Annotated in this window: 54 protein-coding genes (1 of these 54 cut by a window edge); 23 read left to right on the forward strand and 31 right to left on the reverse strand. The window is 60.6% G+C overall.

All coding sequences use genetic code 11. The features are described 5' to 3' along the window. From AC27HQ_RS10260 to AC27HQ_RS10270, 3 genes are all read left to right on the forward strand, one after another. A partial coding sequence (locus tag AC27HQ_RS10260; protein WP_487156067.1) for a cupin domain-containing protein occupies positions 1–201 on the forward strand: 201 nt, incomplete at its 5' end. Positions 202–246: 45 nt separating this feature from the next. Continuing rightward, positions 247–639, forward strand: a complete 393-nt coding sequence (locus AC27HQ_RS10265) for a DUF2946 family protein (RefSeq protein ID WP_487156068.1) — start codon at positions 247–249, stop codon at positions 637–639. Positions 640–721: 82 nt separating this feature from the next. Next, positions 722–2,998 carry a TonB-dependent receptor gene (locus AC27HQ_RS10270; RefSeq protein WP_487156069.1) on the forward strand — a complete coding sequence of 759 codons (2,277 nt, stop codon included), beginning with the start codon at positions 722–724 and terminating at the stop codon, positions 2,996–2,998. 35 nt (positions 2,999–3,033) lie between these two features. Here AC27HQ_RS10270 and AC27HQ_RS10275 read toward each other — a convergent pair whose 3' ends face one another. Both AC27HQ_RS10275 and trhP read right to left on the reverse strand, forming a co-directional pair. Beyond that, on the reverse strand, positions 3,034–3,831 hold the full coding sequence (locus tag AC27HQ_RS10275) for an undecaprenyl-diphosphate phosphatase (RefSeq protein ID WP_487156070.1): 798 nt from the start codon (positions 3,829–3,831) through the stop codon (positions 3,034–3,036). Positions 3,832–3,899: 68 nt separating this feature from the next. Beyond that, on the reverse strand, positions 3,900–5,186 hold the full coding sequence (gene trhP / locus AC27HQ_RS10280) for a prephenate-dependent tRNA uridine(34) hydroxylase TrhP (RefSeq protein WP_487156071.1): 1,287 nt from the start codon (positions 5,184–5,186) through the stop codon (positions 3,900–3,902). A gap of 668 nt (positions 5,187–5,854) precedes the next feature. On the opposite strand from trhP, the gene AC27HQ_RS10285 reads away from it, so the two are divergent. Next, positions 5,855–6,874 carry a cyclase family protein gene (locus AC27HQ_RS10285; protein WP_487156072.1) on the forward strand — a complete coding sequence of 340 codons (1,020 nt, stop codon included), beginning with the start codon at positions 5,855–5,857 and terminating at the stop codon, positions 6,872–6,874. 315 nt (positions 6,875–7,189) lie between these two features. On the opposite strand, the gene AC27HQ_RS10290 is transcribed toward AC27HQ_RS10285, so the two are convergent. The 3 genes from AC27HQ_RS10290 to AC27HQ_RS10300 all read right to left on the reverse strand — a co-directional run bounded on the left by AC27HQ_RS10290 (position 7,190) and on the right by AC27HQ_RS10300 (position 11,776). Next, on the reverse strand, positions 7,190–8,272 hold the full coding sequence (locus AC27HQ_RS10290) for an IS110 family RNA-guided transposase (protein ID WP_487156073.1): 1,083 nt from the start codon (positions 8,270–8,272) through the stop codon (positions 7,190–7,192). A gap of 319 nt (positions 8,273–8,591) precedes the next feature. After that, complete coding sequence (locus AC27HQ_RS10295) at positions 8,592–10,544, reverse strand: TRAP transporter permease (protein ID WP_487156074.1); 1,953 nt, start codon at positions 10,542–10,544, stop codon at positions 8,592–8,594. A 74-nt stretch (positions 10,545–10,618) separates the two neighbouring features. Beyond that, positions 10,619–11,776 carry a TAXI family TRAP transporter solute-binding subunit gene (locus tag AC27HQ_RS10300; protein ID WP_487156075.1) on the reverse strand — a complete coding sequence of 386 codons (1,158 nt, stop codon included), beginning with the start codon at positions 11,774–11,776 and terminating at the stop codon, positions 10,619–10,621. A 245-nt stretch (positions 11,777–12,021) separates the two neighbouring features. Between AC27HQ_RS10300 and AC27HQ_RS10305 the strand changes: the two genes are divergently transcribed. Beyond that, positions 12,022–13,062: a hypothetical protein gene (locus tag AC27HQ_RS10305; RefSeq protein WP_487156076.1), complete on the forward strand. Its 1,041-nt coding sequence runs from the start codon at positions 12,022–12,024 to the stop codon at positions 13,060–13,062. A gap of 93 nt (positions 13,063–13,155) precedes the next feature. On the opposite strand, the gene AC27HQ_RS10310 is transcribed toward AC27HQ_RS10305, so the two are convergent. The 6 genes from AC27HQ_RS10310 to AC27HQ_RS10335 form a co-directional block, all read right to left on the reverse strand. Beyond that, positions 13,156–14,085, reverse strand: a complete 930-nt coding sequence (locus tag AC27HQ_RS10310) for an electron transfer flavoprotein subunit alpha/FixB family protein (RefSeq protein ID WP_487156077.1) — start codon at positions 14,083–14,085, stop codon at positions 13,156–13,158. Between the two features lies 1 nt (position 14,086). Next, positions 14,087–14,836: an electron transfer flavoprotein subunit beta/FixA family protein gene (locus tag AC27HQ_RS10315; RefSeq protein WP_487156078.1), complete on the reverse strand. Its 750-nt coding sequence runs from the start codon at positions 14,834–14,836 to the stop codon at positions 14,087–14,089. 164 nt (positions 14,837–15,000) lie between these two features. Continuing rightward, positions 15,001–16,134 carry an acyl-CoA dehydrogenase family protein gene (locus tag AC27HQ_RS10320; RefSeq protein ID WP_487156079.1) on the reverse strand — a complete coding sequence of 378 codons (1,134 nt, stop codon included), beginning with the start codon at positions 16,132–16,134 and terminating at the stop codon, positions 15,001–15,003. 11 nt (positions 16,135–16,145) lie between these two features. After that, positions 16,146–17,342 carry an acyl-CoA dehydrogenase family protein gene (locus AC27HQ_RS10325; protein WP_487156080.1) on the reverse strand — a complete coding sequence of 399 codons (1,197 nt, stop codon included), beginning with the start codon at positions 17,340–17,342 and terminating at the stop codon, positions 16,146–16,148. 63 nt (positions 17,343–17,405) lie between these two features. After that, complete coding sequence (locus tag AC27HQ_RS10330) at positions 17,406–19,499, reverse strand: 3-hydroxyacyl-CoA dehydrogenase NAD-binding domain-containing protein (protein WP_487156081.1); 2,094 nt, start codon at positions 19,497–19,499, stop codon at positions 17,406–17,408. A gap of 321 nt (positions 19,500–19,820) precedes the next feature. Continuing rightward, the gene (locus AC27HQ_RS10335) at positions 19,821–20,612 is read right to left on the reverse strand and encodes an IclR family transcriptional regulator (protein ID WP_487156082.1); all 792 of its coding nucleotides are present in this window, start codon (positions 20,610–20,612) and stop codon (positions 19,821–19,823) included. Positions 20,613–20,836: 224 nt separating this feature from the next. Here AC27HQ_RS10335 and AC27HQ_RS10340 point away from each other — a divergent pair, with 224 nt between their 5' ends. Together AC27HQ_RS10340 and AC27HQ_RS10345 are read left to right on the forward strand one after the other, a co-directional pair. Beyond that, entirely contained in the window at positions 20,837–22,462 is a 1,626-nt protein-coding gene (locus tag AC27HQ_RS10340; RefSeq protein ID WP_487156083.1) for an AMP-binding protein, read from the forward strand. Beyond that, on the forward strand, positions 22,459–23,130 hold the full coding sequence (locus AC27HQ_RS10345; protein ID WP_487156084.1) for a crotonase/enoyl-CoA hydratase family protein: 672 nt from the start codon (positions 22,459–22,461) through the stop codon (positions 23,128–23,130). The genes AC27HQ_RS10340 and AC27HQ_RS10345 overlap by 4 nt, the downstream gene beginning before the upstream one ends. Positions 23,131–23,253: 123 nt before the next feature. Here AC27HQ_RS10345 and AC27HQ_RS10350 read toward each other — a convergent pair whose 3' ends face one another. From AC27HQ_RS10350 to AC27HQ_RS10370, 5 genes are all read right to left on the reverse strand, one after another. After that, a complete protein-coding gene (locus AC27HQ_RS10350; RefSeq protein ID WP_487156085.1) occupies positions 23,254–24,072 on the reverse strand; it encodes an acyl-CoA thioesterase in 819 nt (272 codons plus the stop codon). A gap of 94 nt (positions 24,073–24,166) precedes the next feature. Further along, entirely contained in the window at positions 24,167–24,649 is a 483-nt protein-coding gene (locus AC27HQ_RS10355; RefSeq protein WP_487156086.1) for a YbhB/YbcL family Raf kinase inhibitor-like protein, read from the reverse strand. 46 nt (positions 24,650–24,695) lie between these two features. Then, positions 24,696–24,992, reverse strand: a complete 297-nt coding sequence (locus tag AC27HQ_RS10360; protein ID WP_487156087.1) for a hypothetical protein — start codon at positions 24,990–24,992, stop codon at positions 24,696–24,698. A 140-nt stretch (positions 24,993–25,132) separates the two neighbouring features. Then, entirely contained in the window at positions 25,133–26,335 is a 1,203-nt protein-coding gene (locus AC27HQ_RS10365; protein WP_487156088.1) for a 3-oxoadipyl-CoA thiolase, read from the reverse strand. Between the two features lies 1 nt (position 26,336). Beyond that, complete coding sequence (locus AC27HQ_RS10370) at positions 26,337–27,851, reverse strand: 3-hydroxyacyl-CoA dehydrogenase (protein ID WP_487156089.1); 1,515 nt, start codon at positions 27,849–27,851, stop codon at positions 26,337–26,339. 250 nt (positions 27,852–28,101) lie between these two features. Here AC27HQ_RS10370 and AC27HQ_RS10375 point away from each other — a divergent pair, with 250 nt between their 5' ends. From AC27HQ_RS10375 to AC27HQ_RS10400, 6 genes are all read left to right on the forward strand, one after another. After that, positions 28,102–28,530, forward strand: coding sequence for a PaaI family thioesterase (locus tag AC27HQ_RS10375; protein WP_487156090.1), 429 nt, complete (start codon positions 28,102–28,104; stop codon positions 28,528–28,530). Between the two features lie 3 nt (positions 28,531–28,533). Next, a complete protein-coding gene (locus tag AC27HQ_RS10380) occupies positions 28,534–29,877 on the forward strand; it encodes a hypothetical protein (protein ID WP_487156091.1) in 1,344 nt (447 codons plus the stop codon). 294 nt (positions 29,878–30,171) lie between these two features. Continuing rightward, a complete protein-coding gene (gene mutM / locus AC27HQ_RS10385; RefSeq protein ID WP_487156092.1) occupies positions 30,172–30,984 on the forward strand; it encodes a bifunctional DNA-formamidopyrimidine glycosylase/DNA-(apurinic or apyrimidinic site) lyase in 813 nt (270 codons plus the stop codon). Between the two features lie 91 nt (positions 30,985–31,075). Beyond that, positions 31,076–31,639 carry a lysophospholipid acyltransferase family protein gene (locus AC27HQ_RS10390; protein ID WP_487156093.1) on the forward strand — a complete coding sequence of 188 codons (564 nt, stop codon included), beginning with the start codon at positions 31,076–31,078 and terminating at the stop codon, positions 31,637–31,639. Positions 31,640–31,705: 66 nt separating this feature from the next. After that, positions 31,706–32,047 (forward strand): multidrug transporter, encoded by a 342-nt coding sequence (locus AC27HQ_RS10395; protein ID WP_487156094.1) that lies wholly within the window; start codon positions 31,706–31,708, stop codon positions 32,045–32,047. 74 nt (positions 32,048–32,121) lie between these two features. After that, entirely contained in the window at positions 32,122–33,966 is a 1,845-nt protein-coding gene (locus tag AC27HQ_RS10400; RefSeq protein WP_487156095.1) for a Na/Pi cotransporter family protein, read from the forward strand. Here the strand turns inward: AC27HQ_RS10400 and ggt are convergent. From ggt to AC27HQ_RS10430, 6 genes are all read right to left on the reverse strand, one after another. Further along, on the reverse strand, positions 33,953–35,647 hold the full coding sequence (ggt, locus tag AC27HQ_RS10405; protein WP_487156096.1) for a gamma-glutamyltransferase: 1,695 nt from the start codon (positions 35,645–35,647) through the stop codon (positions 33,953–33,955). The genes AC27HQ_RS10400 and ggt overlap by 14 nt on opposite strands. A gap of 4 nt (positions 35,648–35,651) precedes the next feature. After that, positions 35,652–35,900 carry a YfhL family 4Fe-4S dicluster ferredoxin gene (locus AC27HQ_RS10410; RefSeq protein ID WP_487156097.1) on the reverse strand — a complete coding sequence of 83 codons (249 nt, stop codon included), beginning with the start codon at positions 35,898–35,900 and terminating at the stop codon, positions 35,652–35,654. Between the two features lie 24 nt (positions 35,901–35,924). Beyond that, positions 35,925–36,404: a pantetheine-phosphate adenylyltransferase gene (gene coaD, locus AC27HQ_RS10415; protein ID WP_487156098.1), complete on the reverse strand. Its 480-nt coding sequence runs from the start codon at positions 36,402–36,404 to the stop codon at positions 35,925–35,927. A gap of 99 nt (positions 36,405–36,503) precedes the next feature. After that, positions 36,504–38,090 carry a GMC family oxidoreductase gene (locus tag AC27HQ_RS10420; RefSeq protein ID WP_487156099.1) on the reverse strand — a complete coding sequence of 529 codons (1,587 nt, stop codon included), beginning with the start codon at positions 38,088–38,090 and terminating at the stop codon, positions 36,504–36,506. 23 nt (positions 38,091–38,113) lie between these two features. Continuing rightward, a complete protein-coding gene (locus AC27HQ_RS10425; RefSeq protein ID WP_487156221.1) occupies positions 38,114–38,656 on the reverse strand; it encodes a twin-arginine translocation pathway signal protein in 543 nt (180 codons plus the stop codon). 25 nt (positions 38,657–38,681) lie between these two features. After that, the gene (locus AC27HQ_RS10430; RefSeq protein ID WP_487156100.1) at positions 38,682–40,124 is read right to left on the reverse strand and encodes a coniferyl aldehyde dehydrogenase; all 1,443 of its coding nucleotides are present in this window, start codon (positions 40,122–40,124) and stop codon (positions 38,682–38,684) included. Positions 40,125–40,259: 135 nt separating this feature from the next. Here AC27HQ_RS10430 and AC27HQ_RS10435 point away from each other — a divergent pair, with 135 nt between their 5' ends. After that, positions 40,260–40,907: a TetR/AcrR family transcriptional regulator gene (locus tag AC27HQ_RS10435; protein ID WP_487156101.1), complete on the forward strand. Its 648-nt coding sequence runs from the start codon at positions 40,260–40,262 to the stop codon at positions 40,905–40,907. Here the strand turns inward: AC27HQ_RS10435 and AC27HQ_RS10440 are convergent. From AC27HQ_RS10440 to AC27HQ_RS10455, 4 genes are read right to left on the reverse strand one after another with little or no spacing between them, the layout of a single operon-like run. Further along, a complete protein-coding gene (locus AC27HQ_RS10440; protein ID WP_487156102.1) occupies positions 40,886–41,875 on the reverse strand; it encodes a hydrolase in 990 nt (329 codons plus the stop codon). The two genes, AC27HQ_RS10435 and AC27HQ_RS10440, sit on opposite strands and share 22 nt — an antisense overlap. Further along, positions 41,872–42,459, reverse strand: coding sequence for a 16S rRNA (guanine(966)-N(2))-methyltransferase RsmD (gene rsmD / locus AC27HQ_RS10445; RefSeq protein ID WP_487156103.1), 588 nt, complete (start codon positions 42,457–42,459; stop codon positions 41,872–41,874). Before rsmD ends, AC27HQ_RS10440 begins: the two co-directional genes overlap by 4 nt. Then, positions 42,456–43,973, reverse strand: a complete 1,518-nt coding sequence (locus tag AC27HQ_RS10450; protein ID WP_487156104.1) for a M16 family metallopeptidase — start codon at positions 43,971–43,973, stop codon at positions 42,456–42,458. Before AC27HQ_RS10450 ends, rsmD begins: the two co-directional genes overlap by 4 nt. Beyond that, a complete protein-coding gene (locus AC27HQ_RS10455; protein WP_487156105.1) occupies positions 43,973–45,328 on the reverse strand; it encodes a M16 family metallopeptidase in 1,356 nt (451 codons plus the stop codon). The genes AC27HQ_RS10450 and AC27HQ_RS10455 overlap by 1 nt, the downstream gene beginning before the upstream one ends. A gap of 108 nt (positions 45,329–45,436) precedes the next feature. Between AC27HQ_RS10455 and ftsY the strand changes: the two genes are divergently transcribed. The 5 genes from ftsY (at position 45,437) to AC27HQ_RS10480 (ending at position 50,194) form a co-directional block, all read left to right on the forward strand. After that, on the forward strand, positions 45,437–46,618 hold the full coding sequence (gene ftsY, locus AC27HQ_RS10460; RefSeq protein WP_487156106.1) for a signal recognition particle-docking protein FtsY: 1,182 nt from the start codon (positions 45,437–45,439) through the stop codon (positions 46,616–46,618). 3 nt (positions 46,619–46,621) lie between these two features. Next, on the forward strand, positions 46,622–47,284 hold the full coding sequence (ftsE, locus tag AC27HQ_RS10465; protein ID WP_487156107.1) for a cell division ATP-binding protein FtsE: 663 nt from the start codon (positions 46,622–46,624) through the stop codon (positions 47,282–47,284). A 2-nt stretch (positions 47,285–47,286) separates the two neighbouring features. Further along, complete coding sequence (gene ftsX / locus AC27HQ_RS10470; RefSeq protein ID WP_487156108.1) at positions 47,287–48,288, forward strand: permease-like cell division protein FtsX; 1,002 nt, start codon at positions 47,287–47,289, stop codon at positions 48,286–48,288. Positions 48,289–48,592: 304 nt separating this feature from the next. After that, the gene (gene rpoH, locus AC27HQ_RS10475) at positions 48,593–49,459 is read left to right on the forward strand and encodes an RNA polymerase sigma factor RpoH (RefSeq protein ID WP_487156109.1); all 867 of its coding nucleotides are present in this window, start codon (positions 48,593–48,595) and stop codon (positions 49,457–49,459) included. Between the two features lie 126 nt (positions 49,460–49,585). Then, positions 49,586–50,194 (forward strand): hypothetical protein, encoded by a 609-nt coding sequence (locus AC27HQ_RS10480; RefSeq protein WP_487156110.1) that lies wholly within the window; start codon positions 49,586–49,588, stop codon positions 50,192–50,194. An 18-nt stretch (positions 50,195–50,212) separates the two neighbouring features. On the opposite strand, the gene mtgA is transcribed toward AC27HQ_RS10480, so the two are convergent. Next, a complete protein-coding gene (mtgA, locus tag AC27HQ_RS10485) occupies positions 50,213–50,968 on the reverse strand; it encodes a monofunctional biosynthetic peptidoglycan transglycosylase (protein WP_487156111.1) in 756 nt (251 codons plus the stop codon). A gap of 52 nt (positions 50,969–51,020) precedes the next feature. Between mtgA and AC27HQ_RS10490 the strand changes: the two genes are divergently transcribed. The 4 genes from AC27HQ_RS10490 to trmB all read left to right on the forward strand — a co-directional run bounded on the left by AC27HQ_RS10490 (position 51,021) and on the right by trmB (position 53,344). Beyond that, positions 51,021–51,395, forward strand: a complete 375-nt coding sequence (locus AC27HQ_RS10490) for a DUF423 domain-containing protein (RefSeq protein ID WP_487156222.1) — start codon at positions 51,021–51,023, stop codon at positions 51,393–51,395. 65 nt (positions 51,396–51,460) lie between these two features. Next, entirely contained in the window at positions 51,461–51,661 is a 201-nt protein-coding gene (thiS, locus tag AC27HQ_RS10495; RefSeq protein ID WP_487156112.1) for a sulfur carrier protein ThiS, read from the forward strand. 21 nt (positions 51,662–51,682) lie between these two features. Then, positions 51,683–52,474: a thiazole synthase gene (locus AC27HQ_RS10500; protein ID WP_487156113.1), complete on the forward strand. Its 792-nt coding sequence runs from the start codon at positions 51,683–51,685 to the stop codon at positions 52,472–52,474. 168 nt (positions 52,475–52,642) lie between these two features. Next, complete coding sequence (gene trmB, locus AC27HQ_RS10505; RefSeq protein ID WP_487156114.1) at positions 52,643–53,344, forward strand: tRNA (guanosine(46)-N7)-methyltransferase TrmB; 702 nt, start codon at positions 52,643–52,645, stop codon at positions 53,342–53,344. Positions 53,345–53,497: 153 nt separating this feature from the next. Here the strand turns inward: trmB and AC27HQ_RS10510 are convergent, their stop codons facing one another. The 4 genes from AC27HQ_RS10510 to AC27HQ_RS10525 form a co-directional block, all read right to left on the reverse strand. Beyond that, the gene (locus AC27HQ_RS10510) at positions 53,498–53,827 is read right to left on the reverse strand and encodes a NirD/YgiW/YdeI family stress tolerance protein (RefSeq protein WP_487156115.1); all 330 of its coding nucleotides are present in this window, start codon (positions 53,825–53,827) and stop codon (positions 53,498–53,500) included. Positions 53,828–53,871: 44 nt separating this feature from the next. Beyond that, entirely contained in the window at positions 53,872–54,009 is a 138-nt protein-coding gene (locus AC27HQ_RS10515) for a hypothetical protein (protein ID WP_487156116.1), read from the reverse strand. Positions 54,010–54,095: 86 nt separating this feature from the next. Continuing rightward, on the reverse strand, positions 54,096–55,436 hold the full coding sequence (locus tag AC27HQ_RS10520; protein WP_487156117.1) for a sensor histidine kinase: 1,341 nt from the start codon (positions 55,434–55,436) through the stop codon (positions 54,096–54,098). Further along, on the reverse strand, positions 55,423–56,008 hold the 3' portion of the coding sequence (locus AC27HQ_RS10525) for a response regulator (protein ID WP_487156118.1). It continues 101 nt past the right edge of the window; the window shows 586 of its 687 coding nt (coding positions 102–687); its start codon lies off the right edge, out of view — the gene reads right to left on this strand; it ends in the stop codon at positions 55,423–55,425. Before AC27HQ_RS10525 ends, AC27HQ_RS10520 begins: the two co-directional genes overlap by 14 nt.

Raw genomic sequence — 56,008 nt, forward strand, 5'->3', positions numbered from 1 at the left:
ACACTGGAGCCCGGCGCCACATTGACCCTGCCAGCCGGGCAGGGTGGCGAGGTGCTGGTGGTGCAGGGTGAGGTAAGCGAGGCTGGAGAAAGCCTGCCGGCCTTGAGCTGGCTGCGGCGCGCCGATTTTGCGGGCTTGCAGTTATCCAGTGAGCAGGGCGCCCAGTTGTTGATCAAGACCCATGACCCCGCGACACGCTGACGCAGATCAATAGTCACCGCCGTATAAACCCCTTATTCTTGCGCGATGAAAATCGCCACCCGACATTCGTCCACCTGGGCGTTGCTGCTGGGCTTTGTCCTGTTCTTCAACGCCTTTACCTGCTGCCTGCTGCATGGGTCGGCTGCCTCTGCGCGGCTGCAGGGTATCGAGTTGGCCTTCTGTTCGCTGAGCGAAGCCGCATCGTTCAGCGTCACTCTGCAGGAGCCCGGCAGTACCGAGGGCGCTGCGCTGGTGATGAACCAGAGCTGTCAGCTCTGCTCATCCGGGTTGGCAGTGACCTCTGTGCCGGCCGCCTGGTTGAGTCCGGTGTTTCCCTTCCAGCCGGTTTTGGGCCGGCTGCCCGATAGCCTGCCTGTCGATACCCTGCGGCACGCCTGGCCGCCCGCCAATCCCCGCGCCTCACCCCGTTTCGTCTGATCTGCCTCATTTAGCGCGTCTGTCGGCTGTCGTTGTGCTGCCGGAATCGACGCTGTGTGCTGACTCATGATGAGACCTGTTTATGCTGACTTTTATCTTCAGACATTCCCTGTTGTCCCTGGCCGTCCTCGGCCTGCCAGTCGCCGCGCAGACGGCATTGCCGCAGCCGGCGTCAGGCCGTTCTGCGGTACTGGCCCTGCCGGATAGCCTGATTGTGGCACCCCGGGAAGAGCCGCGTGCGGTGAACTCGACACGTCTGCCACGGCCATCGTCCACAGCGTTGTCACGCAGCAGCGATGCGGCCAGTCTGCTGCGCGAGGTGCCCGGTATGAGCCTGTACTCAGCGGGCGGTGTGTCCAGTCTGCCGGTGTTGCGCGGGTTGGGTGATGACCGCCTGCGGGTCAGGGTCGATGGTATGGATCTGATTTCCGCCTGCGGCAATCACATGAACCCGCCGCTGTCCTATGTAGCACCCAGCAGCGTGGCAACGGCCGAGGTCTTTGCCGGTATCGCACCGGTCAGTCTGGGCGGTGACAGTATTGGCGGAACCATTCAGGTCGAGTCGCGCCCGCCGGTCTTTGCCCAGCCGGGTGAATCCGTGTTGCAGCAGGGTGAAATAGGCGCCTTCTACCGCAGTAACGGCCATGCCAGGGGCGCGGATGCCTCTGCCACACTAGCCAGCGAACAACTCAGCCTGAATTATCAGGGCTCCACGGCCGAGGCCGGTAATTACAGCGCCGGTGGCAACTTCAAGCCGGCCGGGCAGGCGGCGGCAGGGCGTGGTTGGCTGGCTGCGGATGAAGTGGGCTCGAGCGCCTACAAGTCGGTCAACCAGTCGCTGTCCCTGGCCTTGCGGCGTGAGCATCATCTATTGGAGTTGCGCGCGGGCGTGCAGGATATTCCCTATCAGCTCTGGCCCAACCAGCGCATGGACATGACCGGCAATGACAGTCGCCAGCTCAATCTCGGCTATCAGGGTGAGTATGACTGGGGTCAGCTGGAGCTGCGCGCCTATAACGAAAAGACCCGGCATGCCATGCAGTTTGGCGATGACAAGCTGTTCTGGTACGGCCCGGTGGACGGCGTGCCCGGCCCGATTTGCCAGGGCATGATGTGCTATGCCGCCGGCATGCCGATGGATACCGAGGGCAACAACACAGGCCTGAGCCTGAAAACCACACTGCCGCTGTCAGACCGCGATGTACTGCGCCTGGGCAGTGACTTCCAGCGTTACCGTCTGGACGATTGGTGGGATCCCTCCGGGCGCGGCATGTACCCGGAGGTGTTCATCAATATCAATGACGGCGAGCGAGACCGCCTGGCCGCCTATGTTGAATGGGATGCGCAGTGGTCAAACCGCTGGTCCAGCCAGTTGGGCCTGCGCGGCGAACGGGTGCGCATGCATGCCGGTCAGGTGCAGGGTTACAACCCCGGCTTTGCTGGTACCGATGCCAGCAACTTCAATCAGGCCGAGCGCAGCAAGACCGATTACAACCTGGATATCACCGCGCTGGTGCGCTTCACACCGAATGACAGCAGCCGCTATGAACTGGGTTACGCGCAGAAGACCCGCTCGCCCAACCTGTACGAACGCTACAGCTGGTCAACCAATGGCATGGCCATGCGCATGATCAACCTGGCTGGTGATGGCAATGGCTATGTCGGCAACCTGCAGCTGCAACCGGAAATTGCCCATACCTTGAGTGCCAGCGCCCAGTGGCAGGATGCCCAGGCCGCCCGTTGGCAGGCCAGCGTTACGCCTTACCTGACCTATGTGGATGACTATGTGGATGCCCGGCGCTGTGACAGCGGCGGCATGAGCTGCACCCCGGCCAACCTGAGTGCCACCGAGGGCTTTGTCTATTTGCAGTTTGCCAATACCTCGGCGCGTCTGTACGGGGTCGATCTGGCCGGTGAGCTGCGCTTGGGCGAGGTCAGTCAGAACAACTTCAGCCTGCGCGGCAACCTGAGTTATGTGCGCGGTGAGAACCGCTCAAGTGGCGATAACCTGTACAACATCATGCCGCTCAACGCGCGCTTTGCACTGGATCATGTTCGCGGCGCCTGGAGCAATACCCTGGAGTGGGAGCTGGTCTCGGCCAAGCGCAAGGTCAGCGCCGAGCGCAATGAAGTGGCCACCTCGGGCTATGGCCTGGTCAACTTGAGTACCCGCTATGAGTGGGATCGCGTCGAGCTGAGTCTGGGTATCGACAACCTGTTTGACCGCTTCTATAACCACCCGCTGGGCGGTGCCTACCTGGGGCAGGGCAAAACCATGTCGGCTAAGGATGTGGCCTGGGGTACGCCGGTACCGGGCATGGGGCGCTCGGTCTACACCGGTATTCGCGTCAGCTTCTGAGTCTCTGGCCCGGGCCCCTGATCGGGCCCGGGTTACTAGAGGAACAGCCAGAGCAACAGCCCCCCCAGAAGCAGCCGGTAGACAACAAAGGGCTGCATGCCGATGCGGTTGATAAAGGCCAGGAAGTAGTGAATGCACAGGAAGGCGCTGAGACCGGACAGTGCCACACCGCTGAGCATGAAAATCCAGTCCACCGGCACATCGGTACTGATCAGGTCGAAGGTTTTCAGGCCGCAGGCAATGACGATCACCGGGATCGACAACAAAAAGGAAAAGCGCGCCGAGGCTTCACGGCTCAGACCCAGTAGCAGACCGGCGGTCATGGTAATGCCGGAACGGGAGGTGCCGGGGAACAGCGCCACCGCCTGGGCCAAAGCTATGATCAGCACATCCTTCCAGGTCATTTCCGTGACTTCACGGCGTCCGCGGTGGCGCCAGTCGGCCCAACCCAGCAGCAGACCGAAGACAATCAGGCCGATGGCGATATAAATGGGCGAGCGCAGCACGGTTTCCAGGCTGTCCTTGACCAGTAGCCCGACAATACCCACGGGGATGGTCCCGAGGATCACCGCCCAGGCCAGGCGGGCGTCGGAATCCATCTCCCGGTGGGTGACCGAGCGGGTCCAGCTCAGGGTCATGTTCAGCAGGTCGCGGCGGAAATAAATCACCACTGCCGCCAGGCTGCCGAAGTGCAGGGCCACGTCAAAGGCCAGGCCCTGATCCTGCCACTCGGTCAGCACCGGTACCAGAATCAGGTGGGCCGAACTGGAGATCGGCAGAAACTCGGTGATGCCTTGCACCACAGCCAGAAACACTACTTGCAGCCAATCCATGAAGATACCCGCCGGTCAAATAAGCGCGCATTAAAGCATGCAGCGCCGGGCTTGCGAAGCCTCCTGGTTCAGGCGTCGGGCAGATAGCGCAGCAGCAGGGCGAACTGCATGTCGCCGGCCAGCGGTTTGCGGATACGCACCTGATGGCCGTCACCCGGGGCTACCTCGATAGCCCGGCCCTGAGGGTCGCACAGATGCTCGAGGGTGAAGCTGTGGTTGCCGCCGGGGCTCATGATTTCCAGCTGATCACCCAGCTGGAAGCGGTTCTTGACGGCGATAGTCAGCCATTCGCCATCATCCTCGAGCACTTCTCCGACAAACTGGTGACGCTCCATGCGCGAGGCGCCGTGTTCGTAGTTCTGATACACCCCGGGTGGATGGCGGCGGTAGAAGCCCTCGGTATAACCGCGGTTGGAGAGACTCTCCAGATCATCCATCAGGCCCAGATCAAAGGGCTTGCCGGCCAGCGCATCATCAATCGCCCGACGGTAGCTCTGCACGGTGCGGGCCACATAGAAATGGGTTTTGGTGCGGCCCTCGATTTTCAGTGAATCGATGCCCATCTCGATCAGCCGCGGTACGTGTTGTACCGCGCGCAGGTCCTTGGAGTTCATGATGTAGGTGCCATGCTCGTCCTCCTCGATGGCCATCGGCTCGTCGGGTTTGTCGTGCTGGGTGAGGATATGCACCGGCTGCGCCAGCACTTGCAGATTGCCTTCGAGGGTTTCCGTGGCCGGCTGCAGATCATATTGCCAGCGGCAGGCATTGGTGCAGGCACCCTGATTGGCGTCACGGTGGTTGAAGTAGCCGGACAGCAGGCAGCGTCCGGAGTAGGCAATGCACAGCGCGCCGTGGACGAACACCTCAAGGCCGATATCCGGGCACCTGTGGCGAATTTCCTCAATCTCGTCCAGCGACAGTTCGCGGGACAGAATCACCCGCTCGATACCCTGTGCCTGCCAGAAGGCCACGGTTGCCCAGTTGACTGCATTGGCCTGCACCGACAGATGAACGGGCTGCTCTGGCCAACGCTCGCGCACCAGCATGATCAGGCCTGGATCGGACATGATCAGGGCGTCCGGACGCATGGCGATCACCGGTTCCAGGTCACGCAGGTAGGTCGCCACCTTGTTGTTGTGCGCAGCGATATTGCTGGCCAGGTAAAAACGTTTGCCCAACGCATGGGCCTCGGCAATCGCGGCGGCCATGACCTCGGGCTGGTGGAAGTCGTTCTCGCGCACGCGCAGGCTGTAACGAGGCTGGCCGGCGTAGACGGCATCGGCGCCATAGGCAAAGGCGTAGCGCATGGCTTTCAGGGTGCCGGCCGGGGCCAGCAGTTCGGGTATCTTGGGCATGGGATTACCTGCTGCGAGACGACAAAAGTGCCGCGCAGCATACCGGTCACCCGACTGGCAGACATTGACCAAGGTCAGCTCGTGAAGGGATTGGCGGTCTGGGACTGGTCGAGTTCCACCTCGACCTAAGGGGCTGGCAGATAGCGCCATGGCCGAGATGGAACTCGGCCCTCCCAGGGGTAGGTGCACTCACTGGTGGGAGCGCCGGCCTCGGCGCGAAGATAGAGTCCGATTTCGCCGCGGGGCCGCGGCTCCTACCAGAGCACACGGTTCCTGCCGGGTTAGCCTGGGACTGGTCGAGTTCTATCTCGACCAATGCGCGCTGGTAGAAAGCACCATGGCCGAGATGGAACTCGGCCCTCCCAGGGGTAGGTGCACTTACTGGTGGGAGCGCCGGCCTCGGCGCGAAGATAGAGTTCGATTTCGCCGCGAGGCCGCGGCTCCTAACAGAGCACGCGGTTCCTGCCGGGTTAGCTTGGGACTGGTCGAGTTCCATCTCGACCAATGCGCGCTGGTAGAAAGCACCACGGCCGAGATGGAACTCGGCCCTCCATGGGGCATGTCTGAAGTCTATGTTGATTCAACAGCCGGGCTGATACACATGACCGCCGACGCTGGTCGTGGCATCTTGGGTTATCTTTCCGATACAAGAACAACAGGAGAAAGCGATGCGCTGGAAAAACCGCCCAGATGGCTCCAACTGGGGCGACTTTGGCCCTGACGATGAACTCGGTCGGCTCAATCTGCTGACCCCCGACAAGGTCCTGAAGGGTATTGCCGAGGTACGCGATGGTCGCAGCTTCTGCCTCAGTCTGCCGCTCGATTACCCGGGCGGCAATGTCCTCAACCGTCTGCGCCATCCGCCCCGGCGCTTTACCTCCGGGCGCGGTGACAAGCTCAATTACAACTTCGAACTGCAGCGCATCAACCCGACTTTCACCGATGTAGTCAGCGATGATGCGGTGCTGCTCTATACCCAGTACTCGACCCAGTGGGACGCCCTGTCCCATGTCGGTGGTCTTTTTGATGCCGATGGCGACGGCGTGCCTGAGCCGTTGTATTACAACGGTTGGCGTGCGGGCACGGACATTTGTGGCCCGTCCGGTCATGAGGATGCACTGGAGGGTGTGAATGCCGAGCGGCTGGGCATAGACAAGATGGCTGCGACAGCGGTCAGCGGCCGGGCGGTGCTGATCGACTTGCACAGGCACTGTGGCAACAACCGTGAGCTGATCGACCATGCCCGGCTACAGCAGATCATGCAGGCAGACGGTGTGGTGGTTGAACCGGGAGATATGGTCTGTCTGTATACCGGCTTTGCCGATGTGATCCTGGGCATGGGCGGTCAACCGGATGCAGCGGTACTGGATAACAGCTGTGCAGTGCTCGATGGCCGCGATCCGGCGCTGTTGCAGTGGATTACCGATAGTGGCCTGAGTGTGCTGATTGCCGACAATTATGCGGTTGAAGCCTATCCGGCACGGGACGGTGGATCCTGCTGCGCGGCCCTGCCGCTGCATGAACATTGCTTGTTCAAGCTGGGCATCCATCTGGGCGAGCTGTGGTATCTGAGCGAGCTGGCCAGGGCCCTGCGCGAACAGGGCCGCTACCGCTTTATGCTGACCGCGCCACCACTGCGTCTGCCCGGTGCGGTGGGTTCACCGGTGACCCCGGTGGCGCTGATCTAGTCAGCTGGTCGCATCTCCTGGGAGGGTCGTATATGGTCTCCTCCCTCATTGCAAGGCTTTCAGTCTTTGATGGCAAGAGCAGGTTGTCTGTCGTATATCCGGCCTCAGTGTCCAGCTCTGTGCTGTGGGCCTTGATGAGCATTCGCCACGTATCGTCCTTATCGAGTTATCGGCTTTATTAGCCGCGACCATCCTCAGGTTTTCGATACATCGGTTTGACCTGTGTTGTCATCATCTACTGATTGCCTTCGCAACCTGGGGAGAGCTCTTTACCTCATTGTTAAACTGTTATGTGTGTGATGTAGCAGTCCTGCCTCAGGCTGGCAGAGCCCGGTACTGCTCTGAGCGTGCTACGACGGCCCAGCCGATACGCGCCAGCTTGTTGGCTAGCGCCACCACAGCCTTGTTGTAACCACGCCGATCGATCAGATCTTGCACCCATCGGCTGAGCCTGTCGTCACGCTCTTTAGCGAAGCGTGCAACGGCCCTGGCGCCATGCACCAGCAAGGCTCTCAGGTGTTTATCTCCTCGCTTGCTGATACCCCCGAGGATTGTTTTACCGCCTGTACTGTATTGCTTGGGGACGAGTCCGAGAGCCGCAGCCACATCACGGCCGCTGCGGAACTGCTGGCCGTTTCCTAGCCAACAGTAGAAGGCGCTGCTGACGATAGGTCCGTAGCCCGGCACAGTCATCAGCCGTTGGCAGTGTTCGTTAGCAGCGACCTGGGCCTTGATCTCGTGCTCGTACCAGACCAGCTCCTGCTCAAGTGTCATAAACAACTGATATTGGCGGCCAAGCAGCTCACGCAAACGCCAAGGCAGACCATTCTCAGCATCTTCCAGCATCCCGGCCACCGCTTGACGGAAACGGTGTTTCCCTTCAGGCAAACACACGCCGTGCTCAGCGAGTAAGGCTCGTGTGCGATTAACCAGACCAGTCTGTTCAACCACCAGTGACTGGCGCAAGCGATGCAGGCTCTGATCAAGCTGCTGTTCGGCCGTCTTGACCTCAACGCAGCGGATACGTCCGTGCTGGACGGCCTCCGCAATGGCCTGAGCATCGTTGTAGTCGTTCTTTTGACCTCGCAGATACGCTTTGACGTGCTGAGCAGGGAGAAGATGAACTTCATGGCCCAGTGATTGGATCTGTCTGGCCCAACAGTGCGCGCCAGAACAAGCCTCCATCCCGACTAAGGCCCCAGGGTGGTTGGCCAGAAATGGCAGGACCTCATGGCGCCGAAGCTTTTTACGACGAACTTGCTTGCCTGAGCCATCAAGGACAGAAATGAAGAACACAGCCTTTGCCAAGTCGATGCCAATTGTCATAGATTTGTTCATGGTTTCCTCCTGTCTCCTTTCGGTTTCAGTAGATGTTTTAACATCTATCCCCTGGCGCATCGACGCCGTAGAGGGGAGAGGGAGGAGACCATCTCATCGAGTTCCATCTCGACCAGGGCGTGCTGGCAGATACCGCTGTGGCCGAGGTGGAACTCGGCCCTCCCAGGGGGCGCTTTACTGGTGGGAGCACCGGCCTCGGCGCGAAGGCGGAGTTCGATTTCGCCGCGGGGCCGCGGCTCCCACCAAAACCTGTGGTGCCTGCCGGGTTAGCCTGGGAGTGGTCGAGTTCCATCTCGACCAATGCGCGCTGACAGATAGCACCATGGCCGAGGTGGAACTCGGCCTTCCCGCGGGCTATCCCCCAATCTGCCGGGCTCGATCAGAGTTCCGGGGAAGGCCTGAGGACGCGGTGGCCGAGGGTCAGCAACACGGCCAGACCGATCAGCCCGAATGACAGCACGAACAGCTGCAGCTCGGTAATCTTGATGAAGGGGTTGTGTGGCATGGCCAGGAACAGGCCGCCGACAATCAGCAGCAGGCGTATAGGCCAGTGCAGGAAGCCGCGCTCACTCAGGTTGCCGAGCTTCGGCAGGTAGCCCTGCAAGCCCCCCGCAATCAGCAGAATACCCGCCACCGCACAGACAATCGCGACGACGATTTCACTGGCCGTGCCTTGCAGCAACAGCGCCGGCTCCAGCACAAAGAAGAACGGGATAAAGTAGATGATGCTGCCCATCTGCATGGAGACAAAACTGGTCTTCATTGGACTGGAGCCGGCCACCGAGGCGGCGGCAAAGGCGCCAATCGCCACTGGCGGGGTGATAAAGCTGAGCATGCCCCAGTAGAGAATGAACATGTGCACGGCCATCGGGTTCATGCCACCGTTGATCAGCGCTGGCGCCAGGGCGATGGCGAGGAAGATATAGGCCGCCGTCACCGGCATGCCAATCCCCAGAATAAAGCTGGTCAGTGCGCCCATCAGCAACAGCACCAGCATGTCGCCACCGGCAATAAACAGCAGATCATTGGCGATGGTGCCGGACATGCCGGACACCGCCAGCGCGCCCATGATCAGGCCTACCCCGGCCATCAATCCTGTCAGTTCGGCAAACAGGGCTCCACAGGATTCGGCAAAGTCCTTGAAGTCCTTCCATTGCCAGCGGCTGTGCTTGCGCAGCTGATTGATCACCAGCAGCAGAGCGGTGGCGTAGAAGGGCGCGATGGCTTCCTGTTTCATGAACAGCAGCATCCAGATCAGGAAGGCAAACACGAAGATGTAGTGCCAGCCCTCCTTGAGGGTCTGCTTGACGCGTGGCAGGTCTACAGCCGGCAGGCCCTTGAGGCCGTTGCGGGCGGAGTAGAAGTCGATCTGCACAAACAGGCCGAAGAAATACAGGGCCGAAGGGATGGCGGCGGCCAGGGCAATCTCGCCGTAGGGAATATCCAGAAAGGTCGCCATGACAAAGGCGGTGGCACCCATCACCGGAGGCATCAACACGCCACCGGTGGAGGCGCAGGTTTCAACCCCCGCGGCATAGGTCTTGCTGAAGCCAACCTTGCGCATGGCCGGGATCGACAGCGGGCCGGTGGTCAGCACGTTGGTGACCACGCTACCGGACATCGAGCCCATCAGGCCGCTGGAAAAAATCGATACCTTGGCCGGGCCGCCGCGGACTTTGCCGAGCAGGGCAAAGGCCAGATCGATAAAGAATTTGCCGCCGCCGGTGCGCTGCAGGGCGATACCAAAGAGCAGAAAGCCGATCACCAGATTGGCAAAGGCCTGTGACGGAATCCCCAGCAGGCTCTCGTCACTGTTGGTGTGGTAGATGGCGGCCAGATCAATGGGTGTGGAAATACCGGCAAAGCTGTCCGGCAGGTTGCCGGCAAACAGCGGGAACAGCGAGGCGAGAAACACCACGATAAAGATCGGCCAGCCGCCACAGCGGCGCGTGGCTTCCAGCGCCAGGGCCCAGGTCAGCAGGCTGACATAGACCACGCTTTGGGGTGCGGCGTATTCCCAGCCCTCATCCACCGATTCGTTCGAATAGATGATAAAGAAGATACAGACCAGGGCGCTGGCCACCGCCAGTAACCAGTCATACCAGGGCGTAGGCTCAATGCGTCGGCCACGGCCAACGGGGATGGCAATAAACACCGTAGGCAACATCATGGCCAGCAGGCCGTAGATATACTGGCTGGTGAGCATGGTAAAGCCGGTCATGCTGCCCAGATTGAAGATCTGGTAAATCGCCAACAGCGCGGTAAGCACGGCACCCACGGCCAGTATCGTGCCGGTCAATGGATTACGCAGGGCCTGTTGTTCTTCTGACATGTTCTGCCTCGTAGTCATTCATCATCAGCCTGCCGCAATCAGGTGGGCGGGCGAAAAGCCGGTGTCACTTGAGTTCAGCGCTGAAAGCCGGGATCAAAGCCGGCTTCGGTCAGAACCCGAGCTCGGCGTTGCATCCAACTGGCTTGAAAGTTGTCCTGGTCAGCCTCGGCCAACTGCACCTGCCAGGCGTCCAGCATCAATTGCTGGCGCTGCAGCAGGCGCTGGTTATGGGCTTCATGGGCGTCGGTCCAGACCCCGGCTTCGCGGAAATAGCGAATGGCGCCTTCGTGATAGGGCATGACCCAATCGAATACCTGGCGGCTCAGCTCCCAGCCTTCGGCACCCGGGGCCAGGTTTTGGAACTCGTCATAGTGTTCGTCGACAAAGCGCGTCAGCGCATAGACTTCATCATCACTGCGGCTGGCATTGGTCACCAGAATCGGCAGGGCATAGCCTCCGCCTTCCCACGGGTTGTCCTCGGACACACCGGCACCTCGGGTTTCAAATTGCGGCAGGTAATAGGGAATGACCTGCTGGGCACGGCGCCAGGCGGCTTTTTCTTCGTCGGTGTTGTTTGGCATGCCCAGCCAGCTGATACCCCGTGGGCTGGCGGCAATGCGCTCCATCAGCGGTGTGCGGGTTGACATTGGCATGATGTCAGCATGGCCGTTGATCAAGGCTTCGATGGCTTCGTTGGTACCGGAGGCATCCACCCGGCGCACGTCGGCCCAGGTCAGTCCGCCATAGGCCAATACAGCGCTGGTGATCATGTTGATCGAGTCGGCGCCGCGGATAAAGATCACGCGTTGACCCTTGAGTTCGTGGGGGTGTTTCAGGCCGGTATCGGCGGCGGCAGCCAGGCCAAAGCTCTGGGTACCCTGCGAGGCCAGTACCATGCGGATTGGCTGCGGGCCCCAGTCGGGCTTGTTGAACAGAAAGATCCCTTCCTGACCGAAGTAGCTGGCAATGCCGCATAGACAGTAGTCGGCACGACCTGTTTTCAGCGGGATCATGCGCGAGACGTCGTTGCGTCCGGGCAGAATGCGGATATTGCTGCCAACCTCGTGTTTGAGTAGACCGCCCAGAGCAGCGGCCTGGGCATAGCCGGCGGCACCGGTACCGTAGGCGGTCCAGACCAAGACGCGGGGCAGATCGGAGTGGTCGTCTGCGCTGACCGACAGGCAGAGTGTCATGGCCAGTGCGCCAACAAAGCTGCGAAGGCATATGCGCATTGCTAAACCTTTTATTGTGATTAATTTCGCTATGCGAAACTGATATGAATTTTGTTTCGCTTGTCAGAACAGCATTTTACTCAGGGTGGGACACTTTGCAAAAGGCAATAGGTAAGGAAAGGTTAACCATTTCAAGACAGCATAGCCCATGGGATGAGACCTGATCGGCAGTCTCATGCATTGTTGCGTGCCGGTTTTGCCTGCACTCGCTATAGTGGCGCCTTTTTCCAGGGAGGGGCGCAGTCATGCCGTCACAGGACATCGCAACAACATCCAGTAATAGGCAACTGAATACCGACTCGCCAGCCTGGGTAATCGGCAAATCACTGGTTCTGCAGTTACTGTTGTTGGGGGGCATGCTGTTGGCAGTGGTAGCGCCGTATTCCCGCAGCTTCGACGATAACGCCTGGGAGAAACTGCTTGGTCTGACGCTGATCTGTGTCGGCAGTCTGGTGCTGATGGCCATGGGGCAGATCCGGCGGGCCAAACCAGAACGTGGTCTTGCGCTGGCCATGCGGCCGTTGGCGATTTTTGCTGTAGGTTCTGTGCTGTCAATGGCGTTCAGTTGGGTCAGCGTGCTGGCTGAGCCAGAGTTGCCCGACTTTATCGCGTCCGAGGGGTTGGTCTTCACCCATCTGCTGGTTGCCGCACTGAGAGGGGTGGCTGCTGTCCTTGCCTTTATCCTGATTGAGCCCTTTCTGACGCGCCTGCGCTGGCAATCGATACTCGGTTGTCTGTTGGCGATACACATGCTCTGGTTCTGGATCAGCGGCGGCTTGCACAGTCTTTACTTTAACGGCTCACCTTTCAGTTATCTGCTGTTCAATCTTACCGGCCCGGTTTACAGCCTGTATTTCTTCCCCGTTACGGTGCCCTTGCTGTCTCTTGCACTGCTGGCCTGGGGCTGGTGGGTGAGTAATGGCCTGTTGCCGGGTGCCCAACAGGCGCCGACCCTGTTTGATGGTCGCTTCAGACAACTGCTTGGGGACTTCTTCGGCGGACGCCTGAGCCTGCTCAAGACCTTCTGGTACATCGCCTGTATTGGCGGCTTTGTGTTTGGCTGGCTGGTGCTCAGCCTGGCCCTGTCGAACGCCAATCGGATTCTTATGCTGCTGGTCTTGCTGATTGCTGCGTCGTTCTGGATTCTGGTGTTCATACGCCTGCTTGAGGCAGGTCGGCAGTATGAGGGCAAGATGATCTGGGAAGTCTTGGCGGTGATTCTGGTTGGTGCGCAGATGGTAGGCGCCATCATTGGCGTGATCATGCTGATTCACGCGTTTTTCTGACGGCTAAAACTGTCTGGCTGTTGCATAAAAAAGCCCCGGCTCTTTCGAACCAGGGCTTTCTTGCAGCTTTAAGCTTGTGGCTTGCAGCTGGGTTTACAGCTTGCCGTCCAGTTCCGGAACAGCTTCGAACAGGTCAGCAACCAGACCGTAATCGGCAACCGAGAAGATCGGTGCTTCTTCGTCCTTGTTGATTGCCACGATGACCTTGGAGTCCTTCATACCGGCCAGGTGCTGGATGGCGCCGGAGATACCGACGGCAACGTACAGCTGGGGGGCAACGATCTTGCCGGTCTGACCGACCTGCATGTCGTTGGGTACAAAGCCCGCGTCAACAGCGGCACGCGAGGCACCTACAGCGGCGCCGAGCTTGTCGGCCACCTTGTAGAGCATCTCGAAGTTGTCACCGTTCTGCATGCCACGGCCGCCGGAAACGACGATCTTGGCACCGGCCAGCTCGGGACGGTCGGACTTGGCCAGTTCTTCACCAACGAAGGCAGATACACCGGCGTCATGGGCAGCGCCAACGTTCTCGATGGCAGCACTGCCACCTTCTGCGGCAACGGCGTCAAAGCCGGTGGAGCGAACGGTGATGACCTTGATGGCGGCGCTGGACTGCACGGTGGCAATCGCGTTACCGGCATAGATCGGACGCTTGAAGGTATCAGCGCTGTCAACGGCAATGATTTCGGAGATCTGATCAACGTCCAGCAGGGCAGCAACACGCGGGGCGTAGTTTTTGCCGTTGGTGCTGGCGGGAACCAGAATGTGGCTGTAGTCCTTGCCCAGTTCGGCAATCAGCAGTGCCACGTTTTCCGGCAGTTGATGGCCGTAGGCAGCGTTGTCAGCCAGCAGTACCTTGCTGACGCCAGCAACCTTGGCGGCAGCGTCGGCCACAGCGGCGCAACCGGCGCCGGCAACCAGCACAGCGATATCACCACCAATGGCCTGGGCAGCGGCTACGGTGTTCAGGGTAGCGGCGTTCAGGGTGGCGTTGTTGTGTTCAGCGATAACCAGAATAGTCATATCAGATCACCTTGGCTTCGTTCTTGAGTTTGTCGACCAGCTCGTCGACGCTCTTGACCTTGATGCCGGCGCTACGGGCGGCCGGTGCTTCAACTTTCAGGGTCTTGACGGTCGAAGCAGTGCTGACACCCAGTTCATCGGGCTTGAGCACGTCGAGCTGCTTCTTCTTGGCCTTCATGATGTTCGGCAGAGAGGCGTAGCGTGGCTCGTTCAGACGCAGGTCGGTAGTGACAATGGCCGGCAGAGTCAGATCAACGGTTTGCAGACCGCCGTCGATTTCACGGGTGACCTTGACCTTGTCGCCGGACACTTCAACGGCCGAGGCAAAGGTGCCCTGGGCGAAGCCAGACAGAGCAGCCAGCATCTGGCCAGTCTGGTTGTTGTCGGAGTCGATGGCCTGCTTGCCGAGGATAACCAGCTGGGGCTGTTCCTTGTCGACAACAGCCTTGAGCAGCTTGGCGATGGCCAGCGCGCTCAGGTCGTCACCGGCTTCAACCAGAATAGCGCGGTCAGCACCCAGGGCCAGGGCAGTACGCAGTTGCTCCTGGGCGGCAGTCGGACCAACGGAGACGGCAACGATTTCAGTGGCAACGCCTTTTTCTTTCAGGCGCACAGCCTCTTCTACAGCGATTTCGCAGAAGGGGTTCATGGACATTTTGACGTTGGCCAGATCGACAGCGGAATTGTCCGCCTTGACGCGAACCTTGACGTTGTAATCGACCACGCGCTTCACGGCGACGAGGATTTTCATGGACGTTAGTCCTCCACAAGTCTATGGGACGCCCGCAGGCGCTTGAAAGGGGTTGCATAGGATACCGAGCCAGAAGCCTGGCCGATAGTGCCAATATCCAATTTAACAGGACGAAAATGCCGGAATAACGGCTGAATTACCGTTATTCCGGTGGGATTGGCGTTTTAGGACAGGCTCATCTGGTTAGCATAGGCTTCCAGATGGTGGTCATCATCACCAAATTGATGGCTGATTGTAACCAGACGCTTGGCATAGTGCGCACCATTGTACTCCCAGGTCATGGCAATACCGCCATGCAGCTGGATGCACTGTTCGGCCACATAACGCGCGGCACGGTTGATGGTGAACTTGGCCGCAGACAGCTTGGCACTGCGCTCGGCACTGTCTTCATCGTCCGCCAGACAAGCGGCCAGAATGGCCATGGAGGTGGCACGCTCCAGCTCACTGACCATATCGACCATGCGGTGCTGCAGGACCTGGAACTTGCCGATCGGCACGCCGAACTGCTTGCGGGTCTTCAGGTAGTCCAGGGTCAGATCGCAGGCAGTGCGCATGGCACCAACGGCTTCGCCACACAGGGCAGCAATGGCGCGGCCGCTCTGGTAACGAATGGCATCATAGGCGGCGCCAGCATTGCCGAGCAGCTCGGCCTCGACGTTGTCGAGGAACAGTTCACAACCCTTACGGCCGTCAACAGTCGAATACACGCGGCGACGCACGCCAGCGGCACTCGGATCAACCAGGAACAGGCTGATGCCCTGCTGGTCGCAGATATCACCGGCAGTGCGCGCACTGACCAGAATCTTGCCGGCGGTCTGGCCACCGATGACCACACCCTTGCGGCCGTTCAGCACATAGCTGCTGCCTTGCGCCTTGGCAGTGGTCGTCACGTGGCTCAGGTCATAGTGGCTGTGCAGTTCATCCAGAGCGACGGCAGCCTGCAGCTCACCGCTGGCGATGGCGCCCAGCAGCGCATCTTTCTGGCTGTCGTTGCCCAGCTGGGCGATCAGGCCGCCAGCCAGAATCACCGATTCCATGTAAGGCTCCAGGCAAATGCCCTTGCCCAGCTGCTCCATGATCAGCATGGTTTCGATGCCAGTGCCGCCAAAGCCACCCAGTTCTTCCGGGAAGGGAATGGCGGTCAGGCCCAGCTCACCCATCTGCTGCCAGAAAGCGGTGCTGAAACCGGCTTCGCTGTCGCTGAATTCCATGCGCTTGTCGAAGGTGTAAACGTCGCGTACCAGACGCTCCGCTGTTTCCTGGAGCATTTGTTGCTCTTCGGTCAATTTGAAGTCCACGGGCTGTCTCCTTAGAGCTCAAGAATCATTTTCGAGACGATGTTCTTCTGGATCTCGTTGGATCCGCCGAAGATCGACAGTTTGCGCATATTGAAGTACGAGGACGCCAGGGAAGGACTGTAGTCCTCCAGCAGCACCTCGCCGTCATAGCCGTATTCCATTTCTTCCGGCAGGAAGGGCAGGGCATAGGGACCAAGGGCCTTGCGCAGCAGATGGGTAATGGCCTGACGAATCTCGGTGCCCTGAACCTTGAGGATCGAGCTTTCGGAGCCAGGAACGCCGCCTTCGGAGGCCGCGGCAACGATACGCAGGGTACCCATTTCAGCGGCCATCAGCTGCATTTCAACTTCGGCGATCTGGCTGCGGAACAGGGTGTCCTCGATCAGCGGCTTGCCGTTTTTCTGCTGCTTGCTGGCAACGCGCTTGAGGTGACGCAGGGCGGCCTTGGATGCACCGATACCAGCCAGGCCGGTACGCTCGTGGGTCAGCAGGTACTTGGCACAGGTCCAGCCCTTGTTCTCTTCACCGACCAGATTCTCGACCGGTACCTTGACGTCATCGAAGAACACTTCGTTGACTTCATGATCGCCGTCCAGGGTGATGATCGGGCGCACGGTGATACCCGGGGTGGCCATATCGATCAGCAGGAAGGAAATGCCGCGCTGCTGCTGGGCCTCGGGATCGGTACGGACCAGACAGAAAATCCAGTTGGCGTGCTGACCCAGGGTGGTCCAGGTCTTCTGACCGTTGACGATGTAGTGGTCGCCATCGCGCACGGCGCGGGTCTTCAGCGAGGCCAGGTCAGAACCGGCGCCCGGCTCGGAGTAACCCTGGCACCACCAGTCTTCACCGGACAGGATGCGCGGCAGGTAGGTGCGCTTCTGTTCTTCGTTGCCGAACTTGATGATCACCGGAGCCACCATGTTGACGCCGAAGGGCACCAGACGCGGTGCGCCGGCAGCGGCGGACTCTTCGTCAAAAATGTGCTTTTCGACCGGACCCCAGTCGGTGCCGCCATGCTCTACCGGCCAGCCGGGTGCATACCAGCCCTTGGCGGAGAGGATTTTCTGCCAGCGCTCATGATCTTCTTTGCTCATGTGCTTGCCGAGTTTGACCTTGGCGGCGATATCGGCAGGCAGCTCCTGCTTAAGGAATTCACGCACTTCGTCGCGGAAGGCGAGTTGTTCGGGTGAAAAATGGATTTCCATTGTGAGTCCTCGTTGCAATACGGGTAACCGGTGTCCGGCGTTGCCGCCGGCCACCTTGTCGGGTCAGAGATCAGCGAACTTGCGACCTTCCTTGGCCAGCTTCTCCAGCAACGGGGCTGGTTTCCACCAGGCGCCGTGCTGTTGATGGAATTCGCAGATCCGGGCATAAACGCGGTCCAGACCAATTGAATCAGCATAGAACATCGGACCACCCTGGTGGGCGGGGAAGCCATAGCCATTCAGGTAGATCACGTCGATATCGCTGCTGCGCTGGGCAATGCCTTCCTCGAGGATCTTGGCGCCCTCGTTGATCAACGCGTAAATCGTGCGCTCAATAATGTACTCGTCAGTCAACTGACGACGCTCGATACCCTGCTGTTTGGAGGCGGCTTCGAGAATCGCCGGCAGTTCCGGGTTGGTCAGCGGGGCACGCGAACCCTTTTCATAGAGATAGAAGCCCTTGCCGGTCTTCTGGCCGAGCATACCGGCCTCGGCCATCTTGTCGAGGATGGTTGGCAGCTTGAATTCGGCTGGCAGGGTCTGACGCTGGCGGGTACGGATCGCGAGGCCGATATCCAGACCGGACAGGTCACGCATGGCGAAGGGGCCCATGGCCAGACCGAATTTGCGCAGGGCGCCGTCGATCTGTTCCGGGGTACCGCCTTCTTCCAGCAGGAATTCGGATTCACGACCGTACTGGAACACCATGCGGTTACCGACAAAGCCGTCGCAGACGCCGACCGGAACCGAGACTTTCTTGAGTTTCTTGCCAATCGCCATGGCGGTGGCCAGCACCTCAAAGCTGGTCTTGGCGCCGCGCACCACTTCCAGCAGACGCATCACGTTGGCCGGGCTGAAGAAGTGCAGGCCGACCACGTCCTCGGGGCGCTTGGTGAAAGCAGCGATGGCGTTCAGGTCCAGCGAGCTGGTGTTGGAGGCCAGAATGGCGCCTGGCTTGCAGTTGGCATCCAGCGCTTCGAAGACCTTCTGCTTGACGCCCATGTCTTCGAATACGGCTTCAACCACCACATCCACATCATTCAGATCGGCGTAATCGGTGATGCCACTGATCAGCGCCATACGCTTCTCCAGGGCATCCTCGGTCAGGCTGCCGCGCTTGACGCTCATGCCGTAGGTGTCACGGGCACGCTCAAGGGCCTTGTCGCGGGCTTCGCTGCTGATTTCCAGAATCTTCACCGGAATGCCGGCATTGGCAAAGCAGATGGCAATGCCGACACCCATGGTGCCACCACCAATGACACCGGCGCGGTTGATCTCGCGGACCGGGGTGTCCTTGGGCAGGTCATCAATCTTGGAGGCCTGACGCTCGGAGAAGAAGGCATGAACCAGTGCTGCGCGCTGCGGCGATACCAGGCACTCGCCGAACAACTCGCGCTCACGCTTCAAGCCATCTGCCAGCGGCAGGGTAAAGGCGGCTTCCACGGCGGATACACAGCGCTGGGGTGAGAACAGGCCGGGGGTCTTTTTCGTTACTTCGGCACGCTTGGCAGCTACAGCGGCGGCATTATCCACGCCGTCGAGCTTGTCGGTGCGTTCGCCAGTGCGACGCGCGCCCTTGCCCTCGGCCAGCAGTTGCTCGGCATAGGCAATACCGGCGGCAGTCAGGTCGCCTTCGATCAGCGCGTCAACCACGCCCAGCTCGAGAGCTTCACTGGCGCTGATCGGGTCACCGCTGACAATCATGTCCAGGGCCTTGGCCACACCGACCAGACGCGGCAGGCGCTGGGTGCCACCGGCGCCAGGCAGCAGGCCGAGTTTGACTTCCGGCAGGCCGACCTTGGCGCTCTTCAGGGCAATGCGGTAATGGCAGCTGACCGCCACTTCCAGACCACCGCCCAGGGCGGTACCGTGGATCACCGCGACACTGGGCTTGTTGCCGGCCTCAATGCCATTGACGACCTCTGGCAGGCCGGGCGACTTTGGCGGCTTGCCGAATTCCTTGATGTCGGCACCGGCCATGAAGGTGGAGCCCTCACACACCAGTACGATGGCTTTGACGGCGGGGTCGGCTTCAGCTGCATTGAAGCTGTTCTGCAGCCCTTCACGCACGGCAATGCCCAGGGCGTTGACCGGCGGATTGTTGACTCTGACGACGGCAATAGCGCCGTGCCGTTCCAATGTGACCACGTCCGACATGCTCAATCTCCGTTATTGATGACCTTTTGCAGCAGCGCCTGGGTGTGGCGACCTGGGTCGGTCGACACGGCCCAATGCCGCACAAAGGAGCTAATGTTCAAAAAGAGTTTCACTCTGCGAAATAATGAAACGTTGTTTCGCTAGGCAAAATACAAAAAAAAGAAGCCCTTGTCGATGCCCCTGATGGGGAGAAATGTGAGTCAATTAGTATAGATGATGTCTGGCCCTCCTGAGGGAGGGCAGCTCCAAGCCGCAAGCCACAAGCTATAAGGCGTTTGATCTGGTATCAGGTACCTCGGACCGCTTGCCGCTCAGGGGGCGTTAGACCCCCAATCGCTCGATATCCCGGGCCAGCATCGCCAGCTGATGGGCCAGCTGGTTTTTTACCTTGTCTTCGGAGACCAGGTAAGACGGGGCGCCGCAGGTCAGGGCCATGATGGTGCCGTCCTGCAGAAACAGCGGTACACCAGCGGCGTTGACGTTGCGGTCCCAGTTGCCGAGGGACAGGCAGAAGCCGTGCTGGCGATAGTCTTCAAAACTTTCCATCAGCTGCTGGTACAGCTCCGGCCAGTTATCCGGATTGCGCGCTTCCAGCGACGCCAAAACGTGACTGCGCTCTTCATCCTTCATGGCGGCCAGATAGGCGCGGCCCGCTGCCGTGGTGGCCAGCGGCAGGCGCACGCCAACATCCATGCGCAGCGAGGTCGACTCGGCCGGGCGGCAATTTTCCACGTAGATCATGGATAGCCGGTCACGGCAGGTCAGGCCCACGGAGGTGTTGGTCGAGCGAGCAAACTCATCCATATAGGGTTTGGCCAACTGTCGAACCCGCAGGTTGGAGACATAGGCGTAGCCTAGCGCCAACACACCGGAGTCCAGCTGGTACTTCTCCAGCTGGGGCGAGTAGCTCAGATAGCCAAGTTTGGTCAGCGTATAGGTCATGCGCGACACGGTTGGCTTGGGCAGGCCGGTAATCCTGGCAATGTCCTGATTACCCATGACCACGGCACCCTGACTGAAGGCGCGCAGGACATCCAGGCCGCGAGACAGGGCCTCGACAAACTTGCGGTCTTTGGGAGTGGCTTCGGTGAGGTCGTGCTGTTCGTCGTTCATGTGGCCTTGTTACCTTGAATATGCGTACCGACCGTCTGACCGGATTGTTCGATAGCGGTCTATTATTGTTGTGATGATGCGCCGCACGATACCAGATATGCGTGTTCTGCATAGCGGTATGCAGTCTGTTTTGTCTCAATGATTGCACAGAGTTGAACGATAGAATAGCATCTTTTTGGTATTGTATTCCGCTGTGCAAAATAACAGTCCAATAAGAGGTTTCCATGTCCACACCCGCTTTCGCCATCGTGCCCGGCCAGCTTGCCCAGTTGGGGCACAGCAATTTGTTTGATGTACTGGCCAAGGCCGTGCAGGACTACGGCGACAAACCGGCTTTTTCCTGTGGTATGGATACCCTCAGCTTTCGCCAGTTGGCCGCCGATGCAGACGTCCTGGCACGCTATCTGCGTGGCCCGCTGGGTCTGCAGCCGGGCGAACGGATTGCCATTCAGCTGCCCAACCTGCTGCAGTACACCATCGCAATCTTCGGCGCCTTGCGTGCCGGGCTGGTGATCGTCAATACCAATCCGCAATACACCGCCCATGAAACCCGTCACCAGTTTGCCGACTCCGGCGCCCGTGCGGTGATTGTGCTGGATAAGCTGGTACCGCTGGTGCGCAAGATCCAGGGCGATACCGAGATCGAGCACCTGATTGTCACCAGCCTGGATGACCTGACTCATCCGCAATACAGCGCCGATGAGGCGGATGTCACGCGCTTTATGCATGCCCTGCGCGAGGGTGCCAATCTGCCCGCCGTTGAACCCGAGCGCGAGCTGGATGATATTGCCCTGTTGCAATACACCGGCGGCACCACCGGGGTATCCAAGGGCGCCATGCTCAGTCATCGCAATATTCTCAGCAACGTGTTGCAGGCGGTCAGTGTGATCAAGCCCGGCGATGTCGAGTACGGCAACGAAATTCGGGTTTCGCCCTTGCCGCTCTATCATATCTTCGCCTTTACCGCGAATTGCATCGCCTCGGTGTTTACCGGCTTCCACAGCATCCTGATCAATAACCCGCGTGATCTGGACAGCATGATCGCCGACATGAAACGCCACAAAATCACCCTGCTGACCGGCATCAACTCCCTGTTCGTGTCGCTGATGGCCCATCCGGATTTTGGTAGCGTCGATTTCAGCGCGTTGAAATGGGTCAACTCCGGCGGCGCACCGCTGAATACCGAGATTGCCCGGCGCTGGCAAGCCATGACCGGCAGTGTGGTGCGCGAGGGCTATGGCCTGACCGAGACCTCGCCGGTGGTGGTCGCCTCCACCGCCTTTACGCCCTATAAGGAAGGTTTTATCGGCAAGGCAGTCATCGATACCTGGATGAAGACGGTCGATGAGGATGGCCAGGAAACCCCGCGTGGTGAGCCCGGCGAACTGCTGATCTATGGCCCGCAGGTGATGCAGGGTTATTGGCAGCGTCCGGACGAAACAGCCGAAACCTTTACCGAAGACGGCTGGCTGAAAACCGGTGATGTCGGAGTCATCGATGAAGAAGGCTTTCTCAAGCTGGTGGATCGCAAGAAGGACATGATTCTGGTCTCCGGCTTCAACGTCTATCCCAATGATGTCGAAGACGCCGTAATGCGCCATGCCGGCATCCGTGAATGTGTCGCCGTTGGTGTGCCGGATGAGAAAAAGGGCGAGGCGATCAAGCTCTATGTCAGCCTGCATGATCCCAAGCTGGATGAAACAGCGATTATTGCCCATTGCCGCGAACACCTGACCGGCTACAAGGTGCCAAGTTACGTCGAGATCCGTGAGGATCTGCCCAAATCCACGGTCGGCAAGCTGCTGCGCCGGGTACTGCGTGACGAAGCGCGCGCCCAGGCCGGCGCATGAGCGGGCTGACGCTGACCCTGAATAAGGGTATTGCCGAGATAACGCTGGATGACGGCAAGGTCAATGCCCTGTCTGAAGCCATGCTCGAGCAGTTGCTGGACGCTATCGCCCGTGCCGCAGCAGCCGATGCCGCGCTGCTGATCGTCGGGCGTCCCGGCTGTTTCAGTGGCGGTTATGACCGCAAGCTGATTGCCGCCGGTGGTCCGGCCTGCGATGCCATGCGTGCCGCCGGGGACCGTCTGACCCTGGCCTTGCTGGATTACCCCGCGCCGCTGGTCATGGCCAGCACCGGGCATGCCATGGCCAAGGCGGCTTTTATGTTATTGCTGGCGGATTATCGATTGGCGATTGATGGCGCCTACAGCATTGCCCTGAACGAGGTAGCCATCGGCATGACCATGCCGGATGCCGCCATGCCCCAGGCCCGAGCCAGGCTGGCGCCCCAGTGGCTGAACCGCTGCGCCCTGCAGGCCCAGATACTCAATCCGCAGCAGGCGTTGGCGGCGGGCTTTATCGATGAGCTGGCCGGTGCGGAGGATCTGTTGCAACGTGCCCGGGACAAGACCCGGCAACTGGCGGCGCTGGATCGCCGCGCCTACCGCGAAACCCGCACCCTGCTGAATGCACCCCTGCGTGCGCAGATCCTGCCGCTGCTGAATCTGGGCTAGCGCCGCGTTTTTTCGCGGCGGGCCGCGAACCCGGGCGTGTCGAGTTCCACCTCGACACAATGTGTTGGCCGGCGACGCTGCAGGTCGAGATGGAACTCGACCATCCCAGGAAAGGCGCAGTCCTTATTCTTTGAAGTAGGCGACCTGGGTGCTGGTCAGCAGCAGGGTGCCGTCGCTGGACCAGAGATGGGCGATCTGGTCGGCGTAATTCTGGTGGTAGCGGCTGGCGCCGGCCTGCCCCAGCAAAAAGTCGCTGCCGGCGCGTTGCAGGTCTTCCTGACTGGCATGGAAGTAATGGGTCATGCACACCGTGCCCGCCGGGGTAAAGCGCTGGCGGCGGCTGAAGATGCGTGGGGCAAAGATGTCACCGATGGCGGTCAGGCCGGCGAAATCCAGTGGCCGTGGCGGCTCGTCGCGGACCCAGAGCAGACTGTCGTTGCTTTCCCTGGCGGCCGCATCACCCGGCTTGAAAATACCCCTGACGTAACGCATGTCGTAATGCCTGAACCAGGCGCGCTCGTGTCGCTCCATGCGCGGCAGTTCACTGACCGCTGGCGCCGCTGGGCAGGCCGCGACCTGTTCCGACCAGGTCTCCCGGCGGGTGGCAAAGAAGGCCGTCGCACTGGTCATCACTTCACCATTCTGGCGCAGTAACAGTAGCCAGTGCTGGGTCGAGCGGTTGGTGCGCAAGGGCGTGGCCTCGACTTCAAAGTCGCCCAGACCAACCGGGCCGGCAAAGTTCACGGTCAAGGAAACCGGGTCACCGAGCCGATCCGGGTGCAGCAGTGCCGCATTCAACAGCGTGGCAGCGGTCATTCCGCCAAAGGGCCCGACCATGTTCTGGTAGGTCTCGTCACAGTGACCTTGAAAACGATCGGGGGCAGTCATCTGCAGGCTGATGGCCTGATCAAAGGCGTGCAGGGGGGGTACGGCTGGATTCATGCGGGTGCTTCCGGAGCAGACGGTTGAAGAAGGCTGGCCGTCCTGGCGTACAGCGGAAAGGGTGGTGGCGGGCCAGAGCCCGCCATCCTGCGGCTCAGCCGCGCTGGTAGGTACCGATCAGGCGGTTCATGGCGGTGGCATGCGGTTCGATCTTCTCCAGCAGTTCCCAGAGCGTCAGCCCGGCCGGCAGATCCAGTTCGCTATCCAGGGCGATAACCCAGAAATAGTATTTGTGCTGGCCATGGCCTTCCGGCGGCATCGGACCGTTATAGCCGAGCTTGCCAAAGTTGTTCTTGCCCTGGGTAAAGTCAGGCGTGGCTTCTGCCAGTGAGGTTACGCTGGCTGGAATGTTGTAGAGCACCCAGTGCACGAATCCGTAGGTGCCGTTTTTCGAGATCAAAGGTGCATCCGGATCATGACAGATCACGGCGTAGGCTTTGGTCCCGTCAGGGGCATTGGACCAGCTGATGGCGGGGGACAGATCCTCGCCTTCACCGGTGTGTTTGCTGGGGATAGCGCCGTCCTGATTGAAGGCGCTGCTGTTCAGTTTCAATGCGTTGCTGAAGGCGAAACCCATGTTGTACTCCTTGATCAGGTATTAACAGGAATGACTTTGGCGCGCATCAGCGAATCAATGCGCTGAGCAGCCACAGACCGAGCAGAACCCACACCACACCGGCGACAATACGCTTGCGCAGAAAAGCCCGGACGCCGACATAGATCAGAAACAGCCCGAGTATCACCGCCAGAATGCTGAACAGGTTGCTGTTCACGCCCAGAGCGCCGGCAAAGCCGTTGATGAAGGCCGCGCTGGCGTTGCTGAACATGTCGAACAGCCAGACCAGACTGTCAATAATTACCCGTAGCACGGTGCCCAGGGCACTGCCGAGCCATTCAAAGGGATTGGAGCTTAGCTGCATGCATAATTTCGCTGTGCGATTGAACAGGGCTACAAGCTACAAGCTCCAAGCCTCAAGCTGCAAGCAAAAAACATGGCTCTGAGTTGGTTTCCAGCTCTGAGCGGCTTATGCCCTGCAGCTTGTAGCGTGAGGCTCGCGGGTCAGACCCGCTCGATTACCGCCGCTACACCCTGGCCCAGACCGATACACAGGCTGACCAGCGCATAGCGTTTGCCGGTGCGTTCCAGTTGACGCAGGGCAGTCAGGGTCAGACGGGCACCGGAGGCGCCGAGCGGGTGACCGACAGCGATGGCACCGCCGTTCGGGTTCAGACGTGAATCATCAAAGGCGATACCCAGCAGTTTGGCGCAACCCAGAACCTGGGCAGCAAAGGCCTCGTTGATCTCGATCACGTCCATCTGCTCAAGGGTCAGACCGGCACGGGCCAGTGCCTTTTTGCAGGCCTCGACCGGACCCAGGCCCATGACCCGTGGCTCGACCCCGGATACCGCACCGGCCAGAATACGTGCGCGCGGCTTGACGCCATAGCGTTGGCCTGCCGCTTCAGAGCCGATGATCAGCGCCGCGGCGCCGTCATTGACACCCGAGGCATTGCCCGCAGTGACCACGCCACCTTCGAACAGCGGACGCAGGCCGGACAAGGCGGCCAGATCGCTGTCGGCACGCGGATGCTCGTCCTTGTCGATCAGTTTGGCTGGCTTCTTGCGGCCCTGGGATACTTCAATCGGATGAATCTCGGCCTCGAAGAAACCCTCGGCACGGGCTTTCTCGTACAGCGCCTGACTGCGGGCGGCATAGGCGTCGGCCTCGGCCCGGCTGATGCCCAGATCGGCAGCAACATTATCGGCGGTCTGCGGCATGGTGTCGTCACCGTACTGCTTTTCCACCTTGGGGTTCGGGAAGCGCGCGCCGATGGTGCTGTCGAAGGCGCGGAATTCACGGGAGTAGGGGCTCTCGCTCTTGGCGATGACAAAGGGCGCGCGGCTCATGCTTTCCACGCCACCGGCAACAAAGAGGTCACCTTCGCCGGCCTTGACCGCACGGGCGGCGTCCAGCACGGCAGCCAGACCGGAGCCACACAGACGGTTGACGGTAACTCCGGCTACCTGCGGTGGCAGTCCTGCCAGCAGACCGGCGTGACGTGCCACGTTGCGCGCATCTTCACCGGCCTGGTTGGTGTTACCCATCACCACGTCTTCATAGGCCGTGGCGTCGAAGGCATTGCGCGCTACCAGGGTACGCATGACCTCGGCCAGCAGATCGTCAGGACGCACGCTGGCCAGCGCACCGGCATGGCGGCCGAAAGGGGAACGCAAACCATCATAGATATAGGCAGTCATCATGTTACTCCTGTGAATCCGGGGTGTTCAGGGGCAGGTCCAGCTGGACGCGGCGGCGCAACCAGGGGCTGGGTCGGTAGCGCGGCTCGCCATACACCGCTTGCAGATTGTGCAGCACGGTGAAAATACGCTCCTTGCCATAGTGTTCGCCGAAGGCCAGCGGTCCCTTGGGGTAACCCAGTGCCAGTTGAATGGCGCGGTCAATGCTGTCCGGATCGGTAATACCCTTTTGCACGATTTCGCAGCCCAGATTGACTACGCTGGCGATCAGGCGCTGGATTACAAAACCGGGTGAGTCGTTGATGATCTCGACCGGAATGCCGTCGGCAGCCAGTGCCTGGCGGGCCTGGGCTACGGTATCGGCGCTGCTGGCCGGGTTGCGCATCAGGGTGCGGCGTTTGTCCCAGCTGGCAAAGCTGTCCAGGGCAACCGTGCGCTCGGCCGGCAGACCCAGGCGGCTGGCCAGTTGGGTGCAATCCTCACCCTGCGGTGTCACCAGGCAGATGGCTTCGGCGCTGGGCTGGTTGCCCTGCTCCAGGGTCGCACCGGCTGCAGACAGCACGGCTGATACCTGGCTGCGCATCTGCGCATCCTGGCTGTCGAGCCAGAACGGCCGGTTGATCAGTACCTCGGTCGCAGCGGGCTCAGGTGTTTCGATCTTCTGACCGTTGTCATAGCGGTAGAAGCCCTGACCGGTCTTGCGTCCCAGCAGGCCGGCGGCAATGCGCTGGGCAGCGATGAACGACGGCGTGTAGCGCGGATCATGGTAGAACTGCTCGTAGACCGACTCCATGACCGCATGGGAAACGTCCAGGCCGGTCAGATCGAACAGCTCGAAGGGGCCCATGCGAAAGCCCGGGCCATCACGCAGGATGCGGTCGATCTGCTGCGGCGTGGCCACACCTTCACTGAGCATGCGCAGGGCTTCGGTGCCAAAGGCGCGACCAGCATGGTTGACCAGAAAGCCGGGGGTGTCCGGGGTGATCACGGCAAAGTGCCCAGCTTGTTCTGCCAATTGCACCAGACCGTCAATGTAGCGCTCTTCGGTACGTGAACCGCGAACCACCTCGACAATCTTCATCAGCGGTACGGGGTTGAAGAAGTGGAAGCCCGCTACCCGCTCGGGACGCTGGCAACCGGCGGCAATACGGGTAACCGACAGGGACGAGGTGTTGGTTGCCAGCAGGCAGTCGCTACTGACCAAGGCTTCCAGATCGCGGAACAGGTTCTGCTTGACCTCAAGGATCTCGACAATCGCTTCGATAATCAGGTCGCAGTCCTTGAGCGCTTCCAGGGTGGCGGCGGGCTGCATGCGGGCCACCGTGGCGGCGAAGTCGGCCTCGCTCAGCTTGCCCTTGGCGACACTGCGTTGCAGCAGGTCGGAGTTGAACTTGATGGCATCGTGAATGGCCTCGACGCGGGTATCGTAGATCAGGACTTGCTGGCCGCTGCTGGCAAACAGCTGGGCAATGCCGCGGCCCATGGCGCCTGCACCTATCACACCAATACGCTGGAACATGCGATGACTCCTTATTCACCCGATCAATTCCGCATGGCGGAATAGCATTTCGTTTAAGAAGGTGCGAGATTAAATCCTGTCGGTGTTCAGCGCAAGTTTACCGGTCTGGACCCGTTGGCTGTACCGCTGTTCGGTATTCCCCTGTGGCATACTTGTCTCATTACCGAACACCTGGCCCAGGGGTGCCCGTGTGCAACCCCGAGGGCATCAGCTTTAATCCAAGAGTGTAGTGAAAAAAGGTGAAGTCGCCGTGAATCAAGATCAGCGTCAGGCAGTGGAACGCTCCGTAACCGGTTTCTTTCAGGACCTGGGTTGTGAATTGACCGAATACCGTCAGGGCCGTGCCGTGGTCGCGCTGCGCCTGACGCCCAAGCACATGAACAACGCCAGTAATCTGCATGGCGGCGTCACGGCCAGCCTGCTGGATATTGCCATGGGTCTGTGCGGTACCTGGGCGGAGCATTCCGATGAGCGTCGCGTCGCCATTACCCTGTCGTTGAATGTGAATTTCTCCGCCACTGCGCCGGTCGGCACCCTGGTTCGCGCGGTGGCGACCTGCCGCAGCGCCGGTCACAAGGTGTTCATGGCCTCCTGTGATCTGCTCGATGAGCAGGATCGGCTGATCGGCTTTGGCGAAGGTGTGTTCAAGAAAGGCGCCTTCCGCAAGGACCTGCCCTGAGCCATGAAAGGCTATCTGCTGCCCCTGGCCGTCGGTCTTGAGCTGGCCTCGCTGCTGGCTCAGTTACCCTGGCTGAGCTGGTTGGCGGCGCTGGTCTTTCTTGGCTATTTTCTGTTGCACTACAGCCGCCTCAATCCCTATCCCCGTTGGCTTGGATTTATCACCTTGCTGGTGGTGGCGCTGGCCGCCTACCGTCACGGTAGCGACCTCGGGTTATGGGCCAAACTGGCCAGCTCGGCGGCCTACTACACCAGCTTTCTGGGTGCCCTGGGCTTGATGCAGCTGCTGGCCAAGCGTCTGCCGCAGCTGAGTGAGCTGCACAAGGCCCTGCTGTCCGGTTCCAAGGTCGTGCTCTACCCGCGCTATGTGCTGGCGGCTGGCAGCATCGGCTCGATTCTCAACTTCGGCATGATGAATCTGCTGTGTGGCACCCTGAGCGAGCATCTGAAGCGCTACGCCCTGACCGACGAGCAGCGGCGCGAGGGTCTGCGCAGCGTCATGGTCACCACCCTGCGGGGTTTTGCCCTGGTGCCGTTGCTGGCGCCGACCAGCGTGACCATTGCGATTATCTCGCGGGAAATGCCCGAGCTGACCTGGAGCATCATGCTGCCCTACGGCGCCGTCGCTGCCGCTATGATGATTGTCGTCGGCTGGCACCGTGAAACAGCCGGCCTGCTGGCCCTGCGCGATAACATCGGTGACAGCAGCCGTGCTCAGGGCATGGTCGGTCTGCTGGTCGGCAGCCTGCTGGGTCTGGCGGCCATGGCGTTGTTGGCTTCGGTCACCGTGCTCACGGCCTCGCAGGCGGCCATGGTGCTGGTGCCAGTCGGGGTGATCAGCTATCTGTTGTGGCGCGAGCGCTCGGTCAAGGTGGCGACGCAGGAAGTGGCCGAGAATATGGCGACCATGCACAACGAGATGTTCATCTTCGGCTGTGCGGCACTGCTCGGTGGTGCCCTGGGCGCCTTGGTGCCGCTTGAAGCCTTGGCGCAGTGGCTGGCGCAGGAGCCCAAGTACAACGTGCTGCTGGCGGTGGCCAGCCTGTTCAGCACTATTACCTTGGCGGTAATTGGTGTGGCGCCAATCGTCTCGCTGTCGCTGATAGCCGGCTTGCTGTCGCAGTTGGCGCTGCTCGGTGTGCCGATCATGACCCCGGCCGTGGGCCTGATGTGCGGTTTCTCGCTGGCCATGATCTTTTCGCCCTTCGGTCCCTCGACACTGATTCTGGCTCGTTACAGTGGCGAAAAACCTTTCCGCGTCGCCTTTGGTTGGAATGGTCGCTTTGTCGCCAGTGTCATGCCGTTATTATTGTTGCTGCTGTTTGGTACCTATTGGTTGCATAGTTAGTAAAAAGCGGAAAGCTCCAAGCGGCAAGCCTCAAGTTTTAAACCAAAAGCGAAAGGTGAAAAATAAAGGGAGCATGTTGAGCTGGCCCAAATTTATCCGGCGCCGGTTAGCCGTTCCGCTTTGCTGTACCGTCGGAGCCCATGGAAGGGCGACGTCGAGCGCCCAGGGACGGGACAGCGTGTCAGCAAAGCGGGGCGGCTGATCGGCGCCTTACGCGGACCCGATGCTCAACATGCCGTACCGCAAAGAACCCAGTACCATGCCCCAATGCACACCCTTTAAACAGGCCGCACCATGCCCGAATTACCCGAAGTCGAAACCACCCGCCGCGGTATTGCCCCGCACCTTGAAGGTCGCACAGTGACGCGGCTGATCGTGCGTAATCGCAGCCTGCGCTGGCCGATACCGGAAGATCTGGCGATCCAGATCGAGGACCAGACCTTCAGCCAGATTCGCCGCCGGGCCAAATACCTGTTGATGGACATAGGTGGCGGCAGCCTGATCAGTCATCTGGGCATGTCCGGCAATCTGCGGCTGGTGCCGGCCGGCAGTCCTGTGGCCAAGCATGAACATGTGGATATCGAACTGGATTCCGGCATGGCGCTGCGCTACACCGATCCACGTCGGTTTGGCGCCATGCTCTGGGTCAAGGCTGGCGAAGTGCACCCGCTGATGCTCAAGCTCGGACCCGAACCGCTGTCCGATGCCTTTGATGGCGAGCGGCTTTATCAGTGCTCGCGTGGCAAGGCGATGGCCGTCAAACCTTTTATCATGGACAACGCAGTAGTGGTCGGCGTGGGGAATATCTATGCCACCGAGGCGCTGTTTGCAGCCGGCATAGATCCGCGTCGCGAGGCCGGTCGTATCAGCCGGGCGCGCTACCAGCGACTGGCCGAAGAGATCAAACGCATCCTGGCCTATGCCATCGAACGGGGCGGCACTACCCTGCGTGATTTTATCGGTGGCGACGGCCAGCCAGGTTATTTCCAGCAGGAACTCTTTGCCTACGGGCGAGGCGGCGAACCCTGCAAAGTCTGCGGCACCACCTTGATTGAAGTACGCCTGGGTCAGCGCAGCTCGGTATTCTGCCGGCGATGCCAGTCCTGAACGGTCTGGTGGCCGGCAGGGCATATTGCGCTATTGTGCAAACTGAAGGTTCAGGTCACAACGATATATAACAACAAAAACCGGAGTACCCATGGCATCCAGCCCCTTGTCCCAAAAGCTCGGCCGGGCCGCATTGCGCCTCTGCGGTTGGCGTATTGAAGGCAAGTTGCCCGACCTCGACAAGTATGTCGCGATTGGCGCGCATCACACCTCGAACTGGGACTTTGTGCTGTTTCTGGCGGTCAAGTTTGCCCTGCAAATGCAGGTAACCTGGTTTGGCAAGCACAGTATCTTTTTCTGGCCGGTTGGCTATCTCTGGCGCGCCTGGGGTGGCGTGCCGGTTGAGCGGCATCATAAGCGCAACATGGTGGATCAGGCGGTTGCACTGTTTCGCAGTCGATCGCAGATGGCGCTGGTCATTTCCCCCGAGGGCACGCGTAAAAAGGTCACGCGCTGGAAAACCGGTTTCTACCATATTGCTACAGGCGCAGGCGTGCCCATTGTTTGCGGTGCGCTGGACTTTGCCAACAGGCGAGTTGTGCTCAGCGAGCCATTCTGGCCTACTGGCAATCAGGAGGCCGATTTGTCGACGCTGTTGGCATTTTTCAAGCCCTACGTTCCGAAACATCCGGAATGTGCCTACAATGAAGTGTGAAGGCTACCCCGGACGGGAGCCTCAATGAGAAAAAACGCCTTTCGGGCCACAACCAGGGATTTATTTATGCGCCTGTTCCGTCATACCACCGCCTTGATGGCGGGCATGCTGCTCACTGGCAGCGTTTTGGCTAACGACCCGACTTACGCGGGTTATCAGGAAAATGTTGAGAATCCAGGCATATTTGCCATGGTCGGTGACCTGGTTATTGCCCGTCCGCTGGGCATTGGTCTGACCGCCATTGGCGCTACGGCCTTTGTCGTCAGCCTGCCCTTTACTGCGCTGGCGGGGAATACCAGGGAAGCCGGTCAGGAGTTGGTCGTGCGCCCTGGCCGTGAAACCTTCATGCGCTGCCTGGGTTGCACCCGAGTGGGTTATGGCCACAAGCAGCAGGAAGAAAACCGCTGATTTTCATGGGCCTTCCCTTGGGTCATTGAGCAGATGCCGATGACCCGCATCCCTTTTGGCGGGTTGTCAGCTTGATGCGCGCACTGTTCAAACCAATCTGGGTGCCAGCAGTTCTGCTGGCGCTCCTCTTTCTGTTTGTCTGGAAGCCGGAACTGGCCACCCTGGCTGCCGGTATCGCCTTGTTCATGATGGGCATGCACCACCTCGAGGACGGCTTCCGTGCCTTTACTGGTGGTGCGCTTGAGCACTGGTTGTCCAAGAGCACCGATCGCCTTTGGAAAAGCCTGCTTTTCGGCGTCACCAGCACGGCTATCGTTCAATCCAGCTCCCTGGTCACGCTGCTAAGCATTGCCTTTCTGAGTGCGGGCATGATCAGCCTGCTGGCCGGTATTGGTATTGTCTTCGGCGCCAACCTTGGCACCACAACGGGTGCCTGGCTGATTGCACTGGTGGGTCTCAAGGTTGATCTGGCGCTGGTTGCCATGCCCATGCTGGTATTTGGCGTGATGCTCGGGCGCCGTGCCGAAAGTCTGTGGAAGGGGCTGGGTCAGGTCTTGCTTGGTGTGGGCCTGCTGTTTCTCGGCATTGATCTGATGAAGGAGGGGTTCAGCGGCTTTGACGACATGCTGGCGCTGGATAGCCTGCATGTTACCGGCTTCAAGGGTGTGCTGATCTATACCCTGGTCGGGCTGGTTGCGACTGTGCTGATGCAGTCCAGCCATGCTGCCATGATGATTACACTGGCGGCGCTGGCGGCCGGTCAACTGGCCTATGGCAATGCCCTGGCCATGGCCATCGGGGCCAACCTGGGCACCACCATTACCGCCGTGATTGGTGCAATCGGCAGCAACAATGCCGGTCGGCGTCTGGCCGCAGCGCACATTCTGTTCAATCTGGTCACCGCGCTGGTGGCGCTGATGGTGCTCAATACGCTGGCCCAGACGGTGGACTGGCTGTCCGCCCTGTTCGGCATCGACGAGCAGGCCTATACCCTCAAGTTGGCCTTGTTTCATACCCTGTTCAACGTACTCGGCCTGGTCATCATGTTGCCCCTGGTGCCGCTGATGATTCGCCTGCTGATGCGCTGGCTGCCGGATAGCAAACCGGTTGGCAGTCCGGAGGCGGTATCCGTGGCGCTCAGTGAGCAACCGCGTATGCGCGCGCAGTATCTTAACGATTCGGCCCTGTTGCACGCCGATACCGCGCTCAAGGTGCTGGATCAGGAATTGCGCCATCTGGCAGCACTGAGTCGGCAGGTGATAGCGGCTGGCGTGTATCTGCCGGCGGGTGATCTGAACGATCTGTCCCGGGAAGGGCTACACCGTCTGGTTCAGCGGCCTGTCGCCATGGATGGCCGGGAGGATGCCGATGCGCTCTACGAGCGCCATGTCAAAGGGGTCTACAGCGACATTATCGACTTTATCAGTCGCATGGATCTGTCTCTGCTGCCGGAGCAGCAGCAATCGCTGATGGACATGAGTGCGGCTGCGCGTGAGCTGGTCGAGGCGGTCAAGGCCACCAAGCACCTGCAGAGCAACCTGAGGAAGCAGATCGACAGTACTCAGCCAGCGATCCATGATGCCTATGATCTGCTGCGTGAGCAGTGTGGTATGGCGTTGATCGATCTGGGCCGGCTGCTCGATCTGGAAAGTGACAGCGAGGCCCGCGCCAAGCTGTTCCAGATCTATCTGGATGATGAGAAGCTGTTTTCCGAGCACTTCCAGCACGAATTGCAGATGCGTTTGCGTAACCGCGAAATCGATGGCTGGCAGGCGTCTTCGCTATTGAACGATCTGCATTACCTGTTGCGCATCCGTCAGCATCTCTACAGCGCGCACGAGGCGCTGCATCATCCGTCCGGGGATGTTGCGCTGGAGCCGCCGATTGAGCGTATTGAGCCGACGCTTACCTTGCCCTGAGGGGCTGTCGGACGCTGGCGCTGCCGAGTCCGCGCGGGTCGCTGGCGGCGCTGAGTTCGCCACTGGCCTTGTCCCAGTGCAGCACCTGCATATCGCCATAATCCCGACCGACCGCCTCAATCCGATGCCCCAGCGCCTGCAGCGCGGCTGTCTGCTCGGGGCTGAAGGCCTGCTCCTCGACCTGGATGTGGTCGGGCAGATACTGGTGATGAAAGCGCGGCCGGCTGACCCAGGCTTCCGGCGGCTGGCCACGCAGGGCCTCCAGACTGGCCAGTAGAACCATGCTGATAATGCGGCTGCCGCCGGGTGTGCCCAATACCGCCAGTCGGCTGTCACTCTCCAGCATGGTCGGCGTCATGCTCGACAGCGGTCGTTTGCCCGGTGCCACGGCATTGGCTTCGCTGCCGCGCAGCTCGTAACTGTTGGCGCCCTGCGGGTCGGTGGCAAAATCGTCCATTTCATTGTTAAGCAGAATGCCGGTGCCGGGCACGGTAAAGGCTGCACCAAAGGGCAGATTGATGCTCAGGGTGGCCGATACGGCATTGCCGTCACTGTCCATCAGTGAAAAGTGCGTGGTATTGGTGCCTTCACTGAAGGGTGCAGGCGGCCCGAGTTCGGCACTCGGCGTGGCGCGCTCAGGATCAATACTCGAGGCCAGACTGATGGCGTGTTGCGGCGATGTCAGCCGCTCAACCGGCACAGCATGGAAATCGCTGTCACCCAGCAGCAGACGATCGCGGTAACTGCGGCGCATCAGCTCCACCAGTTGATGGGTCTGCGCCACGCTGCCGTGCGCTTGCACCGGTAAATGCTCCAAACCTTGCAGTACCGTGGCCAACAGGATGCCGCCGGCCGAGGGCAGGGGCGCGGTGATGACGTCCATACCCTGGCTTTGAAAGCGGATCGGTTCACGGCGTATGACCCGGTAGTTATCCAGATCGGCCTGTTGCCAGACCCCGCCAGCGGCCTGCACTGCCGAGAGCATCTGCGCGGCTACCGGGCCGGCGTAAAAGCCAGCCCGACCCTGTGCGGCCAGCTGTTTGAGGCTTTGCGCCAGCTCCGGCTGCCGAATCAATGTGCCTTCGGCGGGCATCTGCCCTTCACGCAGAAACAGCCGGGCAGTCTCATGATCAGCTTGCATGGCCGCGAGTCGGAACTGACCGAAGGCCCGGTAGCGTGAGGTAACGGCAAAACCCTGCTCGGCGGCCTCTATGGCCGGTTGCAGGCTCCGGGACAGTGGCAGTCGACCGTGCTCGTTGGCCAGCATCACCAGCGCGGCCGGTAAGCCGGGAATGCCGGCGGCACGCGGGCCATTGATGGCCGGATCGCGCTGGAACTGGCCGTTTTCATCCTGATAAAACGCCCGGTCAGCAGCCAGGGGTGCGGTTTCCCGGGCATCCAGAAAATGATAGTGCGGGTTGTCTGGCCGGGCCTCGCGCAACAAAAAGAAGCCGCCACCGCCGAGTCCCGAGCCGTAGGGCTCCACAACCCCCAGAGTGGCAGCGACGGCAATCGCGGCATCGAAGGCATTGCCGCCCTGATCAAGGATGCGGTGGCCAGCAGCGGTCGCCATCGGATGGGCGCTGGCGACGGCCTGTGAGCCGGGTTCCGCGGCCTGCACTGCACTATTGAGCAGCAGGGCTGCCAGCAGTATCAGGGCGGTGCCGCGCCGGATAGACATGGCGTCAGCTGCCGGTGAGGACTTGGTACTTGGCCAGCAGCTCCTCACGGCTCTCGACATGGTTGGGGTCCAGCGGGATGCAATCGACCGGACATACCTGCTGGCACTGCGGCTCGTCAAAGTGGCCGACACACTCGGTACACAGGTTAGGGTCGATCACATAGATTTCTTCGCCCTGGGAGATCGCCCCGTTCGGGCATTCCGGTTCGCACACATCGCAATTGATGCAATCGTCGGTAATGATCAGTGACATGCCGTGACTCCGCTGAGCCGATGTTCAGTCGTGGTAGCGCTTGATCAGCGCCTGGTTGACTATGGGATGAACGAACTTGGTAACGTCGCCACTCAGCGCCGCAATTTCGCGCACCAGCGACGATGAAATATACGAATACTTTTCCGAGGGCGTGAGAAACAGGCTTTCCACATCCGGTGCCAGCACCCGGTTCATGTTGGCCAGCTGAAACTCATACTCGAAGTCGGACACGGCACGCAGGCCACGCAGCAGCACGTTGGCACCCACCTCGTCGACAAAGTGCGCTAGCAGCTTGGAAAAACCGACCACTTCAACGTTGGGGATATGGGCTAATACCTGACGGGCCATATCGACGCGCTCATCCAGGGTAAAGGCCGGGTTTTTCTTGGTGCTGGCAGCCACAGCAACAATGACCTTGTCGAACAGCCTGGCGGCCCGCTCGACCAGATCGGTATGGCCCTTGGTAATGGGGTCGAAGGTGCCGGGGTAAAGAACCGTATTCATGTCGACTGATCCTGCGCGGATGGGTAATGGAGCAGATGGTAGCCGAATGCCGTCGCCGGGCCAACCGGCAAGGCTGGACCGGCGAGGTTATTGCCGGGCTCAGCCGAGTTCGCTGGCCAGTTGAGTCGCCATTTTCGATACCAGACCATAGATCGACAGCTGCGGATTGGCGCCAATACTGGTCGGGAACAGCGAGCCGTCGAAAATCGACAGGTTAGCCAGGTGATGATGACGCCCCTGGCTGTTGGTCACCGCCTGCTGCGGGTCTTCACCCATGGCACAGCCGCCCATCACGTGGGCACTGGCCAGGCGCACGTCATAGATGGCGTAGCGCAGCCCCTCGACCTGCTCCCGGTACTCCGCCCAACTACGGCTCAGCCGACCCTGGCTGTGGGTTGGCATCACTGCACTGGCGCCGGCGGCGAACTGGATCTCGCCCATCGCCAGCCAGGCGCGGCGGGCACCGTCCCAGATATAATCGTTGAGCGGGTAGTCGAGCAGCGGCGTACCGTCCTCGCGCAGGCTGACGCTGCCACCCTGGCTTTGCTCGTCAAAGCCATCGCGCATCAGCGCAATCAGCACATTGCTCTGCGCCAGCTTCTGCATGCGCTCCAGGTGCGCCTGACCGTGGCTGCCAAGCAGCGCCGAGGTAAGGCTCGGTTGCATGGGTGGTACTTCCAGTTTGAAACCGATCGGACCGGTCACGCTGTCCCATTGAAAGTGGTCGGAATAGATCGACTGCGGCGCACCGTAGAAGCCATTGATGGCCTTGTCATACTGCGCCACGCTGAAATTCACCGGGTGCAGGAAGGTGCGTTTGCCGATCCGTTCATGCGGGTCCGGCACCTTGGAGCGCAGCAGTAACGCCGGGCTGTTCATGGCGCCGCCAGCCAGCACGATATGCCGACCACGCAGCCGCAGGCGCTGGCCGTTGGCCTGATTGAGCTGCTGATTCATGCCGCGGCAGATGACCTCGGTGACGCGGTCGCCTTCGATTACCAACTGCTCGGCCCGCGCCTTGTGAATCAGGATGGCACCCTTTTCCAGTGCCGCCGGCAGGGTTGTGACCAGCATCGACTGCTTGGCGTTGGTCGGGCAGCCGGTGCCGCAGTAGCCCAGATTCCAGCAGCCGCGGACGTTGCGTGGAATCACTGCCCAGTGCCAGCCCAGCGCCTCGCAACCTTCGCGGATAACATCGTTGTTGGCATTGGGTGGCACGGCCCAGGGCGCGACGCCAAGGCGTTCTTCCATACGCGCAAACCAGGGTGCCAGGGTGTCCTTGTCCAGTCCCTGCACGCCATGAACTTCGGCCCAATGCGCCAGAGTAGGGTCTGGTGTACGAAAGCTGGTAGTCCAGTTGACCGTAGTGGTGCCGCCCACGGTACGGCCTTGCAGAATGCCGATACCGGCATCCTTGGTCGCACGTGTGGCACCCTCCTGATACAACTCGGCGTAGGCCTTGGCTTCATCATTCTTGAAGTCGCTGGAGGTTTTCAGCGACCCTTCTTCGACCAGCAACACCTTGAGACCGGCATTGGCCAGTATCTCGGCACTGGTGCCGCCACCGGCGCCGGTGCCGATAATCACCACATCGGCTTCAAAGGTCTGCTCGCTATCGAACTGGCTGGCATCCAACACCTGCCAGCCACGGGCCATACCTTCTAGGAAAAGATCAGGAACGGGCATTGGTTATACCTTTTATCAAGGGCTTATATGGCCGGTGGACCCGGATAGCCAGCGGCCTCCCAGGAGGCGGGGGTGGCGTACCAAGCCATCAGCAGCAGCTGTGTCAGGGCGCTGTGGCCCTGGCGCAGCATATCCAGACGGCTATCGCGCCAGCGTTGCAGAAAGGCGATTACCTTGTCGCTTGAGGTGTTTTCCCAGCTGCCCCAGATACCGGTCAGCGGGCCACGGGTAATGCCCATGGACAGCATGTCGAGCAGCTCATGCACATCTCTTTGGCCGGCGCTGCTGGCCCAGCTCAGCGTGGTATCGAGTTGGCGAATGGCCTTTTGCAGATTGGCCGGGTCTGCCAGGGCTGGATGCGGACCGACCAGGGCAGGGATGATGGCGGCAAGAATCGGCAGATCCGACGCACGCAGCACCATCATGTCCTGGCCTGGTTTGCTGCTGCTACAGCCGCTAAGGGTGGCGGTCATGCCCACCGTCGTCAGCGCGATGCTGGCGCCGAGGCCCAGTTTGAGCAGCTCACGGCGGCTCAGTGGGGTGGAAGTAATGGTGGACATGCTCAGCCCCTTGTGGAGTTGTGGTTATGTTTCAGCGAATAAAGAGCTTGTAGATCAACTTCAGTACGGCACCACCGTAGGGCGGGTAAATCGACCTGGCACCGTTGAAGCGTTGCTTGATATACACGCCCTTGGCCTTGCTGAAGGTCAGAAAGCCTTCATGCCCATGGTAATGGCCCATGCCCGATGGGCCGATGCCACCAAAGGGCATATCATCCTGGGCTACATGCAGAATGGTGTCGTTGATGCACATGCCACCGGCATGGGTCTGTTCCATCAGGCGTTGCTGTTCGGCCTTGTTATAACCGAAATAGTAGAGCGCCAACGGCCTTGGGCGTTCGGCGATGTAATCCATGGCCTGCTCCAGGCTGTCATAGGGGATGATCGGCAACAGCGGGCCAAAGATTTCCTCGTGCATGATCTCCATGCTGTCGTTGGTGCCAAGCAGCAGGGTGGGGGCCAGGATACGGCTGCTGCTCAGGTCTTCATCGCGCGGATTCAGTACGATCACCTCAGCACCTTTATCGCGGGCATCCTGCAGCAGTGCACTGATGCGCTGGTACTGGCGCGGATTGATGATCTGGGTGTAGTCGGGGTTATCCGCCAGGCTCGGATAGAGGCGGGCAAACTGGCGAGTCAGCGCCTCGACCAGTTCCGCAACGCGCGCACGTGGGCACAGCACATAGTCGGGGGCCACGCAGGTCTGGCCGGCATTTACGCCCTTGCCGAAGGCAATACGTTCGGCGGCATCGGCGATCGGCACATCGCTGGAGACAATCGCCGGGGACTTGCCGCCCAGCTCGAGCGTAACCGGGGTCAGGTTTTCTGCTGCCGCTCGCATGACATGCCGGCCAATGCCGGTGCCGCCGGTAAACAGCAGATGATCAAAGGGCAGACGTGAGAAGGCCACGCCCACATCGGCTTCGCCGGTGATCACCGCGACCTGATCCTCGGGGAATACCTGGGCCAGCATGCGTTTGAACACCTCAGCGGTGGCCGGGGTGGACTCGCTCATCTTGATCAGTGCCCGGTTGCCGGCGGCCAGCGCCCCGGTCAGCGGCCCCATGGCCAGGTACAAGGGGTAATTCCACGGCACGATGATGCCGACCACCCCCAGGGGCTGGTAAATCACCCGTGCCTTGCCGGGCTGGAAGGCCATGCCGACGTGGCGTTTGGAGGGCTTCATCCAGCGCCGCAGGCGTTTGCTGACGTAATTGATGCCTTCGATCGCCGGGAGGATTTCGGCCAGTCGGGTTTCATCCGCCGAGCGCCGGCCAAAATCGGCGCTGATGGCCTCGATCAGGGCCTGTTGATGGTCGAGCAAGGCCTGTTTAAGGCTGGCAAGGGCGGCAATCCGGCTATTGGCATCCGGCATGGGCTGCCGACGAAACGCCTGCTGCTGCAAACTGAACAGTTCCTGCATACGAGAAATGGCGTCCTGCTGGACCTGCATGTAGGCAATATCGGCTACCATGGGAACCTCTTGGGCAGGATTGCATCAACCCTGTTATTAGAATTAACAGTATTTTTAGAGTAATTGCTCTAAGCTGTCAAATATGACTTTGTATCAGCCGCACAGGCTGACTGACCTGGGTGATGGACTCTGTAGATGAAAACCCGCGACCGCATACTTCAGACCAGCCTGCAGCTGTTCAATCAGCAGGGTGAGCGCCTGGTGACCACCAACCATATTGCCCAGGCCCTGGGCATGTCGCCCGGCAATCTGTATTACCACTTTCGCAACAAGCAGCAGATCATTGCCGAACTGTTCAGCCAGTATCAGGCCCTGGTCGATGGTTTTCTGCGCGTGCCCGAGGGCCGTGCTCTGGAAGTGGCGGACAAGACCATGTATCTGGAGTCGATTTTCAAGAGTCTCTGGGAGTTCCGCTTTCTGCACCGGGATCTGGAGCACCTGCTCAACAGCGACGCGGAACTGGCCGAGCGGTACAAGGCCTTCTCGCGCCGCTGCGTGCAAAGTGGTCAGGCGATTTATCAGGGCATGATCGATGTCGGTATGCTCTGCGCCGAGAGCACCAATGCCCAGGCGCTGGCGGTCAACAGCTGGTTGTTGATGACCGGCTGGGTCGGCTTTCTCTGCACCAGTGTGCTGGATGATGAACAGCCCGAGCTGACCCCCGAGCTGCTGCGCCGGGGTGTCTATCAGGTGTTGTCGCAGGAAACCGGTCTGCTCACCGAGGGTGTGCGCAGCGAGGTGGAAAGCATGCTGCAGAGTTATTATGTACCGCTCAAGGTCTGAGCCAGCCAGGCGGGCAGGCGACGTTCCAGATAGTAGGCCGGGCGCCAGGGTGGCCCTTCGATAAAGCCGACATGGCCGCCACCGGTAAACAGCTCCATCTGCGTGCTGGCTGACAGCTCCTGACGCTCCGGCACACTGTGCGGGTAGACGAAGGGATCGTTCAGCGCCTGCACCAGCAGGGTCGGCACGCGGATGGCGCCCAGGAAGAAGCGGCTGCTGCAGCGCCGATAGTAATCCTCGGCACTGGCAAAGCCATGCAGTGGCGCGGTCACCCGCTCATCAAAATCCCAGAATGAGTCCATGCCTTCCAGCGTGCCCAGGGCATCCAGCCGTGCCTGCTCGGCGTGTTGACCCTGATGCGCGAACAAGCGCCGCTTGTTGACCACATAGGCCAGCAGGTCGCGCATGAAGCGCGCCTGATAGACCCGCGAAAACCCGACCTTGATCCGGTCTGCGCACTGATCCAGACGAAAGGGCACCGAGACCGCCGCCGCCGCCCGCAGCGGGCAATCCGCTGCGGTTTCGCCCAGGTACTTGAGCAGCACATTGCCGCCCAGCGAGTAACCAATGGCGGCAAAGGGGCGTTCAGGTTGGGCCGCGTGCAACTGGGCAACGACTTCGGCCAGATCTTCGCTGGCACCGGAATGATAGCCGCGCGCGCGCTGGTTGGGCTCGCCGGAACAGCCGCGCCAGTTGACGGCCACGCTTTGCCAGCCCTGGTTTGCCAGGGCCTGCTGTTGGCCGAGGATATACAGCGATGAGCTGCTGCCGGTCAGGCCATGCAGCAGGATCACACAGGGTGTAGCCGGATTGTCCGGGCCGTACCAGTCCAGATCCAGAAAATCGCCATCGCTCAGGGTCAGGCGCTGGCGCCGCCGCTGCAGAGCGGGTGGGCGCCGCAGCAGCGGGCTGAACAGGGTTGGCAAATGCCCGCCCGGCAACCATGCCGCCGGTCGGAAGGCGGTCATGCCTGACGTTGCCAGAGGCTGTACCAGACCTGACCGGCGCGTTTTTCCCGGTGCAGGGTCCAGTTGGCCGGGCGTGCCAACTGGCTGGCCGAGGATTCACTCTCGACATAGATCCAGGCTCGCGGCTTCAGCCAGCCATGGGTCTCCAGTGCTGCGCAGGCAGGTTCAAGCAGAGACTGATGAAAGGGCGGGTCAAGAAATACCAGATCAAAGGGCTGTTCGGGGGCGTTGGCCAGCAGGCTCAAGGCATCCTGTTGGCGTACCTCGCCACGCGCACAGTCCAGGCTCTGCAGGTGCCCGCGCAGGGTTGTCACCACCTCACGGCTGGTGTCGCAGGCCAGCGCATAGGCGGCGCCGCGTGACAGCGCTTCGAGTGTCAGTGCGCCGCTGCCGGCAAAGGGATCCAGACAGCGTGCCCCCTCAACCTGGCCACTGAGCCAGTTGAACAGGGTCTCGCGCACCCGGTCCGGGGTCGGCCGCAAGCCCGGTTGTTCGGTAAAGGTAAAGCGCCGGCTACGCCACTCGCCGGCAATGATGCGCAGCTGGCTGGGGGCAGGTTTGGCTTTGCTGCCGAGTTTGCTCATGCCTCCGGCTCCGTAGCAGCATCGCCCTCATCCAGCGCCTCATCCTCAGTCGCGGGCGCAGGCCCGACGGTGACGACCACACGCTGGTCTGCCGGCAGGCGACGGGCAAAGGCATCGCGGATCTGTTCGGCACTGAGCTTCTCGACCTGATCGAGAAACAGCTGCAGATGGTTCAACGGCAAGTTATAGAAGCCGATCATCCCCAGTTGGCTGACGATCGCGCTGTTGCTGGCGGTCGACAGCGGGAACTCACCGAGAATCTGGCGCTTGCTGCGGATCAGCTCGGCTTCGGTGGGGCCGTTGGCGATAAAATCATCCAGCACCTGATTGATCACCTCCAGCGCCAGCGGCACCTGGTCGCTGCGCGTCTGCATGCTGATCAGGTAGGGGCCGGTGGCCTGCATGGGCACCAGGCTGCTGCTGACCGAGTAGGACAGGCCGCGCTTTTCCCGAATCTCTTCCATCAGGCGCGAGCCAAAGCCGGAGCCGCCGAGGATCTGGTTGCCGACATAGAGTGCGGTGTAATCATCATCGTGGCGGTTGATGCCATGCTGGCCCAACAGGATATGGGTCTGCTGCGAGTTGAACTCGACATGCACATGCTGCGCTTGCAGCGCTGCCGGAGCGATTACCTCGGGTGCTGCCGGGCCTGCCGGCAACTGACGGGACAGCCGCGCAGCGATTCGCTCGGCCTGATGGCGGTCAATATTCCCAACCATGGCAATCACTGCATTCCCGGCACTGTAGTAACGCTGGTGGAAAGCACGCAGGGCGTCGGGGTTCAGGTTCTGCAGGGTGTCGGGCTGGCCCTGTGGCAGGCTGCCGTACGGGTGCTGTGGATAGAGTGTCGACCAGAATGCCTCACTGCCCAGCGCGCCGGGGTTCTGCAGACGGAACTGCAGGCTGGCCAGCATCTGGTTGCGCAGGCGCTCAAAGGCGTCGGCGGGAAAGTCCGGCTTGCTGATCACCTGGGTGAACAGGCCGAGTGCCGAATCAAGCTTGTCACTGGCGGTCAGACTGCGCAGGCCGACCAGCGCCATATCGCGGTGCGAGCTGTTGCTGAACTCGGCGCCCAACTGCTCGAAACCGGCGGCAATCTCACCGGCATCCTTGCCGCCAGCGCCTTCATTGAGCATGGCGTTGGTCATGCTGGCCAGACCGCTGCTCTCGCCATCGCGGCTGGCACCGGCGGCAAACAGCAGTTGCAGGTCGAGCATCGGGACTTCGGCGGCTTGCATGAAGTACACCCGCGCGCCTTCTTCTGTGACCCAGTGCTGCAGGTCCAGAGTGCGGCGGGCCGGTGCCTTGTCCAGATCAATCTGCTGCAAGGCGGTCAGCGGTGGCAGCGGCATCAGCTCGTTGTGATTATCGACAGCCGGTGTGCTGATGACCTCGGCCGGGGCTTCCGGGGCCTTGCGGATGTCGCTGGTCTTGTTCAGCAGCACGCCAATGATCAATGCCAGTACCGCCAGGGCAGCCAGCCAACGCAGGGGCGACAGGGGTTTGGCGGACATCAGTTGAGCTCCTCAGCGGTGTTGGCGGGCAGGGTATGGGCACGGGTCAGACGCTCGCGGACCAGATAACGTCGGGCAACCTCGCTGATCTGCTCGGGTGTTATGGCTTCCAGCGACTTGGCATCGGTATCCACCAGCGTCCAGGACAGGCCGACGCTTTCAAACTGGCCAATCTGCGTCGCTTGCTGGGTAATGCTGTCGCGGGCATAGACGTCACTGGCAATCAACTGGGTTTTGACCCGGCTGAGTTCGATGGCATCCGGCGGGGTGTTTTTCAATTCATCGATTTCCTGCCACAGCGCGGCTTCCAGCTGTTCCAGGCTGATATTGCGGCTCTGGTTCGGAACGCCGCTGAGGAAAAACAGGCTGTCGCCCCGGTTGAAGGCGCTGTAACTGGCACTGGCGCTGGTGGCAATCGCCTCACCACGCTCCAGTCGCGAGGCCAGTCGGGCACTGTAACCACCGTCCAGAATACCGCTGAGCAGGCGCAGGGCATGCACCTCCCAGGCCTGATCGGCGGTGCTCAGGCTGGGCACATTGAAGCCCAGTGCCAGACTCGGCAACTGCACTTCCAGGCGCTGGGTAATAAAACGCTCGGCGCCGCCGGGAATCTCCAGCGGGGCTTTCTGCTCCGGCACCGGGCCGGCGGGAATCGGACCAAAGTACTGCTGAACCAGCGGCCGCACATCGCTCAGGCGCACATCACCGACAATCACCAGAATGGCGTTGCCGGGGTGGTAGTGGGTGTCATACCAGGCGCGCAGGTCATCAACCGTCAGGCGTTCGATATCATGCATCCAGCCAATCACCGGTTGCGCGTAGGGGCTGGCCATGTAGGCCTGGGTCATGAACCGCTCGAAGGCCAGGCTGTTGGGGTTGTCATCGACCCGCAGGCGGCGTTCTTCCTTGATCACTTCCATCTCGCGCAGAAACTCGTCCTCCGGCAGGCGCGCGCTGCGCATGCGGTCGGCTTCCATTTCCAGGGCAATGGCCAGGTGCTCGTTGCCCAGAACCTGGTAGTAGGCGGTGTAATCGCGGCTGGTAAAAGCGTTTTCCTCAGCGCCCAGGCTGCCGAGCAGGCGCGAAGCCTCGCCGGGTTCCAGTTTGCTGCTGCCCTTGAACATCATGTGTTCGAGGGCATGGGAAATGCCGGTCTGACCGGGCGGCTCGTGGCTGCTGCCAACCCGATACCAGAGCTGTGACACCACCACCGGGGCGCGGTGATCTTCACGCACTATGACCCGCAGGCCGTTATCCAGCTGAAATTCATGGGTGTTCTGGGCCGTGTTGGCCGGCGCTGTGCTGCTGAACGTGACGAGGACGGCCAGCGACAGGATAATTCGTAAGCGATGCATGCAAGGGACCTGTAGGAACATACCGCCTGCGGCGGAACTGGGGTAGGATAACCCAACCTTCAATGCGCTGGCCAAACCGCCCGCGCCAGACTCAGATAGTGACCGTTCATGTTTGGTTCCAAAGACAAGCCAGAGCAACCCGCCAACAGCGACAAATCAGCCGATCAGTCCGCCGCCGAGAAAAAGGGCCTGTTCGGCTGGGCCAAGCGCAAGCCGTCGGAACAACCCGGCAACCCGGTCGAGAATCAGGGCCAGAATCAGGGTGTAGCAGCCGATCAGGCCGCCCGCGAGGCGGCCGAATCGCTGTTTGCCGGCCTGGGTCAGGGCCCAACCGAGACGCCCGAGCCGGTAGAGCAGGCAGACGAACCCAAGGGCTTCTTTGCCCGGATGAAGGCCGGCTTGTCTAAAACCAGCGTCAATCTGGGCGAGGGCATGGCTAATCTGTTTCTGGGTGAAAAGGACATTGACGACGAGCTGCTCGAGGAGCTGGAAACCCGTCTGCTGATGGCCGATGTGGGTATCGAGGCGGCCACTCTGATCATGGAGTCATTGCAAACCAGCGTGCGCCGTCACCAGTTGTCCAACCGCAAGGCGCTGTACACCGCACTGCAGAATGAACTGGAAGCCCTGCTGGCGAATGTCGCGAAGCCGATGCAGATCACCGCGGAGAAAAAACCCTTTGTGATTCTGGTGGTGGGCGTCAACGGTGTGGGTAAAACCACCACCATCGGCAAACTGGCCAAGCGTCTGCAGAATGAAGGCAAGCAGGTCATGTTGGCGGCCGGTGATACCTTCCGTGCGGCGGCCGTCGAGCAGTTGCAGGTCTGGGGTGAGCGCAACCGTATTCCGGTGGTTGCCCAGCATACCGGCGCTGATTCCGCCTCGGTGATCTTCGATGCCCTGCAGGCTGCCAAGTCACGCGGCATGGATGTGCTGATTGCCGATACCGCAGGACGGCTGCACAACAAGGACAACCTCATGGACGAGCTGAAAAAGGTCAAACGGGTCATGGCCAAGCTCGATCCCGACGCGCCGCATGAGGTCCTGCTGGTGCTGGATGCCGGTACCGGCCAGAACGCCATTTCCCAGACCAAGCTGTTTGATCAGGCTGTTGGTCTGACCGGCCTGGCCCTGACCAAGCTCGACGGCACCGCCAAGGGCGGCGTGATCTTTGCGCTGGCCAAACAGTTTGGTTTGCCGATCCGCTTTATCGGGGTGGGTGAGCAGATCGATGATCTACGCCCCTTTACCGCGCCGGAATTCGTCAAAGCGCTGTTTGGACGGGAATAAGCGATGATCCGCTTCGATCAGGTCAGCAAGCGCTACCCGAACGGCCACATGGGCCTGGATGATCTGAGCTTTCATATCCGTGCCGGTGAAATGGTCTTTATCACCGGGCATTCCGGCGCGGGTAAAAGTACCTTGCTCAAGCTGGTCATGTGCATGGAGCGCCCGAGTGCCGGGCAGGTCTTTGTCGGTGGGCAGAATCTGGCCGAGCTGAGCAGTGATGATATTCCCTATCTGCGCCGTCAGGTCGGCGTGGTATTCCAGAATCACCAGTTGCTGTTTGATCGTACGGTCTTCGACAACGTCGCCCTGCCGTTGATCATCAATGGCACCCCCGGCGACGAGATTGGCCGCCGTGTGCGCGCCGCGCTGGACAAGGTCGGCCTGCTGAACAAGGAAGCCCTGTATCCGATTGCGCTGTCCGGCGGTGAGCAGCAGCGTGTCGGTATTGCCCGCGCCGTGGTGCACAAGCCGGCCCTGCTGCTGGCCGACGAGCCCACCGGCAACCTGGATCCGGCCCTGTCGGCGGAAATCATGGCCCTGTTTGAAGACTTCAACCGGGTAGGCGTGACGGTGATCATCGCCAGCCACGATCTGCCGCTGATTGCCACGCTGGATCACCGCATGCTGACGCTGGACCAGGGGCGTCTGCTCCGGGATGGAGATTGAGCATGGATGACAGCAAGCGCAGCAACCCGCGCAAGGCCGCCAAGGCGCCCAAGGGCGCAGCCCGCTCACGCCGCGACTGGCGTCACCCGCTGCGCAGTTGGGTCAGCAGCCATCGTGACAGTGGCCGTCAGGCGCTGGAGCGGATTAAACGGCACCCATTCAGCAGTGCCATGACCATTCTGGTGATGACTATCGTACTGGCCCTGCCCATGGGTCTGGCGGTACTCATAGGTCAGGTCGAACAACTGGGTGTGAACTGGCAACGGGCCGCACAATTATCGGTATACCTTGAGGTCGGTCAGTCGGCCAGCGCCAGCGCCGCCCTGCATGAGCAGATTGCCGCGCTGGACAGCGTGGACAGCACCAGCCTGCTCGACCCTGACGCTGCGCTGGCCGAGTTCCAGACCTATTCCGGCTTCGGCGAAGCCCTGCAGCAACTCAGCTACAACCCCTTGCCGGCGGTAATTCTGGTCACGCCCAAGAGCCTGGACGGCGGTGCCGAGGCCCTGGAGCCACTGCGCGACCAACTGGCCGCGCTACCCGGCGTCGATCAGGTCCAGATCGACCTGCTGTGGATCGAACGCCTGACCCGTATTCTCGCCATGCTCGAACGCTTTACCGGCGGGTTGGCGGTATTGCTGGTGCTGGCGCTGCTGCTGGTGATGACCAATACCATCCGCCTGGCCATCGAAAGTCGCCGTAACGAGATTCTGGTGATCAAGCTGGTCGGCGGCACCGACGCCTTCGTGCGCCGCCCCTTTCTGTATATCGGCGTGCTCTATGGCCTGATCGCCGGGGTGCTGGCCTGGATCCTGCTGGGGCTGGGCATGCTCTGGCTGAATATCACCGTACGCCAAGTGGCCGCCCTATATCAGAGCGACTTCAGCCTGTCCGGCATGCCCTTTCTGGATGGCGTAAGCCTGGTTGCCGGCGCCATGCTACTGGGCCTGGTCGGCGCCTGGCTGGCCGTCGGCCGGCATATTCGGGAGATACAGCCGCAGTAGCCGCTTCGCGGCTACAGCTGCAAGTCTCAAGCCTCAAGCTGCAAGTTGAAACCGGGCCCTCTTTGCTGCGAACAACTGCTTCACACCGGCAGATCAATCGCTGCACCATGTTCTTCCAGCTTCCAGCTTCCAGCTTCCAGCTTCCAGCTTCCAGCTTCCAGCCTTCAGCCCAACCCCCAAAACCCGAGCCCCCCACCGGACCAACTTGCCGCTTATAGCTTGCCGCTTGCGGCTGAACTTCGCGCGTCTTTCACAGTCTGATCCGGCAGTGGTACACTCGGCTGTCCTTTTTGGGAGTACATAGATGAGCACTGCTTTACAGCCCGTACATAATCTGGTCCCCGGTGCCAATCTGGAGGCTTATGTTCAGACCGTGAGCAGCATTCCGATCCTCAGTGTCGAGGAGGAACGCGAGCTGGCTGATCGTTTGTTTTATAACCAGGACCTGGAAGCGGCACGCCAGCTGGTTATGTCCCATTTGCGTTTTGTTGTGCACATTGCCCGCAGCTATTCCGGTTACGGCCTGAATCAGTCTGACCTGGTACAGGAAGGCAATGTTGGCCTGATGAAGGCGGTCAAGCGCTTCAACCCGGAAATGGGTGTGCGTCTGGTGTCCTTTGCCGTGCACTGGATCCGCGCCGAGATTCACGAATTCATTCTGCGCAACTGGCGCATCGTCAAGGTCGCCACCACCAAGGCCCAGCGCAAGCTGTTCTTCAACCTGCGCAGTGCGAAGAAGAAACTCGCCTGGTTGTCCCAGGACGAAGTGGACGCCGTCGCTGCCGACCTTGGTGTTGCCGCCCGTGAAGTGCGCGAAATGGAAAGCCGTCTGTATGGCCAGGATCTTGGCTTTGACGGCGCCCAGGATGACGATGACGAAGGCCAGGCCTACGCCCCCGTGCATTACCTGGAAGACAAGCGCTACGACCCGGCAGCCCAGCTTGAATCCGCAGACTGGTCCGACAGTTCGGTCGGACTGCTGCAGCAGGGTCTGGAGCAGCTCGACGAGCGCAGCCGCGATATTCTCTACCAGCGCTGGTTGGCGGAAGAGAAGGCTACCCTGCATGATCTGGCGGCCAAGTATCAGGTTTCGGCGGAGCGTATCCGTCAGCTTGAAAAGAACGCCATGAACAAGCTGAAGAAAAACCTCGAGTCGGAAGCGGACCTCTAAGGCGCCGCTGGCTGGTAAATAAAGGCACCCCTGCGGTGCCTTTTTTGTTGCTGGCGGCCGGTTCCTGTCCGGGTCGGATGCTATAGTCCGCGTTTGAATCCCCAACCTGTCAATTCGGAGTCATGCATGCAGATGCGTCTACGTCCCGGTATGGCCACACTCTTCAGTGTGGTGATCATTGCTTTTTTTGCCCTTGGATCCTGGGTGCTGAAGCAGGGCGATCCCAAGCCGCTGGCCTGGCAGGCCACCTATCAGGACAGCCTGTGGCTGCCGCTGAAAGAGGGCCGATTGACCCTGGCTGGTGTAGACGCGGCTCTGGGTCTGGGCAGCCTGTGGATGATCAGTGCCGATGGCGAGCCCTTGCTGGTCAGTCGCTATCCGCTCAGCAGTGATGATCTGAACTGGCGGGCTCAAGCGGTGATCGACCTGAATCCCCAGCAGATGGAAAGCCTGATCAAGGCCCAGGCCTGGCAGGTCGATATGCGAGACCAGGCTGTGTCACCTGCTGTGGCGGCGGCGCTGTCCGGTCAGCCGGTGCTGCGCATGAGCATGATTCCGGCCGAGCCGGTCGGGGTCGAACAGATCATTGCTACCTTTGGCAATCCGGACATCAAGCTCGACGTACGCGAGGGCAACCAGGCCTGGGTCTATGGCCGTGCCGGTCTGGTGGTGGCGGTGGCCGAGGAGCAGGCGCATTCCATCATGTTTGGTCTGAAGGACGGTGCGACGCCCTGACAGCGCTGCGCTTTGCGGTCAGATAGCGAAGCGATTGCGCCAGTAGTTGACGCTCAGCCAGTCCGGCCAGTCGCGCCCCTGTTCCATCTCGCGCAGATAATGCGCACCGCCCAGCTGCCGTGACTGGCGCTGAATCCAGCTGGCGCGACGCTGCACATGCGCGGGCGGGTTGGCGGCACTCCACTCCCGTGGGTTGGGCAGTACCGCCGCCAGTTGCGCCGCCTGGCGATCGGACAGGTAACTGGCGCCCACGCCAAAGTGCCGCTGCGCCGCCGCCTCTACACCGAACACGCCCTCATCCCACTCGACAATATTCAGGTACACCTCGAGTATCCGCTGCTTTGGCCACAGCACTTCAATCCACAGGGTAAACCAGGCTTCCATGCCCTTGCGCAGCCAACTGCGGCCGGACCAGAGAAACTGGTTCTTGGCGACCTGCTGACTCAGGGTGCTGGCGCCGCGCAGGCTGCCGCCCCGGCGGTTATGCTCGACCGCCGCCTTGATCGCCTGCAGGTCAAAGCCATGGTGCTCGGCAAAGCGCTGGTCTTCGCCGGCAATCACCGCCATTTTCATGCTCTCGGGGATCTTCTGGTAGGGTAGCCACTCCTGTTGAATGACCACGGCCTGATCCTGTTGACGGAACTCCAGCCAGCGCTCGACCATCAGTGCCGAGCCGGGCGAGGGTACCCAGCGCAACAGCAGCACCGGCAACAGGCTCAGGGCCATGAGTATCAGCAGCCATTTGGTGGTTTTCAGCAGGATTGTCTTTAGCATGGGCCGGATCGTTGATCAGTCAGGCCTGCAGTATAGAACGGGGGGTTGGGCAATGGCCAAGGTGTTCCTGCTGTTGGCAGCGTTTGGTGGTTTTACCGGTGTCGGTCTGGGGGCCTTTGCTGCCCATGGTCTGCGTGGCCAATTGCCGCAGAACCTGTTGGCGGCCTTTCAGACCGGAGTGCAATACCAGTTCTGGCACAGCTTTGCGTTGATCGCCACGGCGCTGCTGTTGCTGCGCTGGCCACAGAGCAGGCTGATCAGCAGCGCCGGCTGGTTGTTTGCGCTGGGCATCCTGCTGTTCTCCGGCAGCCTCTACCTCATGGCCATCAGCGGCATTGGCCAACTTGGCATCATCACGCCCTTTGGCGGCGTCAGCCTGTTACTGGCCTGGTTTTGTCTGGGTCTGGGCATCTGGCGGCATGCCTGAGCATGGCCAGTCGCCGTTCACAGGGGCTATAATGCGGCCTTTCCCGCGAGTCTGACGAGATCCCCATGCAGATCAACCTGAATGGCGAAACCACCACCCTTGCACATGCCCTGACCTTGACCGAGTTGCTCGAACAGCTCGGGCTCAGCGGCAAGCGTCTGGCGGTCGAGCTGAATCTCGAGATTGTGCCGCGCAGCCAGCATGCGCAGACCCGGCTGGCCGACGGCGACCGGGTAGAAATCGTGCAGGCCATCGGCGGCGGTTAAGCTGTCCCTACGGAGAATGTCATGACTGATCAAACCCGCGACCCCTTTGTCATCGCCGGGGTCGAGTACCGCTCGCGCTTGCTGGTGGGCACCGGTAAATACCGGGATATGGAAGAGACCCGTGCGGCCATCGAGGCCTCCGGTGCCGAGATTGTTACCGTCGCCATCCGCCGTACCAATATCGGCCAGAACCCCGACGAGCCGAATCTGCTCGACGTGATCCCGCCGGATCGTTACACCATCCTGCCGAATACCGCCGGTTGCTATACCGCCGAGGATGCCGTGCGCACCTGCCGGCTGGCCCGCGAACTGCTGGACGGTCACAAGCTGGTCAAGCTGGAAGTGCTGGCCGACCAGAAGACCCTGTTCCCGAATGTGGTTGAGACCCTCAAGGCCGCCGAAGTACTGGTCAAGGATGGCTTTGACGTCATGGTCTACACCAGCGACGATCCGATCATTGCCCGTGAACTGGCGGCCATGGGTTGCGTGGCGGTCATGCCGCTGGCCGGCCTGATTGGCTCGGGCATGGGTATCTGCAATCCCTGGAACCTGCGCATCATCCTTGAAGAAGCCACGGTCCCGGTACTGGTTGATGCCGGCGTGGGTACCGCATCGGATGCCACCGTCGCCATGGAGCTGGGCTGTGCCGGGGTATTGATGAACACCGCCATCGCCCACGCCAAGCAGCCGGTGATGATGGCCGAGGCCATGAAGCACGCGGTGATAGCTGGCCGCGGCGCCTTCCTGGCCGGGCGCATGCCCCGCAAGTTGTACGCCACGGCCTCATCACCTTTGGATGGCACCTTTTTCTGAGAACGCGTCTACGGTCTGCTGCGCGTCGGTCCTACTGCGTTAAAAACAGGTTCGGAATGCTCATTTACAACTCGTAAACTCCGCTTCCAAACCTGTTTTTGCCTTGTATGGCTCTAGCTCGCGAGACCGTAAACACATTCTCTGAGTATCAATTTTTGAGGTTTACTGATGACTGACCAACCCGTCGCCCCCGAATTCCGCCGCGCCATCCGCAGTTTTGTCATGCGCGCCGGACGCATGACCGATGCGCAGAAGCGCGGAATTGATCTGGGTTGGCCGCGTTTTGGTCTGAATCTGGACAACGGCCTGCTGAACCTGGATGCGCTGTTTGGCCGTGTAGCGCCGCGTACCCTGGAGATCGGTTTCGGTATGGGTCAGTCCTTACTGGAAATGGCCCAGGCCGCGCCCGAGCAGGACTTTATCGGCGTCGAGGTGCATCGTCCCGGCGTTGGCTCGCTGCTCAACGGTGTACTGACGGCGGGCATCGACAACCTGCGGGTCTTCGACTGCGACGCCATCGAAGTGCTCAATCAGTGCATTCCCGATGGCAGTCTGGACCGCGTACTGCTGTTCTTCCCTGACCCCTGGCACAAGAAGAAGCACAACAAGCGGCGTATCGTGCAGTTGGCCTTTGCCGAACAGTTGCGCAGCAAACTCAAGATCGGTGGCGTCTTTCATATGGCCACCGACTGGGAAGCCTACGCCGAGCATATGCTCGAGGTCATGAGCGGCGCCCCCGGCTACCGCAATCTGGCCGCCGACGGCACCTATGTTCCGCGCCCGGAAGAACGCCCGATCACCAAGTTCGAGCGCCGCGGCGAACGACTCGGTCATGGCGTCTGGGATCTGAAGTTCGAGCGGGTGAGTTGATCGCATCAAGTATTGAGTAACGGCTATATCCCGGGCACACGCTGTGTGCGCCCGGCCCTGCGCATAGCTTTTGTTTGTTTTGACGGGTGGAGAGCTCCTGAACCCGCTGTCACAGGCGAGCTCAGATCTGCGACGGCCTGCTTATAGGTGACGTCAGTCATAGCGCTGAGAGAACTCGACCGTTGAGCCGTCAGCCAAAGTGATATCGTAGGCGTACAGCTCCAGCGGGCCGATATCGTCGTCCACAAAGCCGGTCACGCTGATGCTGTCGCCCGGTCTGACAGGCATTCTGTTTGGTCCGATATAGACACGGATACTGCCCGTATCATCTCTCAGCCTGAACTCGTCCTCATCGAGGATGCGTTCGACCTGGCCACTCAGGGTGGTCATTTCGCCACGATTTAGTTGTTCAATCGGTGTGCTATTTTGTGCATAGGCACCAGCAGCAAACAGCATGATCATTAGTGCGGTAAGGGTTTTCATTTTACTGTCCTCTGGGTAAGTAAGGGGGTGATTCGGTCAGCCGCTTAGTACATCGCCAGCAGCACCAGACCCACAAGGGCGGCAGCGCCATAAGCCAGCCACTTCTTCGGTACGCAAATTTCGACGTCGCCAGACAGCCATTCATCGGACTGCTTAAGGTCGATCTTCTTGACGTCTTTCATGGTCAACTCCTCTCGTTGAAGGTTTGCGATAACGCAGGATTAAGATAAGGAGCGAAGCTGACGGCAACCTGACGGCGCTAAAATAATTACTCGGCCACGAAGGTCAGGATAAACTCGGCGCCACCACCGTCTCGGTTGGTCGCCGTGACGGTGCCACCCTGGGCACGTTGCAGACGCTCGACAATGGCAAGTCCGAGTCCGGCCCCGCCCGGACTGGCCGATTCGCCCCGCCAGAACGGCTGGAACAGCCGCGTTTCAGCCTCAGCCGGGAAGCCGCAGCCATAATCCCTGACAGCCACCACCGGGCCGGGCCCGACGGTGACCTCAATCTGCGGGGTACCTGAGTGCACCATGGCATTTTCCACCAGATTGGACAGGGCCATTTCAACCGCATCTGACTGTGCCCGGACGAATACGCTGGGTGACTGGGTCACCAGCGACAGCTCGATACCCTGCTGATAGGCCGCTGGTGCCAGGGCGGCCAGAACGTTGCTGGCGACCAGGCACAGGTCGGTGCGTGTACCCTCGGTGATTTCCAGTCCGTCCGCGCGGGCGGAATCCAGTATTTGTCGAACGGTACGGGACAGAACAGCCAGGTCAGTCCGCAACTTGTCAGTGACCGGGCCGGGGGGTAAGGCATCCAGACGGGCAATCAGGATTGCCAGCGGGGTTCTCAGCGCATGAGCGGCCTCGGCGGCGCGACGTTGCTCGGCCGACAGGGCCTCGCTCAACCGCTCCAGAGAGCGCCGGGTGGCCTCAACCAGATCGGTAATTTCGACAGGCAATTCCTTGTTATTCAGTACTGGTACCGCCATACCGGGCTTGATGCCCCTGGCCCATTGGGCTGCGGCAGAGATGGGCCGGACGCTGCGGCGAATCATCAAGGCATTGGCGCCGATCAGGATCAGTGAAATCGGCAGAATGGGCAGCCATATGTGCTTGATGAACTCGAAGACAAAGGCGCGACGTACCAGATTGGCTGGATCATCCCGCAAGGCGAATAGCCACAGCAATGCTTCGTCCTGAACCATCAGGGTGCGCGCTACCACCAGCTGTGAGCCCTCGGGATCGGGCAGTCGTGTTTGCCAGTTCTGCGCAAAGCGTCCACCTGCAAGGGCCTGCTCAGGGATCAGGCCAAGGTTCTCAGCGTCAAGGACCCGGCCGTCGGGATGTAAAACCGCAAACCCATAGGCCTCAGGGTAATCGACAAATAAGTGCCGGGCAGCTTGTGCCACGCGCAGCGGGTCGCCGGTCAGAGCGCTGGCCAACTGATCGATTTCATACTCAATGGCTTCGCGTTCCAGTGGCTGGTGATCAGCGCCGTAATAAACTGCTACGGCAAAGGCATTCACCAGCACGACAGCCAGCGCGATCCAAGCCAGGCGCCGGGTCAGTATGCTTGCCAGCGTAGGATCAGCTTTGCTCATGTTTCGGCTCTTTGACCAGCATCCAGCCAACACCGCGCACGGTCACAATCGGCAAGTCGCAGCCGGCTGACGCCAATGCCCGCCGAAGTCGGGAGATGGCTGCCTCCAGTGCGTTCGGGCCAACCTCATCGGCGTAATTATAGATAGTATCTTCCAGTACCCGGCGCGGTACCACACGACCGGCTGACTTCATCAGCAGTTCCAGCACGCCCATCTCGCGGCGGCCCAGCAATAAAGGCTCACCGTGGAGGTGAAGCGACCGGTTGAGGGTGTCCAGCGCCAGACCGGCGACCTCCAGAAGATCACTGGAACGGTCACCGGGGCGACGCAACACGGCTCTGCAGCGGGCGACCAGTTCGGGCATTTCTACCGGCTTGACGATGTAGTCGTCGGCTCCGCTGTTCAAGCCATTCAGGCGGTCTTCCAGCTGGTCCCGGGCGGTCAGGATGATTACCGGTACGCGGCCCTCTGCACGTAATGCCGGCAGGAGGCAAAGCCCGTCACGGTCAGGTAGTCCCAGATCAAGAAGCACCAGCGCGTAAGGAGTCATGTCCGACATCTGTTTGGCCGTA

Source organism: Halopseudomonas sp. 4NH20-0008 (assembly GCF_057548395.1).

Coding starts and splice junctions, on each gene's coding strand:
- AC27HQ_RS10265 (WP_487156068.1), top strand. CDS start 247: ATGAAAATCGCCACCCGACATTCGTCCACCTGGGCGTTGCTGCTGGGC.
- AC27HQ_RS10270 (WP_487156069.1), top strand. CDS start 722: ATGCTGACTTTTATCTTCAGACATTCCCTGTTGTCCCTGGCCGTCCTC.
- AC27HQ_RS10275 (WP_487156070.1), bottom strand. CDS start 3,831: ATGGATTGGCTGCAAGTAGTGTTTCTGGCTGTGGTGCAAGGCATCACC.
- trhP (WP_487156071.1), bottom strand. CDS start 5,186: ATGCCCAAGATACCCGAACTGCTGGCCCCGGCCGGCACCCTGAAAGCC.
- AC27HQ_RS10285 (WP_487156072.1), top strand. CDS start 5,855: ATGCGCTGGAAAAACCGCCCAGATGGCTCCAACTGGGGCGACTTTGGC.
- AC27HQ_RS10290 (WP_487156073.1), bottom strand. CDS start 8,272: ATGCGCCAGGGGATAGATGTTAAAACATCTACTGAAACCGAAAGGAGA.
- AC27HQ_RS10295 (WP_487156074.1), bottom strand. CDS start 10,544: ATGTCAGAAGAACAACAGGCCCTGCGTAATCCATTGACCGGCACGATA.
- AC27HQ_RS10300 (WP_487156075.1), bottom strand. CDS start 11,776: ATGCGCATATGCCTTCGCAGCTTTGTTGGCGCACTGGCCATGACACTC.
- AC27HQ_RS10305 (WP_487156076.1), top strand. CDS start 12,022: ATGCCGTCACAGGACATCGCAACAACATCCAGTAATAGGCAACTGAAT.
- AC27HQ_RS10310 (WP_487156077.1), bottom strand. CDS start 14,085: ATGACTATTCTGGTTATCGCTGAACACAACAACGCCACCCTGAACGCC.
- AC27HQ_RS10315 (WP_487156078.1), bottom strand. CDS start 14,836: ATGAAAATCCTCGTCGCCGTGAAGCGCGTGGTCGATTACAACGTCAAG.
- AC27HQ_RS10325 (WP_487156080.1), bottom strand. CDS start 17,342: ATGGAAATCCATTTTTCACCCGAACAACTCGCCTTCCGCGACGAAGTG.
- AC27HQ_RS10330 (WP_487156081.1), bottom strand. CDS start 19,499: ATGTCGGACGTGGTCACATTGGAACGGCACGGCGCTATTGCCGTCGTC.
- AC27HQ_RS10335 (WP_487156082.1), bottom strand. CDS start 20,612: ATGAACGACGAACAGCACGACCTCACCGAAGCCACTCCCAAAGACCGC.
- AC27HQ_RS10340 (WP_487156083.1), top strand. CDS start 20,837: ATGTCCACACCCGCTTTCGCCATCGTGCCCGGCCAGCTTGCCCAGTTG.
- AC27HQ_RS10345 (WP_487156084.1), top strand. CDS start 22,459: ATGAGCGGGCTGACGCTGACCCTGAATAAGGGTATTGCCGAGATAACG.
- AC27HQ_RS10350 (WP_487156085.1), bottom strand. CDS start 24,072: ATGAATCCAGCCGTACCCCCCCTGCACGCCTTTGATCAGGCCATCAGC.
- AC27HQ_RS10355 (WP_487156086.1), bottom strand. CDS start 24,649: ATGGGTTTCGCCTTCAGCAACGCATTGAAACTGAACAGCAGCGCCTTC.
- AC27HQ_RS10360 (WP_487156087.1), bottom strand. CDS start 24,992: ATGCAGCTAAGCTCCAATCCCTTTGAATGGCTCGGCAGTGCCCTGGGC.
- AC27HQ_RS10365 (WP_487156088.1), bottom strand. CDS start 26,335: ATGATGACTGCCTATATCTATGATGGTTTGCGTTCCCCTTTCGGCCGC.
- AC27HQ_RS10370 (WP_487156089.1), bottom strand. CDS start 27,851: ATGTTCCAGCGTATTGGTGTGATAGGTGCAGGCGCCATGGGCCGCGGC.
- AC27HQ_RS10380 (WP_487156091.1), top strand. CDS start 28,534: ATGAAAGGCTATCTGCTGCCCCTGGCCGTCGGTCTTGAGCTGGCCTCG.
- mutM (WP_487156092.1), top strand. CDS start 30,172: ATGCCCGAATTACCCGAAGTCGAAACCACCCGCCGCGGTATTGCCCCG.
- AC27HQ_RS10390 (WP_487156093.1), top strand. CDS start 31,076: ATGGCATCCAGCCCCTTGTCCCAAAAGCTCGGCCGGGCCGCATTGCGC.
- AC27HQ_RS10395 (WP_487156094.1), top strand. CDS start 31,706: ATGCGCCTGTTCCGTCATACCACCGCCTTGATGGCGGGCATGCTGCTC.
- AC27HQ_RS10400 (WP_487156095.1), top strand. CDS start 32,122: ATGCGCGCACTGTTCAAACCAATCTGGGTGCCAGCAGTTCTGCTGGCG.
- ggt (WP_487156096.1), bottom strand. CDS start 35,647: ATGTCTATCCGGCGCGGCACCGCCCTGATACTGCTGGCAGCCCTGCTG.
- AC27HQ_RS10410 (WP_487156097.1), bottom strand. CDS start 35,900: ATGTCACTGATCATTACCGACGATTGCATCAATTGCGATGTGTGCGAA.
- coaD (WP_487156098.1), bottom strand. CDS start 36,404: ATGAATACGGTTCTTTACCCCGGCACCTTCGACCCCATTACCAAGGGC.
- AC27HQ_RS10420 (WP_487156099.1), bottom strand. CDS start 38,090: ATGCCCGTTCCTGATCTTTTCCTAGAAGGTATGGCCCGTGGCTGGCAG.
- AC27HQ_RS10430 (WP_487156100.1), bottom strand. CDS start 40,124: ATGGTAGCCGATATTGCCTACATGCAGGTCCAGCAGGACGCCATTTCT.
- AC27HQ_RS10435 (WP_487156101.1), top strand. CDS start 40,260: ATGAAAACCCGCGACCGCATACTTCAGACCAGCCTGCAGCTGTTCAAT.
- AC27HQ_RS10440 (WP_487156102.1), bottom strand. CDS start 41,875: ATGACCGCCTTCCGACCGGCGGCATGGTTGCCGGGCGGGCATTTGCCA.
- rsmD (WP_487156103.1), bottom strand. CDS start 42,459: ATGAGCAAACTCGGCAGCAAAGCCAAACCTGCCCCCAGCCAGCTGCGC.
- AC27HQ_RS10450 (WP_487156104.1), bottom strand. CDS start 43,973: ATGTCCGCCAAACCCCTGTCGCCCCTGCGTTGGCTGGCTGCCCTGGCG.
- AC27HQ_RS10455 (WP_487156105.1), bottom strand. CDS start 45,328: ATGCATCGCTTACGAATTATCCTGTCGCTGGCCGTCCTCGTCACGTTC.
- ftsY (WP_487156106.1), top strand. CDS start 45,437: ATGTTTGGTTCCAAAGACAAGCCAGAGCAACCCGCCAACAGCGACAAA.
- ftsE (WP_487156107.1), top strand. CDS start 46,622: ATGATCCGCTTCGATCAGGTCAGCAAGCGCTACCCGAACGGCCACATG.
- ftsX (WP_487156108.1), top strand. CDS start 47,287: ATGGATGACAGCAAGCGCAGCAACCCGCGCAAGGCCGCCAAGGCGCCC.
- rpoH (WP_487156109.1), top strand. CDS start 48,593: ATGAGCACTGCTTTACAGCCCGTACATAATCTGGTCCCCGGTGCCAAT.
- AC27HQ_RS10480 (WP_487156110.1), top strand. CDS start 49,586: ATGCAGATGCGTCTACGTCCCGGTATGGCCACACTCTTCAGTGTGGTG.
- mtgA (WP_487156111.1), bottom strand. CDS start 50,968: ATGCTAAAGACAATCCTGCTGAAAACCACCAAATGGCTGCTGATACTC.
- AC27HQ_RS10490 (WP_487156222.1), top strand. CDS start 51,021: ATGGCCAAGGTGTTCCTGCTGTTGGCAGCGTTTGGTGGTTTTACCGGT.
- thiS (WP_487156112.1), top strand. CDS start 51,461: ATGCAGATCAACCTGAATGGCGAAACCACCACCCTTGCACATGCCCTG.
- AC27HQ_RS10500 (WP_487156113.1), top strand. CDS start 51,683: ATGACTGATCAAACCCGCGACCCCTTTGTCATCGCCGGGGTCGAGTAC.
- trmB (WP_487156114.1), top strand. CDS start 52,643: ATGACTGACCAACCCGTCGCCCCCGAATTCCGCCGCGCCATCCGCAGT.
- AC27HQ_RS10510 (WP_487156115.1), bottom strand. CDS start 53,827: ATGAAAACCCTTACCGCACTAATGATCATGCTGTTTGCTGCTGGTGCC.
- AC27HQ_RS10515 (WP_487156116.1), bottom strand. CDS start 54,009: ATGAAAGACGTCAAGAAGATCGACCTTAAGCAGTCCGATGAATGGCTG.
- AC27HQ_RS10520 (WP_487156117.1), bottom strand. CDS start 55,436: ATGAGCAAAGCTGATCCTACGCTGGCAAGCATACTGACCCGGCGCCTG.